At 71.1% G+C, this 57,671-nt stretch carries 45 protein-coding genes and 1 pseudogene; 24 read left to right on the top strand and 22 right to left on the bottom strand.

All coding sequences use genetic code 11. The features are described from left to right. Positions 1–32: 32 nt before the first annotated feature. Positions 33–605: an SRPBCC family protein gene (locus KBX50_RS11875; RefSeq protein WP_210937085.1), complete on the top strand. Its 573-nt coding sequence runs from the start codon at positions 33–35 to the stop codon at positions 603–605. A gap of 109 nt (positions 606–714) precedes the next feature. On the opposite strand, the gene KBX50_RS11870 is transcribed toward KBX50_RS11875, so the two are convergent. The 11 genes and pseudogenes from KBX50_RS11870 to KBX50_RS11820 all read right to left on the bottom strand — a co-directional run bounded on the left by KBX50_RS11870 (position 715) and on the right by KBX50_RS11820 (position 15,578). Then, positions 715–1,989 (bottom strand): cytochrome P450, encoded by a 1,275-nt coding sequence (locus KBX50_RS11870; protein WP_210937084.1) that lies wholly within the window; start codon positions 1,987–1,989, stop codon positions 715–717. Next, the gene (locus KBX50_RS11865) at positions 1,986–3,410 is read right to left on the bottom strand and encodes an NDP-hexose 2,3-dehydratase family protein (RefSeq protein WP_210937083.1); all 1,425 of its coding nucleotides are present in this window, start codon (positions 3,408–3,410) and stop codon (positions 1,986–1,988) included. Before KBX50_RS11865 ends, KBX50_RS11870 begins: the two co-directional genes overlap by 4 nt. Positions 3,411–3,464: 54 nt before the next feature. Then, positions 3,465–3,731 (bottom strand): MoaD/ThiS family protein, encoded by a 267-nt coding sequence (locus tag KBX50_RS11860; protein WP_093409562.1) that lies wholly within the window; start codon positions 3,729–3,731, stop codon positions 3,465–3,467. Positions 3,732–3,734: 3 nt separating this feature from the next. Continuing rightward, a complete protein-coding gene (locus KBX50_RS11855; protein WP_210937082.1) occupies positions 3,735–4,679 on the bottom strand; it encodes an SUMF1/EgtB/PvdO family nonheme iron enzyme in 945 nt (314 codons plus the stop codon). Next, positions 4,676–5,740 (bottom strand): methyltransferase, encoded by a 1,065-nt coding sequence (locus KBX50_RS11850; protein ID WP_210937081.1) that lies wholly within the window; start codon positions 5,738–5,740, stop codon positions 4,676–4,678. The genes KBX50_RS11855 and KBX50_RS11850 overlap by 4 nt, the downstream gene beginning before the upstream one ends. Before the next feature lie 31 nt (positions 5,741–5,771). Beyond that, positions 5,772–9,572, bottom strand: coding sequence for a type I polyketide synthase (locus tag KBX50_RS11845; RefSeq protein WP_210937080.1), 3,801 nt, complete (start codon positions 9,570–9,572; stop codon positions 5,772–5,774). Positions 9,573–9,611: 39 nt separating this feature from the next. Beyond that, on the bottom strand, positions 9,612–10,643 hold the full coding sequence (locus KBX50_RS11840; RefSeq protein ID WP_210937079.1) for a ketoacyl-ACP synthase III family protein: 1,032 nt from the start codon (positions 10,641–10,643) through the stop codon (positions 9,612–9,614). Between the two features lie 70 nt (positions 10,644–10,713). Next, entirely contained in the window at positions 10,714–11,955 is a 1,242-nt protein-coding gene (locus tag KBX50_RS11835; RefSeq protein ID WP_210937078.1) for an NAD(P)/FAD-dependent oxidoreductase, read from the bottom strand. A 45-nt stretch (positions 11,956–12,000) separates the two neighbouring features. Continuing rightward, positions 12,001–13,283, bottom strand: a pseudogene (locus KBX50_RS11830) (cytochrome P450); the annotation flags it as partial. Further along, on the bottom strand, positions 13,273–14,409 hold the full coding sequence (locus tag KBX50_RS11825; protein ID WP_210937206.1) for a nucleotide disphospho-sugar-binding domain-containing protein: 1,137 nt from the start codon (positions 14,407–14,409) through the stop codon (positions 13,273–13,275). The pseudogene KBX50_RS11830 and the gene KBX50_RS11825, both read right to left, overlap by 11 nt. A gap of 38 nt (positions 14,410–14,447) precedes the next feature. After that, entirely contained in the window at positions 14,448–15,578 is a 1,131-nt protein-coding gene (locus KBX50_RS11820; protein ID WP_210937076.1) for a DegT/DnrJ/EryC1/StrS aminotransferase family protein, read from the bottom strand. Positions 15,579–15,742: 164 nt separating this feature from the next. On the opposite strand from KBX50_RS11820, the gene KBX50_RS11815 reads away from it, so the two are divergent. Continuing rightward, positions 15,743–16,768 (top strand): aldo/keto reductase, encoded by a 1,026-nt coding sequence (locus KBX50_RS11815; RefSeq protein WP_210937075.1) that lies wholly within the window; start codon positions 15,743–15,745, stop codon positions 16,766–16,768. Between the two features lie 52 nt (positions 16,769–16,820). Continuing rightward, positions 16,821–18,014 carry a macrolide family glycosyltransferase gene (locus KBX50_RS11810; protein WP_210937074.1) on the top strand — a complete coding sequence of 398 codons (1,194 nt, stop codon included), beginning with the start codon at positions 16,821–16,823 and terminating at the stop codon, positions 18,012–18,014. Between the two features lie 11 nt (positions 18,015–18,025). On the opposite strand, the gene KBX50_RS11805 is transcribed toward KBX50_RS11810, so the two are convergent. The 3 genes from KBX50_RS11805 to KBX50_RS11795 are packed head-to-tail and all read right to left on the bottom strand — an operon-like array spanning position 18,026 to position 22,267. Beyond that, positions 18,026–19,267 (bottom strand): DUF885 domain-containing protein, encoded by a 1,242-nt coding sequence (locus KBX50_RS11805; RefSeq protein ID WP_210937073.1) that lies wholly within the window; start codon positions 19,265–19,267, stop codon positions 18,026–18,028. After that, positions 19,264–20,937 (bottom strand): ABC transporter substrate-binding protein, encoded by a 1,674-nt coding sequence (locus KBX50_RS11800; protein WP_210937072.1) that lies wholly within the window; start codon positions 20,935–20,937, stop codon positions 19,264–19,266. Before KBX50_RS11800 ends, KBX50_RS11805 begins: the two co-directional genes overlap by 4 nt. 1 nt (position 20,938) lies before the next feature. Further along, positions 20,939–22,267: an aminotransferase class V-fold PLP-dependent enzyme gene (locus KBX50_RS11795; protein ID WP_210937205.1), complete on the bottom strand. Its 1,329-nt coding sequence runs from the start codon at positions 22,265–22,267 to the stop codon at positions 20,939–20,941. Between the two features lie 198 nt (positions 22,268–22,465). Here KBX50_RS11795 and KBX50_RS11790 point away from each other — a divergent pair, with 198 nt between their 5' ends. The 4 genes from KBX50_RS11790 to KBX50_RS11775 all read left to right on the top strand — a co-directional run bounded on the left by KBX50_RS11790 (position 22,466) and on the right by KBX50_RS11775 (position 27,137). Beyond that, positions 22,466–23,464 carry a methyltransferase gene (locus tag KBX50_RS11790; RefSeq protein WP_210937071.1) on the top strand — a complete coding sequence of 333 codons (999 nt, stop codon included), beginning with the start codon at positions 22,466–22,468 and terminating at the stop codon, positions 23,462–23,464. Positions 23,465–23,483: 19 nt separating this feature from the next. Then, a complete protein-coding gene (locus KBX50_RS11785) occupies positions 23,484–25,190 on the top strand; it encodes an ABC transporter substrate-binding protein (protein WP_210937070.1) in 1,707 nt (568 codons plus the stop codon). A gap of 124 nt (positions 25,191–25,314) precedes the next feature. Continuing rightward, entirely contained in the window at positions 25,315–26,301 is a 987-nt protein-coding gene (locus KBX50_RS11780) for an ATP-binding cassette domain-containing protein (RefSeq protein ID WP_093409527.1), read from the top strand. Next, complete coding sequence (locus KBX50_RS11775; protein ID WP_210937069.1) at positions 26,298–27,137, top strand: ABC transporter permease; 840 nt, start codon at positions 26,298–26,300, stop codon at positions 27,135–27,137. Before KBX50_RS11780 ends, KBX50_RS11775 begins: the two co-directional genes overlap by 4 nt. Before the next feature lie 59 nt (positions 27,138–27,196). Here the strand turns inward: KBX50_RS11775 and KBX50_RS11770 are convergent, their stop codons facing one another. The 3 genes from KBX50_RS11770 to KBX50_RS11760 all read right to left on the bottom strand — a co-directional run bounded on the left by KBX50_RS11770 (position 27,197) and on the right by KBX50_RS11760 (position 29,210). Further along, on the bottom strand, positions 27,197–27,766 hold the full coding sequence (locus KBX50_RS11770) for an SRPBCC family protein (protein ID WP_210937068.1): 570 nt from the start codon (positions 27,764–27,766) through the stop codon (positions 27,197–27,199). Further along, positions 27,763–28,299, bottom strand: a complete 537-nt coding sequence (locus KBX50_RS11765; RefSeq protein ID WP_210937067.1) for an SRPBCC family protein — start codon at positions 28,297–28,299, stop codon at positions 27,763–27,765. The genes KBX50_RS11770 and KBX50_RS11765 overlap by 4 nt, the downstream gene beginning before the upstream one ends. 137 nt (positions 28,300–28,436) lie before the next feature. Beyond that, positions 28,437–29,210 (bottom strand): class I SAM-dependent methyltransferase, encoded by a 774-nt coding sequence (locus KBX50_RS11760; RefSeq protein ID WP_093409775.1) that lies wholly within the window; start codon positions 29,208–29,210, stop codon positions 28,437–28,439. A 173-nt stretch (positions 29,211–29,383) separates the two neighbouring features. Here KBX50_RS11760 and KBX50_RS11755 point away from each other — a divergent pair, with 173 nt between their 5' ends. Continuing rightward, complete coding sequence (locus KBX50_RS11755; RefSeq protein WP_210937066.1) at positions 29,384–30,571, top strand: glycosyltransferase; 1,188 nt, start codon at positions 29,384–29,386, stop codon at positions 30,569–30,571. Between the two features lie 272 nt (positions 30,572–30,843). Here KBX50_RS11755 and KBX50_RS11750 read toward each other — a convergent pair whose 3' ends face one another. After that, complete coding sequence (locus tag KBX50_RS11750) at positions 30,844–31,233, bottom strand: helix-turn-helix transcriptional regulator (RefSeq protein ID WP_210937065.1); 390 nt, start codon at positions 31,231–31,233, stop codon at positions 30,844–30,846. Between the two features lie 112 nt (positions 31,234–31,345). On the opposite strand from KBX50_RS11750, the gene KBX50_RS11745 reads away from it, so the two are divergent. Both KBX50_RS11745 and KBX50_RS11740 read left to right on the top strand, forming a co-directional pair. After that, a complete protein-coding gene (locus KBX50_RS11745; RefSeq protein ID WP_210937064.1) occupies positions 31,346–32,074 on the top strand; it encodes a class I SAM-dependent methyltransferase in 729 nt (242 codons plus the stop codon). A gap of 372 nt (positions 32,075–32,446) precedes the next feature. Then, positions 32,447–33,634, top strand: coding sequence for an acyltransferase (locus KBX50_RS11740; RefSeq protein ID WP_210937063.1), 1,188 nt, complete (start codon positions 32,447–32,449; stop codon positions 33,632–33,634). Between the two features lie 52 nt (positions 33,635–33,686). On the opposite strand, the gene KBX50_RS11735 is transcribed toward KBX50_RS11740, so the two are convergent. From KBX50_RS11735 to KBX50_RS11725, 3 genes are all read right to left on the bottom strand, one after another. Continuing rightward, the gene (locus KBX50_RS11735; protein WP_210937062.1) at positions 33,687–34,676 is read right to left on the bottom strand and encodes an NAD-dependent epimerase/dehydratase family protein; all 990 of its coding nucleotides are present in this window, start codon (positions 34,674–34,676) and stop codon (positions 33,687–33,689) included. A 4-nt stretch (positions 34,677–34,680) separates the two neighbouring features. Further along, positions 34,681–36,042 (bottom strand): nucleotide sugar dehydrogenase, encoded by a 1,362-nt coding sequence (locus KBX50_RS11730; protein WP_210937061.1) that lies wholly within the window; start codon positions 36,040–36,042, stop codon positions 34,681–34,683. A 76-nt stretch (positions 36,043–36,118) separates the two neighbouring features. Continuing rightward, the gene (locus KBX50_RS11725; protein WP_374224608.1) at positions 36,119–36,994 is read right to left on the bottom strand and encodes a helix-turn-helix domain-containing protein; all 876 of its coding nucleotides are present in this window, start codon (positions 36,992–36,994) and stop codon (positions 36,119–36,121) included. 266 nt (positions 36,995–37,260) lie between these two features. Here KBX50_RS11725 and KBX50_RS11720 point away from each other — a divergent pair, with 266 nt between their 5' ends. The 7 genes from KBX50_RS11720 to KBX50_RS11690 are packed head-to-tail and all read left to right on the top strand — an operon-like array spanning position 37,261 to position 49,251. Further along, positions 37,261–38,229: a DUF1702 family protein gene (locus KBX50_RS11720; protein WP_210937060.1), complete on the top strand. Its 969-nt coding sequence runs from the start codon at positions 37,261–37,263 to the stop codon at positions 38,227–38,229. A 3-nt stretch (positions 38,230–38,232) separates the two neighbouring features. After that, a complete protein-coding gene (locus tag KBX50_RS11715; protein ID WP_210937059.1) occupies positions 38,233–40,206 on the top strand; it encodes a CRTAC1 family protein in 1,974 nt (657 codons plus the stop codon). After that, the gene (locus KBX50_RS11710) at positions 40,203–41,165 is read left to right on the top strand and encodes an enediyne biosynthesis protein (protein ID WP_210937058.1); all 963 of its coding nucleotides are present in this window, start codon (positions 40,203–40,205) and stop codon (positions 41,163–41,165) included. The genes KBX50_RS11715 and KBX50_RS11710 overlap by 4 nt, the downstream gene beginning before the upstream one ends. Next, entirely contained in the window at positions 41,057–46,909 is a 5,853-nt protein-coding gene (locus KBX50_RS11705) for an SDR family NAD(P)-dependent oxidoreductase (protein ID WP_374224607.1), read from the top strand. The genes KBX50_RS11710 and KBX50_RS11705 overlap by 109 nt, the downstream gene beginning before the upstream one ends. Further along, on the top strand, positions 46,906–47,352 hold the full coding sequence (locus KBX50_RS11700; protein ID WP_210937056.1) for a thioesterase family protein: 447 nt from the start codon (positions 46,906–46,908) through the stop codon (positions 47,350–47,352). Before KBX50_RS11705 ends, KBX50_RS11700 begins: the two co-directional genes overlap by 4 nt. Positions 47,353–47,355: 3 nt before the next feature. Beyond that, positions 47,356–48,492, top strand: a complete 1,137-nt coding sequence (locus KBX50_RS11695; protein WP_210937055.1) for a PLP-dependent aspartate aminotransferase family protein — start codon at positions 47,356–47,358, stop codon at positions 48,490–48,492. 39 nt (positions 48,493–48,531) lie between these two features. After that, on the top strand, positions 48,532–49,251 hold the full coding sequence (locus tag KBX50_RS11690) for a PQQ-like beta-propeller repeat protein (protein WP_247673544.1): 720 nt from the start codon (positions 48,532–48,534) through the stop codon (positions 49,249–49,251). On the opposite strand, the gene KBX50_RS11685 is transcribed toward KBX50_RS11690, so the two are convergent. Then, positions 49,209–49,937 carry a DUF899 family protein gene (locus KBX50_RS11685; RefSeq protein ID WP_210937054.1) on the bottom strand — a complete coding sequence of 243 codons (729 nt, stop codon included), beginning with the start codon at positions 49,935–49,937 and terminating at the stop codon, positions 49,209–49,211. The two genes, KBX50_RS11690 and KBX50_RS11685, sit on opposite strands and share 43 nt — an antisense overlap. Positions 49,938–50,146: 209 nt before the next feature. Between KBX50_RS11685 and KBX50_RS11680 the strand changes: the two genes are divergently transcribed. The 7 genes from KBX50_RS11680 to KBX50_RS33575 form a co-directional block, all read left to right on the top strand. After that, entirely contained in the window at positions 50,147–51,037 is an 891-nt protein-coding gene (locus tag KBX50_RS11680; RefSeq protein WP_210937053.1) for a class I SAM-dependent methyltransferase, read from the top strand. Beyond that, on the top strand, positions 51,034–51,852 hold the full coding sequence (locus KBX50_RS11675) for a crotonobetainyl-CoA--carnitine CoA-transferase (RefSeq protein ID WP_210937052.1): 819 nt from the start codon (positions 51,034–51,036) through the stop codon (positions 51,850–51,852). The genes KBX50_RS11680 and KBX50_RS11675 overlap by 4 nt, the downstream gene beginning before the upstream one ends. Beyond that, the gene (locus KBX50_RS11670; protein ID WP_210937051.1) at positions 51,849–53,117 is read left to right on the top strand and encodes a cysteine desulfurase; all 1,269 of its coding nucleotides are present in this window, start codon (positions 51,849–51,851) and stop codon (positions 53,115–53,117) included. Before KBX50_RS11675 ends, KBX50_RS11670 begins: the two co-directional genes overlap by 4 nt. Beyond that, the gene (locus KBX50_RS11665; protein WP_210937050.1) at positions 53,081–54,628 is read left to right on the top strand and encodes a TldD/PmbA family protein; all 1,548 of its coding nucleotides are present in this window, start codon (positions 53,081–53,083) and stop codon (positions 54,626–54,628) included. The genes KBX50_RS11670 and KBX50_RS11665 overlap by 37 nt, the downstream gene beginning before the upstream one ends. 23 nt (positions 54,629–54,651) lie before the next feature. After that, positions 54,652–56,004, top strand: coding sequence for a metallopeptidase TldD-related protein (locus KBX50_RS11660; RefSeq protein ID WP_210937203.1), 1,353 nt, complete (start codon positions 54,652–54,654; stop codon positions 56,002–56,004). Between the two features lie 254 nt (positions 56,005–56,258). Next, positions 56,259–57,461, top strand: a complete 1,203-nt coding sequence (locus KBX50_RS11655) for a DUF6004 family protein (RefSeq protein WP_210937049.1) — start codon at positions 56,259–56,261, stop codon at positions 57,459–57,461. Between the two features lie 83 nt (positions 57,462–57,544). Next, on the top strand, positions 57,545–57,671 hold a 127-nt coding region (locus tag KBX50_RS33575; protein WP_146605600.1), incomplete at its 3' end, for a Clp protease N-terminal domain-containing protein.

Raw genomic sequence — 57,671 nt, 5'->3', positions numbered from 1 at the left:
GAGGATGCACCCGCAGGAAGGCCACGAGGGCAATGAACAGGATCTTCGACGGGCTCCAGGACACCGACCGCGAGTTGCGGGAACACCCGAACGGCATGAGCATCCTGGTGCTCCGGCGCAGCTACGACGCCTCCCCGGAGGAGGTGTGGGACGCCATCACCGATCCGCAGCGCCTGGTGCGTTGGTTCCTGCCCGTCGCCGGTGACCTCCGGGCCGGTGGACGTTTCCAGTTGGAGGGCAACGCCAGCGGTGAGATCCGCCGGTGCGAGCGGCCCAGCCTGATCGGCCTGACCTGGGAGTCGGGCGGCGGCAGCAGCGAGGTTCAGCTACGACTGACCCCGGACGGCGAGTCCACAGTCCTGGAACTGGAGCACGCTCCGGTGCCGGCGGACATCGTGCCGAACGCCGGTCCCGGCCTCTGGGGGCTGGGCGCGGGCTGGGAGATGGGTCTGCTGGCGTTGGGCGACTACCTGGCCGGCGACCTGCCCGAGGGGCGGGCGGTCGACTGGATCGCCACCGCCGGGCCGGAGCAGGTGGCGGCGGCCACGGCGATGGCCGACCGGATCGGCGGCGCGTGGGAGAAGCTGATCACCGGACGGCCGTGATCAGGTCCGGTCCGATGCCGGGAGTACGCCGCCGGGTCGCGGCGGGAAAGCGACCGGGACGCGGACTGGCCAGCTCGACGTCGCCGGGCTCGCCCGACACCCGCTCGGGTCACCAGGCGACCGGTAGGGCGTACAACCCGAAGATGTTGCCGTCCTCCTTGAGGCGAAGGTCGGCAACCTCCGTCGTCAGTCTCAGGCCGGGCAGCCGCCGGAACAAGCGACTGAGCGCGACCTCCAGCTCCAACCGAGCAAGATGCTGACCCGGGCAGACGTGCCGGCCGTAGCCGAAGGCGAGGTGCGCGCGGGCGTCCCGGTCCGGGTCGAACTCGTCGGGGTGTTCGAAGACCGCCGGATCACGGTTCGCCGCCTGCCCCAGCGCCACCACCCCTTCGCCCGCCGCGATGGTCACCCCGCCGATCGTGACCTCGGCGGTGGCGGTGCGCGCCGTCGCCGCCTCGACCACGGTGAAGTACCGCAGCAGTTCCTCCACGGCGGCCGGAAACCGCTCGGGCTCGGCGCGTAGCCGGTCCAGCCGTGCCGGATGAGTGAGCAGGGCCAGCACGCTCAACGCGATCATGTTGGACGTGGTGACGTGCCCGGCGACCAGCAGCACGAACGCCATGCTCACCACGGCCTCGTGGTCCACGTCACCGGCGCTGCGCTGCTGGTGCAACAGCCGGCTGAGCACGTCGTCACCGGGACGGCGCTCCTTGTCGGTCACCACCACGTCGAGAAAGTCGCGGATCTCCCGGGCACAGCGGGCGCGTTCGTCAGCCGGCGCGCTCCGGCGGAACATCAGCGTCGAACGGCGCTCGAAGAACTCGTGCTCGCCGTAGGGCACGCCGAGCACCTCACAGATCACCTGTGATGGCACCGGGTAGGCGAACAACGACACCAGGTCGGCGCCGGGCGCGGCGGCGACCAACGTGTCGAGGTGGGTGTCGACCACCCGTTCGACAAACGCCCGCAACTGCCGGACCCGGCGTACGGAGAACTCGTCGACGATCTGCCGCCGGACGATGGCGTGCTCCGGCGGGTCCAGCCAGTTCAAGGGTGGGCGGAAGTTCGCGAACGACGCCTGCCGTTGGCTTTCCGTGGTCGGGGCGAACTTCGGGAAACCGGGTCGACGTCGGTCCGCGCTCATCCGGGGATCGCTGAGCACCTGCCGGACGTCAGCGTGCCGGGAGACCACCCAGGCCGTGTCACCGCCGAGCATCGGCAGCCGGACGACCGGGTGCTCGGCGCGTAGTCGCGCGTACTCGGCAGGTGGGCTGAAGGGGCAGCGCCGGGGCAGCGGAAACGCGTCGATGCCCGGATCGGTCGACCGTGACGGCACCGCCGCGCCGGGCTGGTCGCCGGTCGGCGGGTCCTGGTGCCCGGTCATGTCAGCGCCCGCAGGCAGAGCAGCAGGCTGCGCGCCTCGATGTTGACCTGGTAGCTGAACGCGGTCATGGCGGTGAGCTGGCGCAGGGTCACCCAGGTGTAGTCCGGTGGGGTCGTGGCCGGGAACTCCGGGCCCACCTCCACCACCAGGTGCCGCGTCACCGCGTGGTGGAATCGGCCACCCTCCTCGGACTGGAGGACGTCGTAGTGCACCTGAACCCGGTCGGAACGGACCAGGTCCAGGTAGGTGGGGCGGTGCGCGCCGGTGAAGTTGTCCGGAGTGCACTGCACGGTCGGGCCAAGCTCCACGATGTCCCGGTAGCCGGGTCGTAGGTCGGCGTGGGCGAGCACGTGCAGGACGCCGCCGAGACGCCGGACGACGAAGGCGACCAGACCGGTGCCGCAGGGGGCCAGGAGCGGCTGCCGCCACTGGGCCACCTCCCGGTTGCTGGCCCGCACGGCACGCCCGACGATTCGAAAGTACCGGCCGGAGCGGTGCCGGATGTCGGCGTCGCCGCGGTGCCAGTCGCGTACCTGCCGCAGCGGCACCTGGTGGGCCACCAGGGTCCGGTCGGCCTTGTTGGCGGTCAACCAGTTGCGGACCTGGAGCAACGGTTGCCACGCCGCATCGTCGTCAGCCAGTGAGGACCGCGCGACGGCGGCGGCGATGCCCGGGTCGGCGGGGTCGGCCGCGACCGCGTGGCCGGGCAGGCAGGAGAGCACGGTACGGGCGTCCATGTTGACCAGGTTCGGCCGGTGCAGCAGGTCGTGGATCTGGCCGAGGGTGAGCCACACGAAGTCCGGGTGCGGTTCGATGTCGTCGGTCACCTCGACGACGATGTTGCGGTTGCGTTTGCCGCGAAACCACGAACCCTGCTCCGACTGGAGCACGTCGACAAGCACTCGTCCGCGCCCGGGTTCCAGGAAGTACTCCACGTAGCGGGACCGTGCGCCCCGGTGTGTCCGCAGGTAGTTGCTGGGGGTCGACTGCACAGTGGGGGAGAACTGGATGCCGTTGACGTTGCCCGGCTCCATCTTGGCTTGGAGGAGGAAGTGCAGCACACCGCCGATCTCACGGGCCAGGATGCCGAGGATGGCCCGGTCCGGCTGGTGGATGATCGGCTGCCACCACTCGTCGACCGGCCCACCGTCGGTGCGGACGTGCAGGCCCTCGACGCTGAAGAACCGGCCGCTGTCATGCACCAGGTCACCGCTGTGCGGCGCGAACGACCACCCGGTCAGCTCGGCGAACGGCACCTCGGTGATCTCGAAGGGGTTGGCCCGCGCCCGCGCGTCCAGCCACGCCTCCAGGTCGGAGACCGGACGCGGGCGGTGTCGTGCCGACCGGGCCAGCCGGGCGGCGAGGTGGTCCCGGTCGGCGTGCCCCGGACGAGGTCGGGCTTCTGTGTGCGGCAGGACCATGGCTACTCCAAAGATTGACCCTGGTGGGTGGCGGCGACCCGACCGGCCGAAGGGTCACCCCCCGGCCAGGGGCGGAACTATGGCCACCGTGCTGTCGGCGGGGGCGGCCACCCGGGATCGGTCGGTGGCCTCGACGAGGTCACCGTCGAGGTAGACGTTGTAGTAGGTCAGCGGCTCCCCGTCGTCGTCGAGCAGCCGCCGCCGATAGTGCGGGTAGGACTCGACGAACTCCCGGATGACGTCGCGGACGGTGCCTTCGTGGCACGCGAACGTCTTCTGCCCACGGTGGGCCCAGCCCGCCGACAGCAGCACCGTGACCATTTGCTACCTCCCGTGGTGTTCGGCGCCGGACTCGGGCGCGTCGTCGGCGCAGCGGAAGCCGAGGGCGAAGTTGGACCAGCCGGTGGGGTCTCCGTAGAGCCGCTCCGCGCATCGGACCTGGTAGCGGAAATTCATCCAGGAGCCGCCCCGGATCGCCCGGAACCGGCCCATCACCAGGTGGATGGTGGGGTCGCAGCGGGTCTCGGGCGCGTACAGGTGGGCGGTGGTGGAGGTCCACTCGTACACGTTGCCCGTCATGTCGGCGCAGCCGTCCGGGCTGTCGCCGTGCGGTGAGAACGCGCCCACCGGCGTGGTCTGCGGCACCGGGCCCTGGGCGTTGTGGATCCCCGACCACCACTGCCGCCACTCATCGAGCCCGCGGAGGCTGCCGCCGGTCCACTCGGCGGTGTTGGCCCGGGTCGGGTCCCAGGTGTCGCCCCAGGGCCAGAGCCGGTACGCCCGCCCGGTCGCCGCCCGTTCCCACTCCGACTCGGTCGGTAGCCGTTTGCCCGCCCACGTCGCATACGCCTCGGCGTCCGGGTACGAGATGTGCACGACCGGGTGGTCGCCGCGGTTGCGGACGCCACTGCCGTAGCCGGCCGGACGGTGCCAACACGCGCCCTCGCGGATCTCCCAGTAGTCGCTGTAGACCATGCTGCCGCCGGCCCGCTCGGCCGAGGTCACGTATCCGGTGCGGGCGACGAAGTCGGCGAACTCGGTGACCGTCACCGGGTACCGGTCGATGAGGTAGTCGCGCAGGGTCACCGGTCGCTGCGGCGTCTCGTCGGTGAACCAGTCCCGGGGGAAGGCCTGCCCCTCGGCCTCCAGCCAGTCCAACGTCCGCTCCGGCGAACCCTGGAGGAACGTGCCACCGGGAACGCGGACCATCGTGGCCCGGGCCGGCGGGGCGGTGGGCCCGGTGGTGTGCAGGTCACCAAGGCTGGTCATGGCTGCGTTCCGTCCGTCACCGGCGTCGCCTCCAGTACGCACATCACGCTCGGTGCCGGGCAGGGCGCGACGGAATCCAGCTGGAAGCCCGCCGCGCGTAACAGCTCCCGGAACTCGGCCACGGTGCGTTCCCGGCCGCCGTGGCACACCATCATGTTCAGGTCGTTCATGACCACCTGAGCGACGCTCGGGCTGGTGCTGACGGTCGGTGGCATGACGGACTCCACGAGCAGGATCCGGCTGTCCGGGCGGGTCGCTCGGTGGACGGTCCGCAGCACCGCCACGCACTCGTCGTCGTCCCAGTCGTGCAGGACGCTCTTGAGCAGGTAGGCGTCCGCGCCCGACGGCACCGACCGGAAGAAGTCCCCGGACCGGACCTCGCACCGGTCGGCCACGCCCTGCGCGGTGAGCGTGCGCGCGGTGTCGGCCACGCCGTCGGGGGTGTCGAAGACCGTGCCACGCAGCCGTGGGTGCGCGGCGAGCAGCCCGGCGAGCAGGTCCCCGCTGCCACCGCCGACGTCCACCACGGTTTCCAGGTCGGAGAAGTCGTACGCGGACATCAGCGTCGGCACGAACGCCCGGGAACCCTCCGCCATGGCCGCGTTGAACGCCGCCTGCCGTTGGGGGTTTGCGGCGAGGTAGGCGAAGCAGCTCTGCCCGTGCGCATGTTCCCAGGCCACCTCGCCGGTGCGGACGCCGTGTTCGAGCTGCCCCCAGGCGGCCCAGCTCTCCGGCCCGGAGAGCAGCAGCACCAGTTCCCGCATCGACCCGATGGCGTCCGACCGCAGCAGCTCGCCCTGTTCGGTGAGGACGAAGATCCCGGGCTCCGGCTCCTCCAGCACCTCCAGGAACACCAGCGCGCGCAGGAGCCGCCGCAGCGACGGCGCGTGCGTGTCGGTGGCCTCGGCCAGCGCGGCGACGTCGGCCTTACCGTCGGCGAGCAGGTCCGGTATCCGGAGCCGGGCGGCGACGTGCAGCGTCTGGGCGGTGAAGAACCCGTAGATCAGGTGTTGCATCCGATGCCGCAGCCCGGGCTGGGGATTGCTCGTGGTCGGTGCCATGCGGTCCTCCGGTGGGGGCGCGTCCGGCGGTTCAGCGGGCGGCCGCTCCGGCCGGCTGCGGCGGGGCGGCGATCAACTCGGTCAGTTCGGCCGCGATCGCCACGACGGTCGGTTGTTGCCAGAACAGCGAGGCCGGCAGCACCTGGCGGTACGTCTTCTCCAGCCGCCGCCGCACGATGACGGTCATCACCGAGTCCAAGCCCTGCTGCACGAGGGGCAGACGCGGGTCCAGTGACTCAGCGGGGAGCTTCATCTCCGCGGCGATCGCGGCGCGCACCTCGTCGATCAGGCGTTCGCGCAGTTCGTCCGGGTCCATTCCAGCCAGCGACCCGCCGGCCGCTCCGGGCTGGTCGGCCGGCCCGTCCGGAGCATCCGGCACCACCGGGTACCGCAAGCCGGCGAACTGCGCGACGATCGTGCCGTCGGGCGCGCTGACCAGGACCGAGGCGGTGTCCTCCCGGGATGCGTCGCGGATCACGTCGATCACCGCGACCGTCGGCGGCGCGCCGGCCATCTCGACCCACTCGGCGCCGTCGACCAGGCGCAGTCGGGGCGGGCCGGGGAAGACGACAGGTGCGATGGAAACGGCCGCGTCGACGATCGCCGCCCAGCCGCCGGCCGACTCCGGGAAGCGGACCCGCGCCCGCAGGCCGCCTTCGGCGGTGATCAGACGGTCCACCGTCCAGGGGAAAGCGGTGGCCGGCACCCCCACGGCGGTCAGGTGGGCGGCGACCAGACCGACGTCGGCGACCACACCACCGGCCGGCGGTGTGGCCACCGTGCCGGCGAGCGGGTCGTTCGCCGGCACGGCCACCGCGGTGGCGTGGGTAAGCCACGGTGCCGACTCGCCGTTGGCCGGTCGGGAGGCGAGCCGCAGCTGGCCCTCGTCGTCGACCACCTGGATCTCCTGACGCAGATGGGTGGCGAGCGGGACCCGCATCGACAGCTCCCGCAACGCCACCGGAGCACCGTCACGGGCAGCGGCGGCGAGGAACGTGGCGACGAGCACCGCCGCCGGCACGAGTTCCGCGCCCTGCACCTGGTGGCTGCCCGGGTACGGGCGGGTGGCGTCGGTGAGCACGGTGTGCCAGAGGCGCAGCTCGCTGCCGGCCACACTGGTCGGCGTGCCGAGCAGCGTGTGCGACCCGATGTCGTGCCCGCCCGCGGCGCCCGGCGGCTCGGGCTCACGCCAGTGCTGGCGGTGCTGCCAGGCGTAGTGGGGCAGCTCGACGAGCCGGCCCTGCGGGTGGTGGCGCGTCCAGTCGAGCTCGACCCCGTGGCAGTACGCTCCGGCGACTGCCGCCACCATGGTGCGGTGGCCGGGGGCGTGCCGCCGCAAGGTCGTCCCGATGTACACGTCGGCGATGTCAGCGTGGTCGGCTGCCTCCCGCAGCGAATGGGCGACCACCGGGTGCGCGGAGATCTCAAGGAAAGCACGATGTCCGTCGGCCAGGGCGGCCTCGACCGCGTGGACCAGGCGTACCGGGCGCCGCAGATTGGCCGCCCAGTAGTCACCGTCGCAGCTGGGTGTGGCGCGCGGGTCGTCGAGCACGGTCGAGTACATCGGCACCACGGCCGGTGCCCGGTCCAGGTCGTGCACCGCGGCGCGCAACTCGTCGACGAGCGGGTCCATGTGCGGGCTGTGGAAGGCCACATCGGACTGCACCCGGCGAACGGCGATCCGTTCGGCCGGCCACTGCTCGATGATCTCGTCCACGGCGGCGATGTCGCCGGAGACCACCGTGGCGGCGGGGGCGGAGGCGATGGCCGCGACCAGGTTGGCGCGGCCGGCCAGCCGCTCGGCGACGTCGGCGAAGGGCAGGGTCACCATGGCCATCGCGCCGCGCCCGGCGGCGCGGCGCAGCAGGGCGGAGCGGCGGCAGATCAGTCGGGCACCGTCCACCGGGCTCAGTACGCCGGCGGTGACGGCGGCGGCCACCTCACCGACGGAGTGGCCGATGACCGCCGCCGGACGCACCCCGTACGCCCGCCACACGGCGGCGAGACCGAGATGCATGGCGAAGGTCAGGATCTGGATCCGGTCGACGCCGCCAAGTTCCGCGGCGCCGAGGGCGGCGCGGAGCGAGAAGCCCGCCTCCTCGGCGACCACCGGTTCGATCTCGTCGATCGCGGCGGCGAACGCCGGCTCGTGACCGAGCAGGTCGCGGCCCATTCCGGCCCAGTGCGACCCGTGCCCGGAGAACACCCACACCGGGCGTACGGAGCGACCGCCCGGTGCGACCCCGGACACGGTGCCGGCGTCCGCCTGATCGTCGGCGAGTTGGCGCAGCGCGGCGGCCAGTCCGAAGTGGTCGGCGCCGGTGACCACGGCACGGTGGCTCAGGTGGGCGCGTCGGTGTGCCAGGGTGTGTCGGAGGTCGGCCAGGTTCGTCCGGTCGTCGGCGGCGAGCCGGTCGGCGAGTCGGCCGGCCTGCGCGCGGAGGGCGGCGGCGGAACGGGCGGACAGTGGCACCATGGGCTGGCGTGCGTCGTCGTCCGCGGTGTCGGTGGACGGTAGCGGCGGGGCTTGTTCCAGGATCACGTGGGCGATGGTGCCGCCGTATCCGAAGCCGGAGACGGCGGCCCGGCGGGGCCCGTCCCGACGGGGCCACGGCAGCGGGCTGGTGACCAGTCGCAACCCGGTGCCGTCGCCGTCGACGGCGGGGATCGACCGGCCGCGCAGCGGGGTGCCGGGAATCCGGTCCCGATGCAGCGCGAGGATCGCCTTCATCAGTCCGGCGACGCCGGCCGCGCCTTCCAGGTGGCCGATGTTCGACTTGATGGACCCGATCAGGCAGGGCCGTTCCGGCGGTCGGCCGGTGCCGTAGACCGCGGAGAGCGCGCCGGCCTCGACCGGGTCGCCCAGCCGGGTGCCGGTGCCGTGTGCCTCCACGTAGTCGACAGTGTCCGGCGTGACGCCGGCACGGGCGCAGGCGCGGCGGACGACGTGCTGCTGTGCCGCTCCGGAGGGTGCCATGATGCCGTCGGTGCGTCCGTCCTGGTTGACCGCGCTACCGATGATCACGGCCAGCACCCGGTCGCCGTCCCGGATCGCGTCGTCGAGTCGCTTGAGCACCAGGACACCGCAGCCCTCACCTCGGCCGTAGCCGTCGGCGTCGCGGTCGAAGGACTTGCTGACCCCGTCCGGCGCGAGCGTGCCGGCGGCGTCCAGCGACACGTTCTGCCCGGGCGCGAGCACCAGGTTGACACCGCCGGCCAGGGCGACGCTGCTCTCACCGAGCAGCAGGCTCTGGCAGGCCAGGTGGACCGCGACCAGTGACGCCGAACAGGCGGTGTCGACGGCGACACTCGGTCCGCGCAGGTCCAGGGCGTACGAGATGCGGTTGGCCAGCGCGCAGGTGGCCGCGCCGATGCCGGTCCATGCCTCGACGGTGGGCAGGTCCTCCAGCAGCCGGTCGCCGTAGTCGGTGGTACTGACTCCGACGAAGACGCCGGTGTCGCTGCCGGCCAGCCCGGTCGGTGGCAGGCCGGCGTGTTCCAACGCTTCCCAGCCGACCTCCAGCAGGATCCGCTGCTGCGGGTCCATCTCGGCGGCCTCGCGTGGAGTCAGGCCGAAGAACTCGGCGTCGAAACCGGCGATGTCGTCGAGATAGCTGCCGGCGGTGACCGTCTCCCGCAGGACCGCCTCGTACTCCGGGCCGCGCTCACGGTACGCCCGCCACCGCTGGGTGGGGATCTCCGCGCTGGTCTGTCCGCCCTTGAGCAGTAGTTCCCAGAGGGCGTCGGGGCTGTCGACGTCGCCGGGCAGCCGGCAGCCGACACCGATGACGGCCACCTGGAAGGGGCGGCCGGCTGGGTCATCCCGGGTCATCGTCGTACCTCCGTGGGTCGGTGGCGGCTTCCGGGCCGGTCAGAGGCCGTCGGGGGTGTGCAGGATGCGCAGCACGGCTGCGGTGAACTCGACGCCGGGGCCCATCGCGAGCCAGAGCATGTGGTCACCGGCCGTCAGCTCACCGGTACGCAGCAGGTGGTGCAGGGCGAGCAGGTGGTCGCTGGCGCCGCAATGGCCGATCATGCGGCCGAAGTCGAAGGTGGACTTCTCCATGCCGAGGCCGAGTGGCGCCATGCAGCGCTGCTCCACCACCTCGCGGGAGTAGTTCATGAAGGCGACCCGGGTCAGCTCGGTGGTGTCGATGCCGGCTTCGGCGAGCGCCTGCTCGGCCACGGTCGTCATGGTCTCCTGTGCCTCGCCCAGCACGGCGAGCACGGGCGTCTGCTCGGTGATGTGGTAGAAGAGGCGCGCACCGAAGTCGAGATCCTTGCCGAGGGTCGCGCCGGGCGGGAACATCGGCTCGCCGCCGCGGTGGACCTCCTCGGCCTCCGGCACGGTGATCGAGCAGACCGACAGCAGCTCGGCGAAGCCGCTCTCGGTGCTCAGCACCACCGCCGAGGCGGCGTCGCCGAGGATGAACCCGAGGTTGGTCCGCCAGCGGTCCAACAGCGGGGTCCCGTAGTTGTCGGCGGCGACCAGCATCGCGGCCGTGCGTTCCGGCTCGGCCTTGAGGTAGCTCGCGGCCAGCTCCAGCATGGTGAACATGCCGTTGCAGCCCTGCCGGATCTCGCTCGCCCGGGGCACGCCGCCGAGCAGGTAGTGCTGAAGGTACGCGTGGGCGATCCAGCCTTCGGGACCCTGGTGCCAGGCGGCGGCGTAGAGCAGCAGGTCGATGTCGCCGCGATTCAGCTCGCTGGTTTTCAGGGCATCCTGGGCGGCGCGGAGGGCCATCTCCGGCGCGGGCAGGTCCCCGGCGACGGCGGCGCCACCGAGCTCGTGGGTCTCGATGTCCTCCTCGGGATACCAGCCCTGGGCGACGGCGTGTTCGACGGTCACGGTCTCAGGAAGGTAGGCCCCGATCCCACGAATGTACGTTCCGGCGGTGCGCATCGAGTTCACTCCTCGGGGCGAATGATCTTAAGATCTTTACTTTAACAATATATAGTGTCTGATGTTGGGGTCAATGCTCGTCGATTGCGCCGGGGGTAAGGCTCTCGTCCCCGCGGACCAGCCCGGAGAGCAGCGACACGAACGAGAGCTTGGGCGGCAGGCTTCGGTCGGGATCCACGATGGCCTGAGCCCGCAGGTGCAGTTCCTCCTTGCCGTGCGCGCCGTCGTAGAAGAACCGGACCAGCTCCAGCAGTTGGCCGAGGAAGTCCCGGTACCGGTCCTCGTAGTCCTTCATGACGTGCCGTTCCTTGTCCGGCGCGGTAAGCGTCTCGTGGACCGCCTTCGCCACGCTGTTCGCTCCGCGCATGGCCAGGGTCACCCCGGAGGAGAGCAGTGGGTCGATGAACGCGGCCGCGTCGCCGACCAGGACCCAACCCGGGCCGGAGAACTGCTGGCAGGTGTACGACCAGTCGCGCGCGGCGCGATAGACGTCCACCCGCTTCGCGCCCGAGGTGAGCCAGGAAACCTCGGACGATTCCGCGATCTGTTTTTCCAGCAGCTGCTCTGGCGACAACCCGGAGGCCACCAGCCGATCGCTGGTCGTGACGTAGCCGATGCTGGTCAGCTCCGGGCTCAGCGGCGCGTACCAGAGCCAGCCCTGCCGGCAGCTCTCGGTCAGCAGGTCCCCCTCGTGCTCACCCGGGTAGCGCAGGCCGCCCTGCCAGTAGCTCCACACGGCCACGTTGCGCAGGTCGTCGTACCAGTCGACCAGCCCGAACCGGCGACCCAACCAGCGATGCTGGCCCGCGGCGTCGACCACCATCGTCGCCCGTGCCGACACGGATTCCGACTCGCCCTTGAACTGATAGCGCACGCCGGTGACCCGGTCGCCGTCGGTGAGCGCGTCCCGCACGGTCGCCCCCTCGACGACGTGCACGCCCAGCTCCCGCGCCCGGTCCAGCAGCATCGCGTCGAACTCGGCGCGCCGGACCTGCCAGGCGTACTCGTAGCGGCCACCCCGGACCTCCCGGAAGCGGAACGACCAGGGCTCCGTCTGGTTCTCGCCCCACAGCAGACTGCCGCCGTACTTGACCTGGAACCGCAGCTCGGCCATGCGGTCGAGCAGTCCCAACGCGGTGAGCGTCGGGACGATGCCGGTGATCAGCGACTCGCCGACGTGGTACCGGGGGAACTTCTCGCGCTCCAGTAACAGGATCCGGTGCCCCTCCAGCGCGAGGAGACCGGCGGTGCACGCCCCCGCGGGGCCGCCACCGACGACGATGACGTCGTACTCGGCAACGGGTTGTCTCATGGCACCTGCTCCTCCTGCTCGCGTACGTCGGACCGCCGGCGGGGCTCAACCGGCCGGCGTGAACGCGACCGGCAGCCTCGTCAGACCGCGGAACATCGTTCGAGGCTGGTAGACCAGTTCGTTCGGGCTGACAGCCAGGCGCAGGTCGGGTAGCGCGGTCATGGCGCCGAGGGCGGTACGCAGCTGAAGCCGGGCCAGGTACGACCCGAGGCAGTAGCGCATGCCCGCTCCGAAGGACATCGACGGGACGGGATCGCGGCGGACGTCGAACTCGTCGGGTCGGTCGTACCGCCCGGGGTCCCGGTTGGCCGCGCCGGCGAGGACCACCACGACGTCGTCGCGGCGCAGCCGCCGGCCGTGCAGCTCGACGTCGGCCGTCAACTGCCGGGTGTTCGACTGCACCGCCGGGTCGAAGCGCAGACATTCCTCGACCGCCTGTGGTACCAGGTCCGATCGTCGGCGCACCAGCTCCAACTGCTCCGGATGGTCAAGCAGGCTGAGCAGGCCGTTGCCGAGCTGGCTGGCCACTGTCTCGTGGCCGGTGAAGATGAAGGTGACCACGGTGCTGACGATCTCGTTGCGGCTCATCCGCCGGCTCCGGTGCGCGCCGAGCATCAGGGCCAGCAGGTCCGCACCGTCGTCGCGCCGCTCGGCCAGCGCCCGCTCCACGTAGTCGGCGAACTCGGCGATGGCCGCGTGCCCCCGCCGCATGTCCTCGGCGGTGGCGCCCCGGTCCAGCGTTCGGCCCACCGCCCGCGACCAGCGGCCGACCGCGTCGGCGTCGCCGGCCGGCAGGCCGAGCAGCCCGAGCACCGCACGCAGTGCCAGCGGGTAGGCCAGATCGGCCACGACATCCATCGCGCCGACGGCCCTCGCCGGGCGCAGCAGGTCGTCGACGGTGGCCTCGATCATCGGTTCCAGGCGGCGCAACGCCGCCGGCGAGAAGGCCGGGCCGACCACCCCACGCAGACGGCCGTGGTCCGGCTCGTCCTGAAACAGGATGATGTCGCCGACGATCCGGCTGAGCAGACCGGGCCCGACCAGGTCGGTCCAGAATCGACGGATGCCCGTACGGGCGAACCGTTCGTCGCCGAGCACCGCGCGGACGTCGGCGAAACGCGAGACGTACCAGACCTGGTGGGCGCCCCGGTGCACCGGATCGTGGCGGAGCAGCCAGTGGTACGACGGGTACGGGTCGCGCCGGACGTCGACGGCGGTCGGATCGAACGCGGTCACGGCATCGGCCAACACGAGGTTCTCCCTCCGGTGGCTGGTCACGCCGTCCGCCGGACGGGCCGGCGGGCGGCGTGAGCCGGCTCAGTTGGCGATGTGCTCCACGAGGCGTCGTACCGTCTCCGCCGGCGTGGGCAGCGCGCGCATCTCCTCGCGTACCTCCCGCGCCGCCGTGCGCATCGACTCGTCCTCGATCAGCCGCCGCAGCAGGTCGGCGTCGACCTTGTCGGCGGTGCTCACCAGGCCGATGCCGCGTCGGCTGACCGCCTCCCGGGCGGTGTGCTGGAACTGGTCGCGGGGGTCGGGTGCGAGCAACTGCGGCAGACCCGCGTCGATCGCGGTCATCACCGTACCGCCACCGCCGTGGTGCACCACGGCGGTGCAGGTCCGCAGCAGGGTGTGCAGCGGGGTCCAGCCGACCGCGCGCATGTTCGGCGGCAGCTCGCCCAACGGGGTGATGTCGAGGTCGCCGAGCGCCAGCACGAAGTCTGCGTCCACCTCGGCGGCGGCGGCGATGATGGGCGCCACCGCGCCGATGCCGAACGCCTGGAGTTCGATGGTGCCCATCGTGATGGCCACCTCCGGGCGGGGCGGTGACGCCGGCAGCCGGTCGCCGAGGACCGCCCCACCGCCGTACGGCACCCAGCGCATGAACCAGCCCTCCGGCTCTGCCTCCAGCAGCAGGCTCGGCGGGAACGACTCGATCGTCACGCTCGGCTTGGGCAGGGCGACCTGGTGCTTCTCCATCAGGTCGGTCAGGAAGGCGGCGATCGAGGCGTGCATGCCCCGGGTGCGCCAGGCGCTCTGGTTACGCTGGATGGCGGGTACTCCGGCGCGCGCGGCGGCGAGCAGCCCGACGGTCGCGCCCTGCTCGTAGACGACCAGGTCCGGTTTGAAGTCGTCGGCGAGGGCGATGGTGCGGTCCACCAGCGGCCGGTTGACGGCGGCGATCTGCACCCCCCACTCCTCCAGGTCGATGGCGGGGCGGGTGGCGACCGTCTCGGCGAACCGCGGGTTGTCCTTGGCCACCTGCTCGAAGACCTTGACCGCGCTGTAGTCCGGGGCCACGTCCACGACCTCCAGGCCGGCCGCGGCGGCCTTCTGGGTGTGTTCGGCCAGCGCGATGACCACGTCGTGGCCGGCGGTGCGGAAACTCCAGGCGAGCTGGACCAGGGGGAAGAGGTGACCGATACCGGGGGAGGAGACGAACAGGACGCGCATGTCGGTGCCCTTCGGGTCGAGGTGACGGCTGGCGTGGTTCACCAGCCGGATCTGATCGTTTCGACGACGTGGGAGCGGTCCTCCGCGGTGAGCCACCAGCCCACCGGGATGTAGACCACCCGGTCGGCCACCGAGTCCAGGCCGGACAGGTGGGCTCGCGACGACGCCATGCAGCTGTGCGCGTCGTTGCGGCGGGAGATGACACTGCTGGCGATGCCGGCCTCGTGCAGCCGGCGCATGAAGGCGGAACGGTCGCGCACCTTCAGGGGGTACACCCAGAACGAGGGCTCCCGGTCGTCGGCGCGCTCGGTGTGTTCGACACCGTCGAGACCGGTCAACTCCTTGTCGTAGTAGGCGGCGTTCTCCCGGTGCCGGCGCAGCAGTTCGTCGACGTGTTCCAGGTTGGACAGGCCGATCGCGCCACCGATCTCGTTGAGGACGAAGCGGTAACCCCACTCGGCCACGTCGTAGTCGCCGGTGATCCGGTCCGAGGCTCGCTCGATGCCCAGCCACCGGCGGAGCCGCAGCCGCTCGTGCAGATCGTCGTCGGGCAGCACGACCAGCCCGCCACTGCCGGTGGTGAGGGTCTTGATCGCCCCGGTGCTGAAAACGCAGACGTTGCCGTGCGTGCCGAGCGGGGTGCCCCGGTAGGTGGCGCCCCACGCCTGAGCGCAGTCCTCGATGATCAGTGGCCGGCGACCGTACCGGGCCGCGGCCTGATCCACTATGGCGGAGAGCCGGTTGAGGTCGACCGGGTATCCGAGCCAGTGCACGACCACGATGGCCCGGGTGGCCGGTGAGATCTTGGCCGCCAGATCGTCCAGGTCGACGTTGAGCGTCGCCGGGTCGACATCGACCCAGCGCACCCGCAGCCCGTTGGCGAGGGCTGGCCAATTCGTGCCCTCGAAGGTCAGCGGGGTGCTCAGCACCTCACCCGGCTCGGCCTGAGCGGCCTGTTCGGGCCCGGGGCGGGCGGCGAGGCTGAGGGCCAGGTGCAGTCCGGCGGTGCCGCAGTTGACCGACACGACGCGGGGGTTGCCGATGCGTTCGCCGACCGCCGCCTCGTACTCGGCCACGGTCGGCCCGTGCTCCAGACGTCCGCTGTGCAGCACGGCGGAGACGCGTCGGCCGGCGTCCGGTGACATGGCGACCTTGGACAACGGGATCATCGCGGCCCCCCTCGATAGGTGCCACATGATTCTCAAGTGATTAATGGGGGTGGTCAAGGGCGGAAGGGCGTCCAGGGGCGCTAACCGTTCTTCGTGATTGCGGACCTCGTATCACCCCACGTCACATGCTTCATAAATCTATATCGTGTAAGGGCGGTCGCCGGATGGTGGATCCGGCCCGCCACAGGGAGGTACGGGTGGCGTCGCTGCATGTCCGGCTCGGCCGGACCGGCCTGCGGGTGAGCCGGGTCGCGATCGGGACCGTCAACTTCGGCGGGCGGGTCGACGAGTCCGATGCCCACCGGCTGCTGGACCACGCGTGGAACCGCGGGGTCAACCTGGTCGACACCGCGGACATCTACGGATGGCGTGTACACCGTGGCTGGACCGAGGAGATGATCGGCCGCTGGCTGGCCAAGGACCCGTCCCGCCGCGACTCGGTGGTGCTGGCCACCAAGGTGGGCAATCCGATGAGTGACAGCCCCAACGACCGGGGCCTGTCCGCCCGGCATGTCGTCGCCGCCTGCGAGGCGTCGCTGCGTCGGTTGCAGACCGACACCATCGACCTTTACCAGATGCACCAGGTCGACCGGGAGGTCGGCTGGGACGAGATCTGGCAGGCCATGGAGCAACTGGTGCGCCAGGGCAAGGTCCGCTACGTGGGTTCCTCCAACTTCGCCGGCTGGGATCTGGTCAGCGCGCAGGAGGCCGCCCGCCGACACCGGCTGCTCGGTCTCGCCAGCGAGCAGTGCGTCTACAACCTGGTCAGCCGGTACGTCGAGTTGGAGGTGCTACCGGCCGCCGCCGCCGAGGGCATCGGCGTGCTGGTCTGGTCGCCGCTGCACGGTGGCCTGCTCAGCGGTGTGCTGCGCAAGCGAGCGGAGGGCACGGCGGTGAAATCCGCCCAGGGCAGGGCCGCTGAGGGGCTGGCCCGGCACCGCGCGGCGCTGGAGACGTACGAGCGTTTCTGCGCCGACCTCGGACGGGACCCGGCCGAGGTCGGCATGGCGTGGGTGCTGCACCGGCCGGGAGTGACCGCCGCCGTGGTCGGCCCCCGTACGCCGGAGCACCTCGACGGTGCCCTGCGCGCGTTGGACCAGCCGCTGGCGGCCGACGAACTGGCCCGGTTGGACGAGCTGTTCCCGCCGCTCGGGCGCGGTGGCCCGGCACCGGACGCCTGGATGTCCTGACCTGAACCCGTGCCCCACCGGTGCGGGACGCGACCACGGACGGAGTCGACCGGTGGCCCATCTGCTCTTCGTCAACGTGGCCAGCCACGGTCTGGTCCTGCCCACCCTGGCGGTGGTCACCGAGCTGGTCCGGCGTGGACACCGGGTCAGCTACGTCACCGCGGGCGGGTTCGCCGCGCCGGTCGCGGCGGCCGGCGCGACCGTGGTGCCGTACGCCTCGGAGATCATCGACGCTGACGCCGCCGAGGTCTTCGGTGCCGACGACCTCGGTGTCCGACCGCACCTGATGTATCTGCGGGAGAACGTGTCGGTGCTGCGGGCCACCGCTGCCGCGCTCGATGACGACGTCCCGGACCTGGTCCTCTACGACGACTTCCCGTTCATCGCCGGTCAGCTGCTGGCCGCCCGCTGGGATCGGCCGGCCGGCCGGCTCAGCGCCGCCTTCGCCTCCAACGAGCACTACTCCTTCTCCCAGGACATGATCGAGTTGGCCGGCACGATCGACCCGCTGGACCTCCCGGCGTTCCGGGACACCCTGGCGGCGTTGCTCGCCGAGCACGGTCTGACCCGGTCGGTGGTCGCGTGCTGGCAGCACGTCGAGCAGTTCAACCTGGTGTTCGTGCCGAAGGCGTTCCAGATCGCCGGGGAGAGCTTCGACGAGCGGTTCGAGTTCGTGGGGCCCTGTTTCGGGCAACGACGTTTTCTCGGGCGGTGGACACCGCCCGCCGACGACCGACCGGTCGTGCTGGTGTCGCTGGGCACCACCTTCAACGACCGGCCGGAGTTCTTCCGCGACTGTGCCCGTGCGTTCGCCGATAAGCCCTGGCACGTGGTGATGACCCTCGGCGACCAGGTCGATCCGGCGCAGCTCGGCGAGTTGCCGCCGAATGTGGAGGCGCACCCGTGGGTGCCGCATGTGGAGGTGCTGGAGCGGGCGAGCGTCTGCGTCACGCACGGTGGCATGGGCACCCTGATGGAGGCGCTGCACTGGGGGCGCCCACTGGTTGTCGTACCGCAATCCTTCGATGTGCAGCCGATGGCCCGCCGGGTCGACCAGCTCGGTCTCGGTGTGCTCCTGCCCGGGGAGAAGGCCGACGGGCAGGAGCTGCTCGCCGCGGTCGAGCGGGTGGCCGGCGACCCTGCGCTGGCGCAGCGGGTGGCGGCGATGCGGGAGCAGGTGCGGCAGGCCGGCGGCGCGGTACGCGCCGCCGACGCGATCGAGGCGTATCTGTCCCGGCACCGCTGACGCCGGCCGGATCAGCTGGCCATGGGGACCGGACCGGCCGTCTCCGCGATGATGTCGTCGTGCAGTTGACCGGGCAGCGCCTGCTCGGTCAACAGGGTGCGATACCGCTCGATCAGCGGCACCTCGGTCGGCCGGGCGGCCAACCACGAGCCGACCAGCCGGGCACCCTCGACGTAGGTGGTGGAGTACGCCCGCCACAACGGATCGACCAGGAAGGTGACGATCTGCTCGGCCCGGTCCCGGGGCAGCAGCAGCCACCGGTGCAGGTAGGCCACGACCTCGTCGGGCGGTACGCCCCGGTCGTGCAGCAGGATCGCCGCGTCCTGGCGGGCCGGCATGAGCTGGTTGACCAGTGCGACCAGCTGTTCGACCAGCTCACCTTCGACGGTGACGCCCTGGTCGGTCAGCAGTTCGCTGGTCCACCGGCCCCAACCGGGGCCGAGCAGGGCGGTCGCACCGTGCTCGGCGGTTCCCTCGGCCATCAGACACTGTGGCGTGTTGACCAGGGCGATCCGGTGCTCATCCCAGCCCCGCTGCTGGACCAGGCCGGCTTCCTTCAGACAGTGCTCGGCGTGGTGACCGGGGTACGCCTCGTGCGTCGCCATCAACGGCAGCACCGCGATCGTGCGGCCCGCCGTCTCGTTCAGGGTCACCGTGGAGCGGAACCCGCCGTGGTAGCGGTTGAAGGCGTTCCACGGCCGGTCGCGGACCACTTCGATCTCCAGCTGCTCGGTGGTGGGCAGCCCCAGCAGCGGCCGGGCACGCTCGCGCAGCGCGTCGGTGACGGCCCGTACCGCCGGACCCAGCCGATCCGGCGGCACCACGTTGCGGGCGTAGAACTCCTCCACCCGCTCCATCAACGTGCCGCAGCCGGGCAGCAGCGCGCCGATCGCGTCGTGCACCGCCGCGTACCGCTCCGGGTCGCCGAGCCCGATCTCGACGCCGAAGTAGGTTCGCACCTCGTCGAGGAAGCCGATCGGCTCGCCGGCGGCCCGTCGGGCGGCGCAGTGCACCGCCCGCACCTGGGCGGTGAGGAACCGCCGACGGTCGGTGTGCAGGTCGGCCTCGGGTAGTCGGGCCAGCAGCTCACCGGCCTGCCGGGCCAGCGTCGCCGGGTCGTGGACCGGCTCGGCGGCGACCCGGGCGGCCAGCGCCGGGTCGCCGAACCAGCAGTCGACGTAGCCGTCGACCAGCCGACCCATCCGCAGCCCGAGGGTGAGGTAGTCGGCGACGACCTCCTCGGCGGTGCTCACCGTTCGGTCCGCAGGCGGACGTCGCCGAGGTCGGCCAGGCCACCGAGCGAGGGCAGGGCATCGGCGCGACGCACTCGCGGCCCGCGCGGCGCCGCGCCGGTGGGGCGTCGGAACAGCAGGGGTACGACCGCCGCGTCGGCCAGCAGCCGTCGCTGCACCTGCTGCCAGCACGCCACCGCCTCCCGGGGATCGGCGGCGTCGACCGCCTCCTCGACCATCCGGTCGATCTCCTCGTCGCGGTGGCCGCTGGGCCGTGCGCCATCCACCAGCGGCTGGAGGAACACCCGCGCGTTGCCGTACCCCCACGGTGCCGTCCACGACGTGGTGCTGACGTCCCAGCTTTGCTCCGGTGCGCCTGCCGCGCCGGTGAGCAGCGCCCGGTGCGTCGCCTCGTCCAACGCCACCAGCCGTACCTCGATGCCGGCCGTAGCCAGGTCGGCGGCCCAGGCGCGCGCCAGGGCCAGTTCCTCGGTCCGGTCGGGGCACACCGCGGTCAGGACGAGTCCGTCCGGATGGCCGGCGGCGGTGAGCCGCTCGCGGGGGGTGCCGCGCGCCGGTGGGTCGGCCGGTGGGTCCGGCGGCAGGTGTCCGTCGTTGCCCGGCGGCACCACGGTGTACGCCTCGCGGATCGCCGACCACGGGTCGTCGGCGCGGGCGATCCGGGCCAGCGCGGATCGGTCGATCGCGTCGGCGATGACCCGCCGCACGGCTGCCGTGGCCACCGCCGGGTTGGCCGGGTCGCGCAGGTTGAACACCAGGAACGGGTCGGCCCGGTACCCGCTCACCTCGCCGACGGGCACCCCCCACGGCAGGTCGGCCACGTCGGCGGAGATCTGGTCGGCCAGCTGGCGCGGACCGTCGCCGGACACCCGGAACTCCACGGCGTCGAAACGCTGGTGCCGCACCGGGTCGCTCTCCGGACGCCAGGTGGGGTTCGGTTCCAACCGGATGGTGTCCCCGGGCTGCCATGCGACGATCCGGTACGGACCGCTGGCGACGAGGTTGGCGTGCAGTTCCGGGCTGCCCGGCAGGTACGCGTCGTACTCGGCGGGGGCCGGGGAGGCGCAGGACAGGGCGAGCATGTCGGGAAAGTCCAACGCCGGGCGGAGCAGTTCGATGACGACCGTCTCGTCGTCGAGGGCGAACACGCCGGGCAGATCGTGCGCGTTGGCGAAGGTGGCCAGCAGTGCCGCGGTGACCGGCTGGCCGGCGACGGCGGCGGCGTACTCCTCGCAGTACCGGTCCATGCCCCGTATCGTGCTGCGGAAGTAGGGCAGCGCGGGATGGCGGGTCGCGGGGTTGGCGAGTCGCTTGAATCCGCGTACGACGTCGTGAGCGGTGATCCGCCTCGGCTGCGGGGTGTTCCACCACACGTCCGGGCGTAGGTGTGCCACGTACGAGCGGTGACTGGCGCCGAGCCCGGCGTTGTAGGTGGACGGCACGTCGACGGCCAGGTCACCGACCGGGCCGAGGGCCCGCCAGTCGGTCGGGTCAGCCGCCCCTCGGTAGCTGACCAGTTGCCGCGTGGTCAGGCGCAGCAGTTGGCGCTCGGTCGGGGACCAGGCGACGGCCGGGTCGGCCTGGTGGACGGCGGTGGCACCGAGCATCCGCAGGATGTTCCGCTGGCGGGTGCCGGGTGTGCTGATCGTGGTGCTGCGTGCCTGGGTCACCTCAGGACATCTCCTCGGCAAGGCGGACCATCGTCCGGACGCTGTGGTCGATCTCCTCACGCGTGTTGAACAGATGCGTGGTGATGCGTGCCGCGTAGTGCTGGTGCGGCGATCCGGGGACGTCGAACTCGGTCCAGCGGGTCCAGATCCGGTGCTCGGTCTCCAGTCGTTTGACGAAGGTGATGAACTTCTTGATGTTCCAGGCGTCCTCGGGGCGGCGGAACGGGTTGAACGCGATCAGCGGTGAGCGCAGCCGGGGGTCGACGCCGGGGGAGTACATGGCCTCCTCGCCGAAAGCCTCGATCAGTCGGCCGCGCGCGTACTCGGCGAGCTCCATGACGTACCGCTCGATGCGGTCCCGCCCGATGTCGTCCCACAGCTCGAAGGCGCGGGTCAGCGCGGCGCCGCGCGCCAGGTTGGCGCTGCCGGCGCTTTGCAGGTAGTCGCCCATGTTGTAGCTGGCCACCTCGTTTGTGGTACGCGGCGGCGGGCTGCCCATCATCGGGTACCAGGTCGAGATGAGCGGCCAGAAGGTGGGCAACGGCAGCGGGTTGGACTCGGGGACGACCTTGTTGCGGACGTAGATCAGGCCGGTGCCGAGGGGTCCGCACTGGAACTTCGAGCCGGAGCAGGTGATGAAGTCGGCACCGTAGTCGCGCAGGTTCACGTCGAGCATGCCGGGGATCAGAGCGCCGTCGATGACGGTGGTCAGGCCGTACCGGTGAGCCAGCTCGCACAACTGCCGGACGGGGAACATGGTGCCGGTGAAGAGGGTGATCGCCGCGAACGACAGCACCTTGGTACGCGGGGTGATCGCCGACTCGACCAGGTCGACGATCTCCTCGGCCCGTACGTCGTGGCCCGACGGCGGGGTGACGGTGCGCATCACGACGCCGTGCCGGTTGCGCAGCAGGTTGAAGTTGGACAACACCGAGTAGCACTCGTGGGTGGTGGTCACCACCTCGTCACCCGCGTGCAGGTCCAGCCCGTGGATGACCCGGGCGACGCCCTCGGTCGCGTTGTGGCAGATGACGATCTCGTCCTCGTCCACGCCGAACGTCTTGCCGATGAAGGCCCGGTACTCGGTGAACATGGCCGGCCGGTAGACGTCCAGAAGCCCGCCGGTCCACTGTCGGGTGACCCGGTCGACGGTATCGAGGACCTCGTACGGCATGGCCCCGACGGTTCCGGTGTTGAGATGCACGGTCGTCGGGTCCAGGGCGAACAGTTCCCGGATGCGGCTCCACGACGCGGTGCGCAACGGGCTCGGTGGCACCGACGCCGGGACGGTGGCCGAGCCGGGGGACTCCACGGTATGGCTCACGGTGATCCCTTCGTAGCCGACGGCGGGTCCGGAGGCCGCAGAGGCGGTCCGGGCCGACGCTCAGAACAATCACTTTCTCAAGTGAAAAGCGGCGAGGCTATCGCGCAAGTTGCGGTGAAGAGAGCCTGACGCTGCTAACTACTTCATTCCGGTATAGCATCCGAGCAAGCGTGTGCGGCAGTCGCGATCGGGCCCGGAGGAAACATGGACAGGTTGCAGTCGGCGCTGGCCCTCTACCAGGAGGCGATGGGCTACACCTACGCGGCGGCCCTGCGGGCGGCCGCGACGGTGAACGTCGCCGACCATCTGGCCGACGGGCCGCGCACCGCCACCGAGTTGGCCGCCGCCACCGGCACCGACGTCGACGGATTGCGCCGGGTGCTGCGACTGCTCGCCGCGCGGGACGTGGTTCACGAGCACGACGGCCGGTTCGCCCTCACCGACAAGGGCGCCGCGCTGCGGTCGGACTCCCCGGTGCCGGCGCGGGCCGGCATCCTCATGTTCACCGACACGATGTTCTGGACGATGAGCCACCGGGTGACCGACGCGATGGGGGCGCACCGACCCGGGTTCGACGAGATCTTCGGGCGCTCGCTGAACGACTACTTCGACAACGACGCGGAAATCGAGGCGCTCTACTACGAGGGCATGGAGACGGTCAGCGCCGCCGAGCACCTGATCCTCGCCCGCACCGGCCTTTTTCCCGACACCGGCACGGTCGCTGACGTCGGCGGCGGGCGGGGCGGCTTCCTGCTCACCGTGCTGCGTGAACACCCCGGCCTCCAGGGCATCCTGCTGGACCGCGCCGAGGTGGTCGCCCGTCATCGGCTCGACGAGCCGGACGTGGCGGGGCGCTGGAAGGTCGTGGCCGGCGACTTCCTCGGCGAGGCGCCCCACGCCGACGTACACGTACTCAAGCGGATCCTGCACAACTGGGACGACGAGCGGAGCGTACGGATCCTGACCAACTGCCGTCGGGCGATGCCGGCGCACGGCCGGGTGCTGGTGGTCGACGCGGTCGTCCCGGAGGGCAACGACCCCCACCAGAGCAAGGAGATGGACTTCATGATGCTGGCCGCACGCACCGGACAGGAGCGTACGGCCGCCGAACTCGAACCGTTGTTCACCGCCGCCGGCCTCCGACTGGAGCAGGTGGTGGCCACCCGGTCGGTGATGTCCGTAGCGGTCGGCGTGCCGGCCTGAGCAGGGAGGTCGTCGAACCGTGCCGGATCACCGCCCACGTCCCCGCCCCGGCGGCACGTTGCGCTTCTACGGCCCCGGCGGGCTTGACCACCTCGACCCCGCCGCCGCCTACTACGCCTTCTCCCACCAGGTGATCCGGCTCTTCGCCCGGCAGCTGTTCAGCTATCCGACGACGGAGGACGCCCGCGCGCTGGTGCCGGTGCCGGATGTCGCCGCCGAACTGCCAACCGTCGCCAACGGGGGACGCAGCGCCGACGGTCGGAGCTACACGCTGCGGTTGCGTGACGGGGTGTACTGGGACACCAGCCCGCAGCGGGCGGTCACCGCCGCCGATTTCGTCCGTGGCTTCAAGCGGATGGCGAATCCGGTGGCCGGCGCGGGGGCCCTCGCCTACTACACCAGCACCATCGCCGGGATGGCACAGTTCGTCGCGGGCTACCGGGCTCGCTTCGCCGGCCGTACGCCCACCGCCGCGGAGCTTGCCGACTACCAGAACAGCCACGACATCGCCGGCCTGCGGGCGGTCGACGACCGGACGTTGGTCATCGACCTGCTCAGACCGGCAAACGATCTGCTCAACCTGCTGGCGATGCCGTTCGTCTCGGCGGCACCGCACGAGTACGACCAACTCGTCCCGGACAGCCCGGAGTTCATCCGCCAGGTCCGTTCCAACGGTCCGTACCGGATCACCTCCTACGTCCCGGGCAGCCACCTCACCATGGCGCACAACCCGGCCTGGCAGCCCGACGCCGACCCGATCCGCCGCCGGTACGTGGACCGGATCGACGTCCGGATGGCCCGGGTGAGCGACGAACGGGTCCGCGACGAGATCACCAGCGGACGGGCGGACCTGTCCTGGGGCGCCGCCGTGGGGCGGCCACGCCGACGCACCGAAGCGGACCGCAACCTCGGCTGGGCGCTCAACCCCTACCTGGTGTTCAACCTGAACAGTCCGCGTGCGGCGGGCGCGTTGCGGCGGCGGGAGGTCCGGCTGGCCATCGCGTACGCGATCGACAAGGCACGGCTGGTCCGGTTCTTCGACGACATGGGAATCGGCACGGTGACCCGTCCCGCGCACGGTGTCATCCCGCCCGGCAACGTCGGCCACCGTGACTACGACCCGTACCCGACACCCGGGGACCGGGGTGACCGTGCGCGGTGTCGCCAACTGCTGGCGGAGGCGGGGTATCCGCACGGGCTCAGCTTGACGATGATCTACCGGATCGACGCGGTGCACGGTCAGGTGGCGAAGGCGGTCGCCGAGGACCTGGCCGCGGGTGGGATCGACTGTCGACTGGTGGAGATCGACCAGACCGACGAGTACTACCGCATTCTCCAAGATCCGAAACGGGCGGCAGCGGGGGAGTGGGACATCACCCCGGCGGCTTTCATGCCCGACTGGTTCGGCAACAACGGCCGTTCCTACGTCCAGCCGATGTTCCAGAGCAACACCGCCGTCGGCACGGCGAACTACGGCGGCTACCACAATCAGTTGGTCGACGACCTGATCGACCGCGCCCTCTCCGCGCCTACCGAGGATTCGGCGGCGGCGCTGTGGCACCAGGTCGACCGGCAGGTCCTCACCGACGTGGCGATCGTGCCGATCCTGGTCTGCGAGCCGACCATCGAGCACCTGACCAGCGCGCGGGTACGCGACGCGATTCCCCTCCCGCACGTCGACCGCTGGTACGACGCGGCCAACCTGTGGCTGGACCCGCCGGATTGACCCGGCGTTATTGTCGTCGCGACTAATAGCAGGCTTGAATGATATAAGTAGCTTCTGTAGCTTGGTCCGGGCAAGATCTCGTGATTCGGCTGCCCGAGTTCGCTGTGACGCGACGGGAGAGAGCATGACAGGCAATCCAGCGCTGGCCATTGAGACTCATGAGCTGGTGAAGGTCTACGGAGAGACGCGCGCCCTGGACGGGCTGGACCTCACCGTGCGCACCGGGACGATCCACGGTGTACTGGGGCCCAACGGTGCCGGCAAGACGACCGCCATGAAGATCCTGGCGACCCTGCTGCGGCCCACCTCCGGCAATGCCCAGGTGCTCGGTCACGACGTGGTGCGCGAGGCGGCGGCGGTACGCCGCCGGATCGGCCTGACCGGGCAGACCATGGCGCTCGATGAGGACATGACCGGCCTGCAGAACCTGATCCTCGCCGGCCGCCTTCAGGGCCTGCGGCACCGCCCGGCTACCGCCCGCGCTGAGCAGTTGCTGGAGGCGTTCGAGCTGACCGAGGTTGGTAATCGGCTGGTGAAGACCTACTCCGGTGGCCAGAAACGGCGCATCGACGTGGCCGCGAGCATGGTGGTGACGCACGAGTTGCTCTTTCTCGACGAGCCGACCACCGGCCTCGACCCGCGCAGCCGCAGCGAGGTCTGGCAGATGATCCGGGTGCTCGTCCAGGACGGCGGCACCGTCCTGCTCACCACCCAGTATCTCGACGAGGCCGACCAGATGGCCGACGACCTGACCCTGATCGACCACGGGCAGGTGGTGGCCCGCGGGACGCCAGCCGAGCTGAAGACCAGCCGCGCCGACGGCGTGCTGGAGGTACTGCTGACCGATCCGTCCCGCCGCGCCGAGGCGGGCACGCTGCTCGCCCGTGCGATCGGCGCGGGCGTGGACGCCGAGTCCGACCCGTCCCGGCTGCTGGTGAAGATTCCCGACGCCGACCAGGCCGCGCGCGCCCTCGGCGAGTTGGCCCGCGCGGGGATCAGCGTCGAGGACTTCACCCTGGGGCAGCCGTCGCTGGACACGGTGTTCCTCGCGCTCACCGGTCACTCCACGCTGGACGACACCCGAGAAGAGGAAGCGGAGGTTCGGGCATGACATCATCCAGCACCCAGGCTCGGCCGGCGGCCGAGTCCCCCGGTCGGTCGGTTCCCGGCATGCAACGGCCACCCGCTCCGGGTGCCCTCTTCGCCTGCCGTACGTTCGCCTGGCGGACGTTGATCAAGCTGAAGTACGTGCAGGACCACCTCGGTACCGCCGTAGTGTTCCCGGTGATCCTCACCCTGGTCTTCACGTATCTGCTCGGTGGCGCGATCGCCGGGACCCCCGGGGACTATCTGCAGTTCTTCCTGCCCGGCGTGATCGTTCTGTCGCTGGTGGCGTCGAGCATGATGAGTGCCCTGACGCTCAACCGCGACATCGCGACCGGGATGTTCGATCGGGTCCGCTCCACGCCCATCTGGCAGCCGGCGGTCCTGGTCGGCACGATGGGCGGCGACGTGCTGCGGTACGCGCTGACCTCGGTGGTGCCACTGGCGTTGGGTCTGCTGCTGGGCTTCCGCCCGGACGGTGGCTTCGCCGGTGTGGTGCTCGCGCTGCTCTACCTGCAGCTGTTCACCTTCAGCGTGAGCTGGTTGTGGATGTTCTTCGCGGTGCTGATCCCGCAGCCCACGGCCGCGGCCGGTGTGGTCAACCTGCTCCAGTTCATCCTGCTGTTCGGCAGCAACATCCTGGCCCCCTCCCAGACCATGCCGGGCTGGCTCGAGGCGGTGGTGAAGCTGAACCCGGTCACCCATGCGGCGACCACCACGCGTGGCCTGATGCACGGTGATCTGTCTGGCGGCGATCTCACGGCGGGTCTGCTCGCCTGTGCGGCGCTCATCGTCGTGTTCGCGACGCCTACCGCCCTGCTCTACAACCGCAAGCAGCGCTGACCTCCGACGACGCCGGCCCCGGTTCCTTCGCGGGAACCGGGGCCGGCGTCTTTGGGTGGTCAGGCTCCGGGATTGACCAGGGCGGCCCAGGTCTGGCCGCGTTCCTGGGCGATCCGCATCATCTCGGGGCTCGGCTCGAACTCCTCGGCGGCGTCCTCCGGTACGGGGGCGCCGGGCAGGTCGCCGCGCAGGAACATGCTCAGGAAGTCGAGGGCCATCTCCCATCCCACGGCCACCTCGATGAGCATCAGGTCGGCGACCGTGGCGTGCTCCAGTTCGAGCAGCGTGCCGGAGCCGTCTTCGCTGAGCCGCAGTTCCACCTCGCTGTCGGGCTTGTCGCCGTAGATCCAGCTGAGGGTGAGCAGCCGCGGCGGCTCGCAACGCAGGATGTCTCCGTGAGCGTTGCCCGGCAGGTCGAAGGTCCCGCCCTGGCGTAGCTCTCCCTTCGGCTCGATGAACCAGCGGTTGATCCGGTTCGGGTCGGTGCAGGCGCTCCAGACCTCCTCGACCGGCGCGTCGTAGCGCTGCCGGATGATGACGCTGCGGGCGTCACCGGCGGGGATCGAACGCTGGCCGATGAGCCGCTCGGTCGGCTGGCCGGAGGCCACCGGGTTGTTGAGTTCGCTCACTTCGCCGTCACCTCCTTGATCCTCTTCTCGAAGGAGGCGAGGATCGTGGGCCAGCCCTTGTCCATGCCGTTGCGCACCCGCTTGGCGTGCTTGGTGCCCATCCGGTCGAAGTGCGTGTGCTCGACCTCGACCCGGGTCTTCTTCTGACCGTCCGGCACGAACGTCACCGTGAACTCACTGGCGTTGTCCGGGTCGATGCGGCCGAAGCCGTTGAGCCGCCAGCCGACGGCCAGGGTGTCCGGTGCGTCCACCGTGCGGATCAGACCGAAGGTGTGTTCCTCGCCCTGCTCGTCGATCTCGTAGAGGCGGCCGCCCTTCTTGGGGTCGACGCCCAGGGGCGCGCCGACCTTGGTGGTGCGGAAGTTCTCCGGCCACCATTTCGGGAAGTCCTCCAGGAACACCTTGAAGGCGGTCTTGCGGTCGGCGGCGACCGTGACGCTGTGCCGGACGAACGGATCGTAGTTCGGCGGTTTCGGCTTCCGGGCGGTGGTGCTCTTGGTCGCCGTGGCGGACGCGGTCTTCTCCTGTGGCATGTCTCCGTCCTCACTGTCGCTGTGCGGGAGGTGGACGGCTCGCGGCTCGACCACCTCTCCATAAGTCGACGCAAACGTAAGTCAGAGTTTATACGTACCCAGCCCGGCTTGCTCGATGCGCGGTGGACACGCGGGGTTCAGGAGCCCCACCGCAGGTAGGCGGGGGCCGGTCGGCCGGGGATCAGGCGCAGCGTGGCGTGGTCCAGGCCGAGGGTCTCCCGCATCGCGATGTTCTCTCCGGGCCACTTGGGGTTGTCCAACTCGTCGAAGGCGACGATGCTGCCCTTGGTGAGGTGCGGACGGATGGCCTCAAGCACCGCCTTGGACGGTTCGTAGAGGTCGAGGTCGAAGTAGGCCAGCGCGATGACCGTCTGCGGGTTCTCCGCCAGGTAGCGCGGCACCGTCTCGCGTACGTCTCCCTCCACGAGGACGCTTCGCTGGGTCACATGGCCGAAGAACTCGCTGCACTCGTGGGCGTCGAGGACCTCCCGCAGGTACGCCGGGTAGCCCCCGGGGGTCGCGAACCGGCCTTCGTACGCGGTCGGACCGACCTTGTCGACCTCGTTGACGTCCGGAAACCCGGTGAAGGTGTCGAAGCCGACGATGCGTCGCAGCGGGTTGTAGGGCTCGTAGAGGCCACGCAGCGCGGTGAAGGTGGCGAGGTGGCGGCCGTACCGGACACCGAACTCCATGATCACGCCGGGTACGTCCAGGACCTCGCGGTAGAGGTGGTCCATGGAGAGCAGGTCGGTCAGCTGGTGCCGGCGCAGGAAGAGGGGAAGGTTGTTGACCAGTTCCTCGGTCGGGATGGGGGAGTTGGTCAAGAGCTTCGTCAGGCGCTGAGTCGTGTCCGTCTCCTCGGCCGAGTCGTGCACGAAGGCACGCAGGTCCTGGCCGTCACCGCTGCCCATGGAGGCCTCCCAGACGTAGATCACTTTATATTTTCAAGCGTAGAGCAGGAGCGTCGGATGGCACAACACGGCAAGGTTGCTTGCCATACGAGTTGCGCAAGCCGGGACACTGTTGATCCGTAAGGCTTGTGCTAGATATGAATAAAGTGGATTGTCGTCCCTTCGAAAGGCGAGTGATCGACGTGCGTGTGCTGTTCGCCAGTCTCGGAACACACGGCCACACCTACCCGCTACTGCCGTTGGCCGCCGCCGCTCGGGATGCCGGCCACGAGATCACCTTCGCCACCGGTGAGGGCTTCGCCGAGGTGTTGCGTGGGCAGGGCTTCGACCCGGTCGCCACCGGGATGCCGGTCTTCGACGGCTTCCTGGCGGCGCTACGGATCCGCTTCGACACCGACAGCCCCGACGGGCTGACGCCCGAGCAACTCAGCGAGCTTCCCCAGATCGTGTTCGGGCAGGTGATGCCACAGCGCATCTTCGACCAGCTCCAACCGGTGCTCGACCGGGTGCGACCCGACCTCGTGGTGCAGGAGATCAGCAACTACGGCGCAGGACTGGCCGCCACCAAGGCCGGCATCCCGACCATCTGCCACGGGGTCGGCCGAGACACCCCGGACGAGCTGACCCGATCCATTGAGGACGAGGTGCTCCGGCTCGCCGCTCAGCTCGGCATCGACCTGCCGCCCGGGCGCATCGACGCCTTCGGCAACCCGTTCCTCGACATCTATCCGCCGTCGTTGCAGGAGCCCGCGTTCCGGTCCCGCCCCGAGCGCCATGAGCTGCGCCCGGTGCCGTTCACCGAGCGACCGGACGTGCCGGACTGGGTACTCGCGCGGACCGGGTCCCGGCCCCTGGTGTACCTGACCCTGGGCACCTCCAGCGGCGGCACCGTCGAGGTGCTGCGGGCCGCGATCGACGGCCTGGCCACCCTGGACGTCGATGTCCTCGTCGCGGGCGGCCCGTCGCTCGATCTCACCCAGCTCGGCGAGGTGCCGACCAACGTGCGGCTGGAGTCGTGGGTCTCGCAGGCAGCGCTGCTGCCCCACGTCGACCTCGTGGTCCATCACGGTGGCAGCGGGACCACCATCGGCGCGTTCGACGCAGGTGTGCCGCAGCTCTCCTTCCCGTGGGCGGGTGACTCGTTCGCGAACGCCCAAGCCGTGGCCCAGGCGAAGGCCGGTGAGCACCTGCCGCCCGGCGGTGTCAACGCCGAGGCGGTGGCGGACGCCGCGAAGCGGCTGATCGCGGACGAGAGCTACCGGACGGCGGCGAAGGCGGTTGCCGCCGAGATCGCGGCGATGCCGGCCCCCGACGAGATCGCCCGCCGGCTGCCCGACTTCGCCGCGCGGCGGGCCGGCTGATCGCGCCGAACGGTGGGCCGGATCGGGCTTTCTCGAAGGCCCGATCGCCGTCGTCCGGCGGTACCGAGGCGGCTGGGCGGTCACCGGAGCAGAGCGTCCGGAACCGCCTAGGCGCTGTGTCGAAGTCCCTGGCCGGCCTACGGCGGGCCCAGACGACGGCCGGCCGCGTCAGGGATTGGTCCGGATACAACACCGGTGTCCTGACCAATCCCCACCTTGCCGGACCGCGGCCTGGACTCCGCCTCGGCTCGACCGGCGACTTCGACACAGGGCTAGCCGTCCGCGCCGCCGGACCGACGGCGGGTCTGCTGGTCGGCCGGCGACTCGCCACTGCCGGACCGGCGACGGGAGCGGCCCCGCGCGATCTCCGTACTCAGCGCGTCGAGGCGCTGGCTCCAGAAGCTGCGATAGCGCTCCAGCCAGTGGTCCAGTTCCTGAAGCGGCGCCGGATCGACGGCGTACAGGCGGCGGGTGCCCTGCGGACGCACCGTGGTGAAGCCGTTCTCCCGCAACACCCGAAGGTGTTGGGAGACACCGGGCTGGGAGATCCCGAACTCGCGTTGCACGATCGCACCGACCTCGCCGGCCGACATCTCGCCGTCGGCCAGCAGCTCGATGATGCGGCGGCGGACGGGGTCGCCCAGGACGTCGAACGCGTGCACGGCACGACAATATCAGACCGTGGTTATAAAGGCGGCAGGTCGGCGATCGTCCCGGCGTCGCCGATCCAGCTCGCCGCCTGGTCGACGACCGGTGGTGCCGGGAGGGGTAGGAATGTTCGGGCCACAGCACGCCGCGGTGTACGAGGCGACCTACCGTAGCCGGGGCAAGAGTTGGCAGGCAGAGGCCACCGACGTGGCCGACCGGATACTGGCCGTCCGTCCGACCGCGACCCGGTTGCTCGACGTCGGCTGCGGCACCGGAGCCCACCTGGAATCGTTCACCGGTCGGTTTGCCCACGTCGAGGGCGTGGAATTCGCGCCGGCCATGCTGGACGTGGCCCGCCGCCGGCTGCCCGGGGTGACGCTGCACACCGCTGACATGCGCGATTTCCGGCTCGGTGTCACTTTCGACGCGGTGACCTGCCTCTTCACCGCGATCAACTTCCTCGGCACGGTGGCGGAGATGCGGGCCGCCGTCGCCACGATGGCCAGACACCTCGCGCCCGGCGGAGTGCTGGTGGTGGAGCCCTGGTGGTTCCCGGAGCGGTTCATCGACGGTCACCTCGGCGGCGACCTGGTCCGGGAGCCGGACCGGGTGGTGGCTCGGATCTCACGCTCGACCCAGCAGGGGCGGCTCACCCGGATGGAGGAGCGTTGGCTGGTGGGTGACGCCCACGGTATACGCGAGTTCACCCAGGTCGGCCTGCTCGCGATGTTCACTCGTGACGAGTATTTGGACGCGTTCGCCGCCGCCGGATGCGAAGGGTCATATGTGAACGGCTGGTTGACCGGACGAGGACTTTTCGTGGCCACTCGTACCGGCGAGCCGCCATCGAACTGAACGGATCTGACGCGGGCCAAACTCGGCCGATCAATCCTACGATGTGGGAGACCGGAGGGTTGCAGTGGTCCGGCGGATGAGTAACCCGGGAAACGGATAGACCCGACCGCCCCCTCGGCGTCACAACCTCGCTCTACGGATCGACGAACCGCCCAATAGGACGGTGCGTCGGAGTCCGTACGCGTGTCATCGTCGCATTCACCGCAACCAATCAGCGGGACGTTGGACGTTGTCTGCCAGACGGACTGATCCTATTTCGTCGGCAGATACGACGAAAGATTCGGCCCCGAGTGTCGGCACCCGCCGATGGCGCAGTTGGACGGGCGGCATCCGACGGCTCAGGGCGTGGCCCGGCCCCATCCGAGGAGCGACGTGACACAGACCGACGCACGACCACACCGTCTGCCGGCACTCACCGGTTATCGCTTCTTCCTCGCGCTCACCGTGGCGGCGGTACACCTGCTCTCCACATCGCAGCTCTTCGCCAACGAGGCGCTGCAACTCGGGATGGGCCTGACCACGCCGTTGGCGTCGGCCGCCCTGGCCACCTTCTTCACCCTCAGCGGTTTCGTGCTGACCTGGTCGGCGCCAGCGATGGACCGCGCCATCCGGTTCTGGCGTCGTCGGTTCTGGAAGATCGTGCCGCTGCACGTGCTCGCCTGGGGTGTCGCGGTGGCGTTCGTCCTGGTCGCCAGCGCGCCGTCGCCGGTCAGCGGATTCTCCACCGACCTGCGGGCCGGCCCGGCGGTGGCGAGCCTGCTGCTGGTGCAGGGTTGGGTGCCGTCCTGGGACTACCTGTCCTACCTGAACGCCCCGGCCTGGTCGATCTCAACCGAGGCCTTCTTCTACCTGTTGTTCCCGTTGCTGCTGCCGTTGGTGCTGCGCATCCCGGCCGAGCGGCTGTGGCGCTGGTGCTTCGCGATCATCGGGGGGATTCTGCTGATCTCGGCACTGAGCCCGATGCTGCCCGGCGTTGCCCAGCTGGACTGGTTGCCGTTCAACCTCACCGAGTACTGGTTCGTCTACACCTTCCCTCCGGTCCGGCTGCTGAACTTCCTACTCGGCATGGTGCTGGCGCGCATCGTGCAGACCGGCCGCTGGCGGCGGGTCGCCCGGTGGAAGCTGGTGCTCTCGACGATCCTGGCGTTCCTGCTGACCCCGATGCTGCCGTTCACCTTCATCTTCAGCGCGGCGCTGTTCCTGTCGCTGTTCGCGTTGGTGGCGAACCTGGCCCATGCGGACCTGGAAGGTCGCGGGCGGGTGCTGCGATCCCGGCCGTTGGTCGCCCTGGGCAACGCGTCGTACGCGCTGTACATCATCCACTTCCCGATCATGCTGATCATGCGGCATCTGGTCGGTGCGGACCAGCGGTTCGGCGCCGGGGCCGGTCTGCTGATCGCGGGCGCGATGTTGCTGGTGTCGATCGCCGTCGCGATCGGTCTGCACCGCTGGGTGGAGGAACCGCTCCGTCGCCGGTACGCGCGGGCCCGAATCACCGGGGACCGGCCCAGCCTCGGCGGGCAGGTCCGTCCAGCCACCGTCGTGCCCGGACAGGCCTGACCGTACGTGGTGCCCACCGCGACCCCGTACGAGCGGTGCTGCGGTACTCCGGCTACCGGGCGACCAACCCGTCGTCGGCCTGCGCCGACCACCAGGGGTTACGCCGGGCCCACTCGACGGTGTGACGCAGGCCGGTCGCCAAGGGGGTCTCAGCGCGCCAGCCGAGCAGGCTGGCGGCCTTGCCGCAGTCCGGCACGCGCCGTGGGATGTCCTGGTAACGGGCACCCAGGCCGGCGCCGGTGTCCGCCGTCCGGGCCGACAGCGTCACCCCGGCCACCTCGGCGGCCAGCCGGATCGCCTCGGCCACCGGCGTCTCGACGGTGTTGCCGATGTTGAAACACTCGCCGACCGCCCGCGGGTGCGCCGCCGCGAGCAGGGTCGCCTCGGCCGCCTCGGATACCCAGGTGAAGCAGCGGGTCTGCCGGCCGTCGTCGTACACCACCGGAGGATCACCACGGAGCAGTCGGGCGATCGTGCGGCTGAGCACGTACGCGGGCCGCTGCCGCGGGCCGTAGACGTTGAAGTACCGCAGCACGACCACCGGCAGTGCCTCCTGCCGGTGGTACGCGAAGGTGAGGTGCTCCGCCGCGGCCTTGCTCGTCGCGTACGACCAGCGGTCGGTCGCGGTGCTGCCGAGCACCCGGTCGTCCTCTTCCCGCCACGGCACCCGGGGGTTGCGTCCGTACACCTCGCTGGTGCTGGAGACCAGCACCCGGGCGCCGCAGCGCAGGCCGGCCCGCAGGGCATTGCGGGTGCCATCCACGTTGACCTCGACGACATCCAGCGGCCGGCTGAGATACCGGTCGACGCCGACGACAGCGGCGAGGTGGTAGATCTCGTCCACGCCGGTGGCGGCAGCGGTCAGCGCCGTCGCGTCACGGACGTCGCCCCGCACGTGCCGGACGTCGCCGGCTGCGCCGGCCAGGTCCGGCGGCGGGTCGGCCGGATCGTAGACCACCACCTCGTCGCCCCGGTCGAGCAGGCGTTGCACCACGTGACTGCCGACGAAGCCGAATCCGCCGGTCACCAAGGACCTCGGCACGATGTCACCTCCCGATACCGCGATAGGCGAAGCCGAGCCGAAGCACCTCGCGGACGCGCGTCGGCGTCAGGTGCATGCGCCCGTCGAAGAACAGGCACGGACGGTGCACCTGAGTGACCAGGGTGCTGAGGTCGAGGTCGTGGAACTGGCGGTGTCCGGCGAGGAAGGCGAGACAACCGGCCCCGGCGACCGCCTCGGTCAGGCTCGCCGCCGGCGCGAAGCCGAACCGGGCCTCGATCTGCGCCGGGTCGGCGAGCGGGTCGAAGATCCGGACCTGGAACCCGGCCTCACGCAGCGCCGCCACCACGCCCAGCACCGGGGTGTTGCGGACGTCGCCGGTGTCGCTCTTGAAGGCCGCGCCGAGCACGGCGACCGTGGTGTCCGACCGGTCCAGGCCGAGCTTGAGCAGTTCGTCGGCGATCAGCGAGGCGGTGTAGCGGGGCATGTCGTCGTTGACCGCCCGAGCGGTCTCCACCGTGCGTAGCGGGACGCCTCGGCTGCGACCGTCCCGCCAGGCCATCCACGGATCCTTGGTGAGACACGAGCCACCGACCCCCACGCCGGGCATCAGCAGGTTGACCATGCTGCTGCCCTTGGGCAGGGTGTTCGCCGCGCCAGTCACGTCCAGGACGTCCACGTCGAGCGCCGAGCAGTACCGTGCCAGCTCGTTGGCAACCGCCACGTTCGCGTCGATCCACCAGTTGGTGGCCAGCTTGACCACCTCGGCCGCCTCGGCGGACGGCACCTGATGAACCTCGACGCCGAGGCTGGAGCGCCAGAAGCGCTCGGCCGCCGCGGCCGAGCGGGGACCGACCCCGCCCACCACGACCGGCAGGCTGCGCACCTGGGCCAGGGCGGCGCCCTCCGCCAGCCGCTCCGGGCAGAAAGCGAGCCAGAAGTCGCATTCGCGGAGCAGCCCACCGCGCTCCAGCAACGGCGCGACGAGGGTGCGGGTGGTGCCGGGGGAGACCGTCGACTTGACGATCACGAGTTGCCCGGCGCGCAGGTACCCGGAGAGCCGTTCGCAGGCCGCCACCAACTGGTCGGCGACCATCTCGCCCCGCGGGTCGGTCGGCGTGCCGACGGTCACCAGCACCACGTCGACGCCGGCCACCACCTCGTACGAACTGCTCGCGGTGAGTCGTCCGGTGGCACTCAGGTCGGCCACGGCGTCGGCGAGGCCGGGCTCGGGCAGCCGGCACCGGCCGGCCCGCAGGTCGGCCACCAGGGACTCGTCGCTGTCGATCGCCACCACCTCGGCGCCGCGTTCGGCGAGCGCTACCGCGAGGCAGGTGCCGACGTAACCGGCGCCGACGACGGCGGCCTTCAGTGCGGACACGCGTCCGGAAACGGGATCGATTGGCATGGTTGTCCGGAACCGCCTTCCTGTTCACGGCGTCGCGGGCCGGTCACCGTCGGGCGAACCTGCCAGGTCGCCGCCGTCATGCGATGGCCGGGGTGGCAGGCGCGTGACGAGGGACCGGCCGGGCCGGTCCTGACCAGCGTCCCGGTGCGACCCGGCCGATGAGCGTCTCGACCAGCCGGCAGACCGGCCCGATCGCCAGCGCGGGCGGGTCGGTGGGGCGGGGAGGCTGGATCGTGATGCGGGCATGGGCCCGGCCGTCCTGGGGCAGCAGCAGGTCCGAGGCGCCCACCAGATAGCTGGTCGGCTCCTCGTCCACCAGGGCCCGGGCCACCGTGCTGTGGCCTCGGACCAGCACGACCCGGGTGTGGTACGTGCCGGGACGGGCCACCACCGGCACACCTGTGCCGCCGGCGGAGACCGCCCACGCAGTTGACGCGTCACTGGACTCGCCCGCCGTGCGCAGGCCGACCAGGACGAGGTCGTCGGGGGTGCTGTCGGGCAGGTGCAGCGTCAGCCGGGGGCGGACCACCTCGGTGCCCGCCCGGCGCAGCGCCTCGGCCAGGACGTGGCAGGGCCGTCCGGCCAGCAGCCGGGCCAACTGGCGGAAGTGTCCGGGCGAGGTGCCGACGAGGCGGGTGAACTGGGTGGTGAACGTGCCGGCACTTGTGTAGCCGACGTAGCCGCTGATCGCGGTCACCGTGAGGCCGGTGTGCAGCAGCAGCCGGCGGGCCTCCGCCATGCGCAGCGCGGCGAGGAACCGGGCCGGGGTCATCGAGGTCACGTCCCGGAAGAGTCGATGGAAGTGGAACGGGCTGAAGGGGACCACTCGGGCCAGGTCGGCAAGCTGCAGTGGCTCCGCGAGATGACCGCGCATGTATTCGATGGCCCGTGCCGCAGCGGCAGCACGGGAGTGGTCGACCGTGCTACGCGTCACGCCTGGCGTCGTTTTCACGTGCACTCCCTGGGAGTCGATCGGGCACCGTTGTGGATTGTGCGCGGCTGTGCTTGACGTTTTCTTGATTGCTGGCCGGGAGGGTCGGCCGGCAATTCATGGGCCAGCCGAGCAAGTTGAGAGAAGTAACTCCGATGATCGCCGTGAAACATGGTTCGGGTACCGACACGGCGACACTGGTCCCGTATGGGGCTGATTAATCAGCGGGGTCCAATTTGCCGAATCATGTCGGCCTTATTGCGGATGACGCGCGTCAGGAGTAATCCATGCCCGTCAACTGGCGAACCATTCGTCAGAACCTTCTGACCCCGAAAACAACCGAGGCCAGCTTTGCCACTCGTGGGTTTGTCGCCCGTGACGAGGCCAGCCGCGAGCTGCTGGAGTCCGTCGGCGTCCACTTCCTGACCGGCTTCCGGTACGCAGTGGGTGAGCGGGGCCCGGTCGAGGCCACGGCGCGGCTGGAGACGGTCGAGCCCGACCTGCGGGGCTTCGCGTACGAGGGTGCCGCGATGGGGTTCGCCGTGCTGGACGGGCTGACCGGTGGCCGCCGGCTGGCCCGGTTCCTCGCCGGTCCCGCCGATCGGCACGTCTACATGGTCCATGTCGGGCTGGGATGGGCGATGGCCCGGCTGCCCCGCTGGCGGTGGCGGGCCGTCCAACCGACCGACCGCCTGCTGGGCTGGCTGGCCCTCGACGGGTACGGCTTCCACCAGGCGTACTTTCACACTCAGCGATACGTGCGGGAACGCCACCGGGACCGGATCGGCTCGTGGCCGGGGGATCCTGCCGGGCGGTGGACCGGCCGGGTCATCGACCAGGGCGTCGGGCGGGCGTTGTGGTTCGTGGCGGGCGCCGACCCCGACCGGGTCGCCGACACGATCGACCAGTTCCCCGTCGAACGGCGCGAGGATCTGTACAGCGGGACCGCGCTCGCCGCCACGTACGCCGGCGGCGCCCGCCGCGAACTGCTGCTCCGGCTGGCTGAACGGGGCGCGGCGTACGCACCGGCCATGGCGCAGGGCAGCGCGTTCGCCGCGCAGGCCCGTCGCCGTGCCGGCCTGACCAGCGAACACACCGGCGTCGCCACCGAAGTGTTCTGCGGTACGCCCGCAGCGCAGGCCGCCGAGGTGACCGAGCACGCGTTGGACGGGCTCGACCACGACGGGCCGGTGCCGGCGTTCCTGGTCTGGCGGCAGCGGATCGCCCAGCAGTTCGTGACCTTGGGGAGGTGCTGACCCGTGTTGGCAATCAGAAGGATCCTCCGGCGGCAACTGGCCGGGGCGGTGGCGCTGGTGCTGCTCGTCGGCACCTTTGTGGCCGTCCGGCTGCCGGAGGCGAGCGCCGACGAGCGGCGGGTGATGGCGCGGTCCTACCGGTTCACACCCCTGTCGCTGACCATGCCCGGTGGGCTGCCGCAGCAGTCGATCCGTCAGGTGAACGGCGCGTACCGGCACATCGCGGCGTGGATCTCCTCGGTCGGGGCGGGCATCGCGGTGAACGACCTGGACGGCGATGGGCTGGCCAATGACCTCTGCGTCACCGACCCGCGCATCGACCGGGTCGTGGTGTCGCCGGCACCGACCCCGGGCGCGGACCGCTACCAGCCGTTCGTGCTGGACCTGGCGCCGCTGCCCACCAACCCGCACATCGCCCCGATGGGCTGCCTGCCCGGCGACCTCAACGGAGACGGCCGTACCGACCTGCTGGTCTACTACTGGGGTCGCACGCCGGTGGCGTTCCTGGCGCGGGCCGACGCGACCGCCCTGTCCCGCGACGCCTATGTGGCGGTCGAGTTGCTGCCCGACCGGGTGCCGGCCGGTGGCACCTACACAGGTCCACAGTGGAACACCAATGCCGCGACGCTGGCCGACTTCGACGGTGACGGCAACCTCGACGTCTACATCGGCAACTACTTCCCCGACAGCCCGGTACTCGATCCCGGCCAGCACGGCGGGGTGGCGATGAACCGGTCGATGTCCAACGCGCTCAACGGCGGCGACGACCACGTGCTGAGGTTCACCGGCGGCAGCGCCGGCCCGGAGCCCGACGTCTCGTACGCCGAGGTGCCGGACGTCTTCGCCACCGACGTGTCGCGGGGCTGGACGCTGGCGGTCGCCGCCAACGACGTCGACGGCGACCTGCTGCCCGAGCTGTACATCGCCAACGACTTCGGCCCCGACCGGTTGCTGCACAACCGGTCGGAGCCGGGCCGGATCGCCTTCGCCCTGGTGGAGAGCAGCGGGCTTCCCGGGTTGACGCCCAAGTCGAAGCGGGTCGGCCACGACTCGTTCAAGGGCATGGGGGTCGACTTCGGCGACTTCGACGGCGACGGCATGTTCGACCTGTACGTCGGCAACATCACCACGTCGTTCGGTATCCAGGAGAGCAACTTCGCCTTCGTCAACACCGCCGCCGACACCGACGAACTTCGCGCCACGCTGCGCGAGGGCAAGGCGCCGTGGCAGGACCGCAGCGCCGAACTGGGCCTGGCCTGGAGCGGCTGGAGCTGGGACGTGAAGCTCGCCGACTTCACCAACCGGGGCCGGCCGGACATCGTGCAGACGGCGGGCTTCGTCAAGGGCGAGGTCAACCGCTGGGCGCAGTTGCAGGAGTTGGCCACGGCCAACGACGAGCTGCTGGCCGATCCGCGCTGGTGGCCACGGGTGGAGCAGGGCGACGACATCGCCGGCGGCCAGCACCTGGTCTTCCACGTGGCTGGCGACGACGGCCGGTACGAGGACCTGAGTGTCGAACTCGGGCTGGCCGAGCGGGTGCCCACTCGGGGTGTCGCTGTCGGTGACATGGATGGCGACGGCCGGCTCGATTTCGCCGTGGCCCGGCAGTGGGACGCCCCCGTCGTGTACCACAACGACAGCCCGACGACCGGGGCCAACCTGACGCTGCGGCTGCTGCACGACCAGCCGCAGGCCGCCGGTCCGCTCGCTGGCGCCGGATCGCCGGTGATCGGCGCGCAGGTCCGGGTGACCACCCCGGACGGGCGGGTGCTGATCGACCGCGTCGACGGCGGTAGCGGCCACTCCGGCCGGCGCAGCAACGAAGTTTCGGTCGGCCTCGGTGAGGTGGCTGGTCCGGTCACCGTGCAGCTGAGTTGGCGCGACCGTGAGGGCACCCCCCGGGAGCAGGAACTGCGGCTCACCCCCGGGCGGCACACCCTCGCCCTCGGTACCCAGGCACGGGAGGCTTCGCGATGAGTCAGCAGCGTACCCAACACAAGGACCCGCGGATCGTCACCGCGCTGCGCAGGTTCGCCATCTCCATCACGGCCCTGAACATCTTCGGGTACACCGTGCTCGGGTTCGAGCAGGCCTGGGCGTGGCCACTGCTCGCGCTGGCGGTGGGGTACACCGTCGAGATCCTGTTGGAGACGATCGGCGCCTGGGCCGAGGAACGCCGCGCGCGTTACCTCGGCGGCGGCGTACGCGGATTCGTCGAGTTCCTCTATCCGGCGCACATCACCAGCCTCGCCGTGAACATGCTGCTGTACGTCAACGACCAGGTGCCGGTCATGCTCTTCGCGGTGATGGTCGCGATCAGCGGCAAGTGGCTGTTCCGGGCGCCGGTCAACGGCCGGCTCCGGCACTACATGAACCCGTCGAACTTCGGCATCGCGATCGCGCTGCTGCTGTTTCCGTGGATCTCCATCGCACCGCCGTACCAGTTCACCGAGCACCTCACCGGCATCGGCGACTGGATCGTCCCGGCGGTGATCGTGATCTTCGGGACGCTGCTCAACGCCAAGCTCACCGGCCGAATGTGGCTGATCGCCGGCTGGCTGGGGGTGTTTGTCCTCCAGTCGGTGTTCCGCGGCCTGGTGCTCGACACCTCCATCGTCGGCGCGCTGGCCACCATGACCGGCGTGGCGTTCGTGCTGTTCACCAACTACATGATCACCGATCCGGGCACGACACCGTCGAAGCCGTGGTCGCAGTTCGCCTTCGGTGGCGGTGTCGCTCTGGTCTACGGCGTGCTCACCGGCGCATCCGTCGTGTACGGGCTGTTCTTCGCCACCGCGATCGTCTGCCTGATCCGTGGCGGCTTCCTGTGGTCGCTGCACGCGGTCCGCCTCGCCGCGCAGCCGGGGCCCACCGATGCCGGCGCTCTGGACGGCAAGGTGTCGGCCAGCGTGACCCGCGAGATGGTGCGGGCATGAGTCGGATAGCCGTGGTCGGCCTGGCCTGCCGGTTTCCCGACGCCGCCGGACCTGGTCAACTCTGGGAGAACGTCCTCGCCGGGCGGCGGGCGTTCCGCCGGCTGCCCGACGAGCGGATGCGCGCCGAGGACTACTGGTCGGCGGACCCGACCGCGGCTGACCGCTACTACGCGGCCAACGCCGCGGTGATCGAGGGGTACGAGTTCGACCGGGTCGGCTTCAAGGTCAGCGGCAGCACCTACCGCTCCACCGACCTGACCCACTGGCTGGCGCTGGACATGGCCGCGCAGGCGCTGGCAGATGCCGGATTCGCCGAGGGCGACGGTCTGCCCCGCGAGCGTACGGCCGTCGTCGTCGGTAACACGCTGACCGGCGAATTCACCCGAGCGGGGACGATGCGGCTGCGCTGGCCGTACGTGCGGCGGGTGGTAGGTGCCGCGCTGGGCGCGCAGGGCTGGGACGACGAGCGGGTGGCGGACTTCCTCGCCGGCCTGGAGTCCTCCTACAAGTCGCCGTTCCCGGAGGTGACCGAGGACAGCCTCGCCGGTGGCCTGTCCAACACCATCGCCGGTCGCATCTGCAACTACTTCGACCTGCACGGCGGCGGCTACACGGTGGACGGCGCCTGCGCCTCCTCGCTGCTGTCCGTGCTGACCGCCTGTCGCAACCTGTCCGACCAGGACGTCGACGTGGCGATCGCCGGTGGAGTGGACCTGTCGATCGATCCGTTCGAGATGGTCGGCTTCGCCCGCACCGGCGCCCTGGCTCGGGAGGAGATGTACGTCTACGACCGTCGGTCCAACGGATTCTGGCCCGGTGAGGGCTGCGGCATGGTCGTGCTGATGCGGGAGCGGGACGCGCTCGCGCAGGGCCGCCGGATCTACGCCACGGTCGCCGGCTGGGGTGTCTCCTCCGACGGGCGCGGCGGCATGACCCGACCCGAGGCCGACGGCTACCGGCTGGCGCTGCGCCGCGCGTACCAACGGGCCGGCTTCGGCGTGGAGAGCGTGCCGCTGTTCGAGGGGCACGGCACCGGGACAGCGGTGGGCGACGCCACCGAACTGAGAGCACTCGGCGCGGAACGGCGGTCGGCCGATCCGCAGGTCGCACCGGCGGCGATCGGCTCCATCAAGGGCATGATCGGGCACACCAAGGCGGCGGCCGGCGTGGCCGGGCTGATCAAGGCCGTGCTCGCGGTGCACCATCAGGTCATCCCGCCGACCGTGGGTTGCACTGATCCGCACGCCGAACTCGTCGGTGACCGGCCGGCGCTGCGAGTGGTCCGCCAGGCCGAGGCATGGCCGGACGAGGCCCCGCAGCGGGCCGGGATCACCGCGATGGGGTTCGGTGGCATCAACACCCACCTGGTGATCGACGGGCCGGTCCGTCCGCGTCGCCGGCAGCTGGACCGGCGTACCCGGCAACTGGCCCGGTCGGCGCAGGACGCCGAGCTGCTCCTGGTGGACGCCGACGGCCCGGACGCGCTGCGGGAACGGCTGGAGCAGCTACGGCCGACGGTGGCCGGGCTCGCCTTCGCCGACCTGGCCGACCTGGCGGCGACGCTGCACCGGCAGCAACGAGGGCGGGCCTACCGGGCCGCCGTCGTGGCCCGTACCCCCCGCGAGGCCGAGCAGGCGGTGGAGGCGGCGGCTGCCGCGCTGGCGCCCGGCGCCCCGGGCAGGCTGGTCGACCCGGGGCGGGGTGTCTTCGTCGGACGGGTCACCCGTCCGGTCCGCGTCGGCTTCCTCTTTCCCGGCCAGGGCTCCGGTCAGGGTTGGGGCGGCGGCGCTTTGCGCCGGAGATTCACCGAGGTGGACGAGGCCTGGCGGACCGCCGGCGACGTCCCTGGCGGTGACCGTCCCGAAAGCGTCGGGACCGCCGCCGCCCAACCCCGCATCGTCACCGGGTCGATCGGCGCGTTGCGGGTGCTCGACGCGCTCGACATCGATGCCACTGTCGCTGTCGGACACAGCCTCGGCGAGTTGACCGCTCTGCACTGGGCGGGCTGCCTGGACGAGGGTGAGCTGCGGGATCTGGTCGCGGCGCGGGGGCACCTCATGGCGAGCCTGGCCCGGCCCGGCGCGATGGCCGGCGTCATCGGCGACCCGGCGGAGACCGCCGCCCTGCTCGACGGCACGGGCGCGGTGGTGGCCGGCTACAACGGCCCCCGACAGACGGTGGTGGCCGGCACTGACGACGCCGTCGGCGAGGTGGCCCGGCGGGCGTCGCTGGCCGGCCTCGCCTGCACCCGACTGAATGTCTCGCACGCCTTCCACTCGCCGCTGATGGCGCCAGCGGCCGAGGCCTTCGGCGAACGGCTGCGCTCGTGCCGGTTCGGCCCACCGTTGCGGCGGGTGGCCTCGACGGTGACCGGGATCGTGCTGCCGCCGGACACCGATCTGGTCGAGCTGTTGCACCGGCAGATCCAGGCACCGGTGCGCTTCACCGTGGCGCTGGCCCGTGCCGCGGTCGAGGTCGACCTGTTCGTCGAGGTGGGGCCGGGACAGGTTCTCAGCCGGCTGGCCCGGGAGCAGATGCCGGACCTTCCCGCGCTGGCGCTGGACACCGACGCCGAGTCTCTCGTCGGCCTGCTCACCGCCGTCGGCGCGGTGTACGTGTTGGGCGGTCCGGCCAGCTATCCGGCGTTGTTCGAGGACCGGTTCACCCGGCCGTTGGACCTGGACCGGCCGAGCACCTTCTTCGCCAACCCCTGCGAGTCGGCTCCCCAGGTGGCGGTGCCAGCCACCGCCGCGTCGCCAGCGCCGACCGCCGAGGTCGCGCTCCCCGCCGGCGACGGGGCGTTGGAGCTGGTCCGCCAGTTGGTGGCGCAGCGGGCGGAGTTGCCGGTGGAGGTGCTCCACGAGGACAGTCGCCTCCTCGACGACCTGCACATGAGCTCGATCACCGTTGGGCAGATCGTCAACGAGGCGGCGCGTGCGATGGGGCTGTCGGCGGTGTCCGTGCCGACCAACTTCGCCACCGCCACCGTGCGGGAGATGGCCGAGGCGCTGCATGCCCGGGGGCGTGAGGACACCGCCGGACCGGCCGATGTCGTCGCCGGGGTCGCGCCCTGGGTACGAACCTTCGTCGTCGACCTTGTCGACGAGCCGGCACCGGCGGGCGAGCCGGCCGGCACCGGGGGACGGTGGGACGTCTACGCCAGTCCCGGCCATCCGCTCGCCGAACCGCTGCGGCGCGCGCTGGAGGAGGCCGGGCTCGGCTCCGGCGTCCTGGTCTGCCTGCCGGACGACCCCGACGAGGCGTACCTGGAGGCCGCGGTACGCGGTGCCCAGGCCGCGCTGCGGCAACCCGCCGGTGGCCGGCTGGTGCTGGTGCAACCGGCGGCACGGGGCGGGGCGCTGGCGAAGACCGCCCGGCTGGAGGGCGACCGGCTGCGGACGACGGTGGTGACGACTCCGCTCGGACCGGACACCCTGGACCGGGTGGTGACCGAGGTGGCCGGCACCGTCGACTTCACCGAGGTGACGTACGACGCGGCGGGCATCCGCCGGGTGCCGATGCTGCGGCCGACTCCGGTCGATCCCCGGCCGGGTGCGCTGCCCCTGGGACCGGCGGACGTGCTACTGGTGACCGGTGGCGGCAAGGGCATCACCGCCGAGGCGGCCGCGCTGCTGGCCCGGGAGAGCGGTGGCCGGCTGGCGGTGGTCGGTCGTTCCGATCCGGCCACCGACGAGGTGCTTTCCGCGAACCTGTCCCGGCTGCGTGACTCCGCCAGCGACCTGCGTTACCTGCGGGTGGACGTCACCGACTCCGCCGCCGTCGCCGCCGCCGTCGCCGACCTCACCGCCGACTGGGGCCCGGTGACCGCCGTGCTGCACGGCGCCGGGCTGAACACCCCCACCGCGCTCGGCGACCTCGACGAGGCCGCGGTCCGCCAGGTGTTCGCGCCGAAGGTGGGCGGCCTGCGCGCGGTGCTCGCCGCGATCGACCCTGCGCAGCTGCGGCTGCTCGTGACGTTCGGCAGCATCATCGGGCGGGCCGGGCTGCACGGCGAGGCGCACTACGCCGCCGCCAACGAGGCACTCGCGGAGCTGACTCGGGATGTCGCGACGACCTACCCGAAGTGCCGCGCGGTCTGTCTGGAGTGGTCGGTGTGGTCCGGCGTCGGCATGGGGGAACGGCTGTCGGTGGTCGAGGCGCTCAGCGGCCGTGGCGTCACCCCGATCGGCCCGGAGGACGGACTGCGGGTGCTGCGCGAGGTGCTCTCCGACGACACGTTGCCGCCGGTGGTGGTGGTCACCGGGCGTACCGGTGGGCTGGAGACCCTGCGGTACCACCGACCGGAGCTGCCACTGTTGAGGTTCACCGAACGACCCCTCATCCGCTACGACGGCGTGGAACTCGTCTGCGAGGTGGATCTCGCGCCCACCACCGACCCGTACCTGGCCGATCACCAGCTCGACGGTGACCTGCTCTTTCCCGCGGTGCTCGGCCTGGAGGCCATGGCTCAGGTCGCCACCGCGCTGGCCCGCCACCCGGGGGTGCCGGTCATCGAGGACGTCCGGTTCGACCGGCCGGTGATGGTCGACCCGCAGAGCGGTGTCACGATCCGGGTGGCCGCACTGGTGCGGTCGGGACAGGTGATCGACGTCGTGATCCGCAGCGCCGAGACCGGGTTCGCGGCGGACCACTTCCGGGCCCGCCTGCGGTTCGCGCCGGACGGGTCGCACCCGCAGGACACCGCCGCACCGGAGCAGCTGGAGTTGCCGGCGCTCCCCCTGGAACCGGCTCGGGACCTCTACGGTGACCTGCTGTTCCAGGCCGGTCGGTTCCAGCGGCTGAACAGCTACCGGCAGGTGGCGGCGCGGCTCGTGGAGGCGGAGGTGACCACCAGCGACGCGGGCGAATGGTTCAGCCGCTTCCTGCCGGGCCGTCTCGTGCTGGGCGACCCCGGTGCCCGGGACGCGTTCATGCATGGCATCCAGGTGTGCGTGCCGGACGCGACGCTGTTGCCGGAGGGCATCGACCGGATCTGGTCCGCCGGTCCGAAGCTCTCCGCGGCCGAGACGGTGACCATCACCGCCTGGGAACGGGAACAGCACGGCACCGGCTACGTGTACGACGCGGTGGTCCGTGACGCGACCGGCACGGTGATCGAGAGCTGGACAGGGCTTCGACTGCGCGCGGTGCGCCCACACGCACCGGCCTCGGGTTGGCCGGCGGTGCTGCTCGGGCCGCTGTTGCAGCGGCGTCTGGCGGAGGTGTTCACCGGGGACATCGCGGTGGCTGCCGCGCCGGGCGGTGGGCCGCGCGATGCCGGGACACTGCTGTCCCGGGCGGCTGGCCGGGCGGTGGTGGTACGCCATCGACCGGACGGGCGACCCGAGGCCGACGGCCTGGGTGAGGTGTCGGTGGCGTACTCCGCGCCACTGCGCCTCGCGGTGGTCGGTGGCGCTCCGCTGGCCTGCGACGTGGAGCCGGTGACGGTCCGTTCGGCGGACGCGCGGCGCGACCTGATCGGTCGGCACGGGCCGCTGGCGGCGCTGCTCGTCGCCGAGGTCGGTGACCCGCCGGACCTCGCGGCGACCCGGGTGTGGTGCGCGACCGAGTGCCTGCAGAAGGCGGGGCGCACCGGCGGTCCGTTGACCCTGGTGTCCGGCGCCGCCCCGGACGGGTGGGTGGTGCTGGACTCCGGTGGCGTGCGGATCGCCACCCGGGTGTGCTCGGTGGCGGGTGCCGCGGAGCAGGTCGTGGTGGCGATCCTCAACGGGACGGAGGGGTGACAGTGTCGCGCTACTACGAGTACCACCACACCATCGGTTTCGAGGAGACCAACCTCGTCGGCAACGTCTACTACGTCAACTATCTGCGGTGGCAGGGTCGGTGCCGGGAGATGTTCCTGCACGAACACGCGCCCGAGGTGCTCGACGAGCTGCGGGGCGACCTGAAGTTGTTCACCCTGAAGGTCGACTGCGAGTTCTTCGCCGAGCTGGCCCCGTTCGACCGGCTGGCGGTACGCATGCGGCTGGCCGAGTTGACCCAGACGCAGATGGAGCTGGCCTTCGACTACCTGCGGATCGCCGACGACGACCTGCTGGTGGCCCGGGGACGGCAGCGGATCGCCTGCATGCGTGGGCCGAACGGACGTACCGAGCCGGCCCGCGTACCGGCCGGCCTGGTCCGGGCGCTGTCACCGTTCCGTGGTGCCGGCGTCGGGGTGGGGTGACCGATGCGTTTCGACACGCGCCTGGTGCACGCGGGCCGGCGGGCAACGCCGGGCACCGGAGACGTGGTGCCGCCGATCCACGTCTCGACGACGTACGAGCGGCGGGCGCAGGACGACCTCCGCTACTTCTACGGGCGAGGTGAGAACCCGACCCGGGAGCAACTGGAGGAGTGTCTGGCCGATCTGGAGGGGGCGCGGTTCGCCACCGTCCTGTCCTCTGGGCAGGCCGCCGCGGCGACCGTGCTCGCTCAGCTGCGCCCGGGACAGTGCGTGGTGAGCACCGACGACGTGTACTCAGGCACCGACGCGTTGTTCGAGCTGGCAGCCCGGCAGGGCGTACGGGTGCGCTACGCCGACCTGACCACCCCGGCGGGAATCGCCAGCGCGCTGGACGTCCCCGGCGTCGCGCTGGTCTGGGTCGAGACGCCCACCAATCCGTTGCTGAGTGTGGTGGACATCGCCGAGGTCGCTGGCCGGGCGCACGAGCGCGGTGCCCGGTTGGTGGTGGACAACACCTTCGCCAGTCCGGCGCTCCAGCGCCCGCTGGACCTCGGCGCGGACGTCTCCCTCTACAGCACGACCAAGTCGATCGCCGGGCACGCCGACGTGCTGGGCGGCGCTCTGGTCTACCGGGACGAGGAACTGCACGCGGCGTACCGCTCGTACCGAACGGCGGCCGGCAACGTGCCGGGCGCGCTGGACTGCTTTCTGATCCGGCGGGGCCTCCACACGCTGTCGCTGCGGGTGAGCCGGCAGGTGGCGAACGCGTGGGCGCTGGTCGAGCGGCTCCGGGCCAGCCCGCTCGTCGGGCGGGTCCACTACCCGGGGCTTGCCGAGCATCCGCAGCACGCGGTGGCCAAGGCCCAGATGACCGAGCCCGGCTCGATGGTGTCCTTCGAGTATCTGGGGGGCCCGGCAGCGCGGCTGCTGGACCGGTTCGCGTTGTTCTCCTGCGGCGTCAGCCTCGGAGGCGTGCACTCCCTCGTGGAGTGTCCGGCGCTGATGACGCACCGGCCGGTGCCCGCCGAGGTCCGCGCCCGCCGGGGCATCGGTGACGCACTCATCCGTCTCTCGGCCGGTATCGAGGACGGCCGCGACCTGGTCGAGGACGTGTCCCGGGCGCTTGCCGACGGCATCTGACCGGTGCGCCGCTTCCACCGAGACGAGAAGGGGTATCCGATGACCATTCCCGGTGTCGACACGACGTTGCCCATTGCCCGGGAGCTGCCCGCCCCCGGCAGTTACCTCTGTGGGCTCACCCATGACGGTGAGTTCTTCTGGCACTCCGATCAGGCGGCCGGAGAGATCTACGCGCTCGACCCGGCCACGGGCGCGGTGGTACGGACGCTGTCCTGTCGCCGGGTCCGGGCGGACCTGACGGTGGGTGGCGGGGCGCTGTGCCAGGTCGGTGGACGTCCGAAGCGCATCCTGCTGATCGACCCGACCAGCGGGGAGGTTCTCGACTCGCGGGAGGTTCGGCCACCGAGTGGCCGGCTCTGTGGTGTCGAGACCAGCGGTGTGATGATGTGGATGGGCCTGCGCGGCCCGTCGGTGGTGCAACTGCGCGATGTCGAGACGATGACCGTGCGCCGGGAGTTCGCGGTGCCCGGTACGCCCTCCGGCCTGACCGTGGCGGGCGACGTGGTGATCTACGCGGACTTCGAGGCCGCGCTGCTGCGGGCGGTGGACGGCCGGGACGGCAGGCTGCTCGGGGAGGCGCTCGTCGACGGTCGGCCGGTCGGCCTGACCTGGGACGGCGCGTTGGTCTGGTACGCCGACTTCGCGGGTCGCCGGCTGGCGGCGGTACGGCTGCCGGATCTGCTGGCCACCGAGGCGTTCCTGGGTGAGCGGGTCGGTCAGCGCGGGGCGGATCGGCCCGCGCCGGGCTCGGCGACGTAGTCGTTGCCCGCGTACCAGTCGCCGCGGCCGCTGGGCAACAGGTCCAGCACGTTCCAGACCGGGCTGAGCAGGTCGATGCCGCGCTCGCCTCCGTCCGGGAAGCTCGCCGGGGCGGAGTAGAGATGGCGTACCCGCTCGCCCTCGGCCCGCAGCACACTGACCATCGGGCGTTGGGTGCCGTCCGGGTACTCGGCCCGGACGTCGGCGTTGAACGAGGTGCCGTGGCTGGAGACGATCCGCAGGCCGGCCCAGCCACGATCGCGGGCCCACGCCCGCAGCTTGGGCAGCGGCGCCTTCGCCACCACCGCGACAGCGGTGTGCCGCAGCAGATGCGGCAGGACGCCGTGGAAGCCGTCGACCCACATCGAACACATCGGGCAGGCCTCGGTGGCGTCCGGGGCGAACATCAGGTGGTAGAGGAAGAGTGTCGGGTGCCCGTCGAACAGCTCACGCAGCCGCACCTCGCGGATCGGCTCGGCGCGGTCCAGGTCGGTGGGGCCCTCGGTCAACCGATAATCGTCGAGCAACGGGCCGGGCGGCAGGGCACGGCGGGCGGCGGCCACCCGTTCGACCTGGTCGCGCAGTTCCTGTTCGACATCCGCGAGTCCGCGCCGCGCCGCCGCGTACGCCTCGTCGGCACCGACCGGCCAGCTCGGTGGTGGGGCGGCTGAGTCGGCCTGGCTCATGTCGGCTCCTCTTCGGACGTACCGGCGCTTCGGCGCTTCGGGCGAAGGCTACCCGTGGGAGCGCGAGGGTGGACACCGCGCCGAGGGGCAGAACGCTTGAAGAAGACGTTGCCGTTGGTGGGGTCTTAGGCCCGCAAGAGCCGACGTTGCCCAGGATACTTGTGAATCATATAGTTGGCGGAGGTTGATTTCGCCGGCGAGGAGACAGCATGACGGTCGTACAGTTCGACCCGGCAGGCTTCAAGGCCGAGCAACGCGACACCTGGAACGCGGTCAGCGGCGGGTGGGAGTTCTGGCGGGACCGGTACGAACGCGCCGCCGCGCCGGTGACCGCCTGGCTGCTGCGCGCGGCCGGACTGCGCCCCGGCCACCGGGTGCTCGACGTCGGCTGCGGCACGGGCGAGCCGGCGATCAGCGCCGGACGCCTGGTCGCCCCGACCGGCCGGGTGCTCGGCATCGACCTCGCTCCGGAGATGGTACGCCGCGCCCGGATGGCCGCCGCAGGTCTCGACCATCCGATCGACTTCGTCGAGTCCGACGTGGAGTCACTGGACCTGCCGCCGCACTCGATGGACGCGGTGCTCAGCCGATGGGGCCTGATGTTCGCCGTCGACCGGCACCGCATGTTGTCCGGCCTGGGTCGCCTGCTGGTCCCCGGCGGCGTATTGGCCGCGGCGGTCTGGGACACCCCGGCGGCCAATCCGATGACCGCGCTGGCCTTCCGCGCGCTCGGTGCCGAGCTGCCCGGACCGCCGCCGCCGCGACCCGGCCCGTTCAGCATGGCGGACGCCACGCGTACCCGCGAGGAACTGGTGGCCGCCGGCTTCGTCGAGATCACCATCGAGTCCGTGCCGGTCTCGATGCGGTTCGCCTCGGTCGCCGAGTACCTCCAGTACGCCCGGGACGTGACACCGCCCGGGCTGCTGCGTGCGGTGCGGCAGCACCTTGGCGGTGCCGGCGAGCGCGCCGGATGGGATCGACTGGCCGAGGCGGCGGCTGGGTACGCCGGTGGCGAGGGCATCGTGTGCCTGCCCGGCTCGGCGCTGTGCCTGCGGGCGCGAGGCGCACCCGAGGGGGCGACGCCGGGGAGGACCGGATGACGACCAGAGCCGGTAGTCCGACCGACCGGGTCCGACCGTCGGCGCGGCACGACCGCCTGCTGACGGTCGCCCAGGCGTACGTGGACGCCGCAGCCGCACGGGACGAACTACCCCACCGGGACCTGTCCCGGCTGTCCCGCACCCGGGTCCGCGTCGATCCGGAGTTCTGCCGCGAGGTGGCCCGGCACTTCGACCGCGCGCCCCGGCGGGCCCTCGACGCCGACCTCGTCGCCCGGTACACCCGCTTCACCGAGGAGACCCGCCGCCACTTCGCGTTGCTCGAACCGGCCGGGCTGCGGGTCCTGCCGTGGCAGGGACCGGGGCAGCCGTACCATGGCGCGGCCGAGCTGATCGATTCCGTGGACCGCACGGGCGTGCTGTACGTCTACCTCACCAGCGAAGGACACGGTCCCCACGGACCGGCACCGGACCATCCGCTCTGTGCGCCGTCGGGCGTCACCGTCGACGGCGTCGAGCTGCTGCACAACGACATCTTCCGGGTCGTGCACGACGTGTTCGGGCACGTCCTGCACGGCGCGACGATGGGGGTGGCCGGTGAGTTCCGGGCCGCCTACGGCCACCTGGCGATGTACTCGCCACTGGTGCACCCGGTCGTCTTCACCGAGCAGGTCAGCCAGATCTGCTGGTTCTTCCACGGCCCGCACCTGGCGGACCGGACCGGGCGGTGGCCCCGCCGCGGCGCGCCCGGCTGGATTCCGCCGGCGGAGCGGCCCTACCCGGAGCAGAAACTGTTCCCCTGCCCACCGGGTTTCCTCGACCGCTTCATCGCGAGCTTCACGGAGGAGTCAGGATGACCGACACGGCTGCCCATCCCCTGGAATCGGTACGGGCCGAGTTCCCGTTCCTCGACTACGCCGCGCAGCGCCCGCAGCTGGCGTACCTGGACAACGCGGCCACCACGCAGAAGCCCCGATGTGTGCTCGACTCGCTGGTCGACCAGTACGTCACCGCCAACAGCAACGTCGGCCGCGGCTTCTACGAGTTGAGCCGCCGGGCCACCGGCCACTACGAGCAGGCCCGGGCGACGGTGCGCCGCATCCTCAACGCCGCCCATGACGAGGAGATCGTCTTCACCCGGGGCACCACGGACGCGACGAACCTGCTCGCCGAGACCTTCGCCGCGCGGATCGTCGGCCCGGGAGACGACGTCGTGGTCAGCGGCATGGAACACAACTCGAACCTGCTGCCCTGGCGGCGGCTGTGCGAGCGGCAGGGCGCCACCCTGCGGGTGGTGCCGACAGCCGCCGGCCGGCCCGTCCAGCCGGACGCCCTGGCGGCCGAGCTGAGTCCCCGGACCCGCCTCGTCGCGGTCACCCACGTCTCCAACGTGCTCGGCACCGTCAACCCGGTGCGGGATCTCGTCCGCGTCGCCCACGAGCGCGGCGTGCCGGTCGTCGTCGACGGCGCGCAGGCGGTGCCACACCTGCCCGTCGACGTACGGGATATCGGGGCCGACTTCTACTGCTTCTCCGGTCACAAGGTGTACGGCCCGATGGGCTCGGGCGTGCTCTACGGCCGCCGCGACCTGCTCGTTGACCTGCCGCCGTACCAGGTCGGTGGCGGGACGGTGAAGGGCGTCTCCCACGATGCCCCGGTGTCGTACGTGCCGGTACCGGCCCGACTGGAGGCAGGTACCCCGGACATCCCCGCGGCGGTGGCGCTGGCCACGGCGTTGACCTGGCTGGAGGGCCTCGGCCGGGAGGCGGTACGGGCGCACGACGCGCACCTGGTCCGGTACGCCGTGCAGGAGCTGGGCGCGATCGACCGGGTGCGGGTCATCGGCGACCCGGCGACCGACCCCGCGGGCATCGTCTCGATCGCCGTGGACGGCCTGCATCCCTACGATGTCGGCGGTCACCTGGACCAGCACGGCATCGCCGTCCGCTCCGGCGTGCACTGTGCCAGCACCTTCCTCGACGACCTGGGGTTGATCGGAACCGTACGGATCTCCTTCGCGGTCTACAGCACCGTCGCCGAGATCGACCGGGTGGTGGCCGCGTTGCGCACCGTGCGGGCAGGGGAGTGGACGACGCACCACCCTGGCGTCCGGTTCCGGTGACCACTCCTGCCCCGGCCGTCGAGCCGGGATTCGACACGCTGCCGTTCGACGACCTGGCCGACGCGGCGCTGCGGCAGGCTCGCCGGGCCGGCGCGACGTACGCCGACGTCCGGCTGCGGCGGGTCCGCGCCCTGCGCGAACGGGTCCGCGACGGCCGTCCCGAGAGTAGCCAGGAGAGCGTGGAAACCGGCGTCGGGGTACGGGTGCTGGTGGACGGCACCTGGGGTTTCGCCGCCGGGGTCGAGCTGTCCCCGCGCGGGGTCGGCGCGCTGGCGGCCCGCGCCTGCGCGCTGGCCCGTACGGTGCGACCGTTGCGCGGCGAGCCGGTGCGTCTCACCGCCGAGCCGGTGCCCGCACCGGTGGACTGGCAGTCGCCGTACGAGGTGGATCCGTTCGAGGTCCCGACCGCCGAACGCACCGCGTTGCTGGCCGGTTGGTGTGAACTGCTCCGCGACGGCGGCGCGCACCTGGCCGAGGCGTACCTACAGGTCTTCCGTGAGTCGACGGTGTACCACGACAGCGAGGGCCGGCGGATCCGGCAACGACGTACCTGGCTGCATCCGATGGTGTTCGGCTTCCGGATCGACGCCGGTGACGGCACGTTCGAGGCGATGCGGACGCTCGGGCCGCCGGCCGCCCGGGGGTGGGAGTACCTGACCGGCACCGGCTGGGACTGGGCCGGCGAACTGGCCCGGATGCCCGAACTGCTGGCCGAGAAGGCCGCCGCCCCGAGGATCGAGCCGGGCCGGTACGACCTGGTGATCGACCCGACCAACCTGTGGCTGACGATCCACGAGACGGTCGGTCACGCCACCGAACTGGATCGGATGCGTGGTCGGGAGGCGGCGTTCGCGGGCAGCTCCTTCGTCCGGCCACAGGACGTCGGTGTCCTGCGCTACGGCTCACCGCAGATGACGGTGGTGGCCGACCGGACAACCCCGCACGCGCTGGCGACCGTCGGCTACGACGACGACGGGGTGGCCGCCGGATCCTGGCCGCTGGTCACCGAGGGCCTGCTGGTGGGGGTGCAGCACGATCGGCAGACCGCGGGTGCCGCCGGGCTGGACCGCTCGACCGGCTGCGCGTACGCCGAGTCCTACCGGCACCTGCCGGTGCCCCGGATGCCTAACGTCTCGCTGTGCCCGGCGCCGGACGGCCCGGACACCGACGAGCTGATCGGTCGGGTCCGCGACGGCCTCTACGTCGTCGGTGACAACAGCTTCTCCATCGACATGGCCCGGGTGAACTTCCAGTTCACCGCCCAGCGGTTCCACCGGATCCGCGACGGGCGACTGGTCGGCCAGGTACGCGACATCGCGTACACGGGCACGACGTTGGACTTCTGGCGCTCGCTGGAGGCGGTCGGTGGCCCGCAGACCTGGCTGCTGTCCGGTGCCGGCCAGTGCGGCAAGGCGCAGCCGCTCCAGATCGCCGCGGCGGGGCACGGCTGCCCGTCGGCGCTGTTCCGGGCGGTGCCCGTCACGGACACGCGGACGGAGGCGACGGGATGAGCACACCGGGGCCGCAGGAGGCCATCGAGCTGGCCCTCGCCGCCGCCCGGGGCGACGCCACCGTGGTGATCGTGGAGTCCGGCGTCGACCGTCACCTGCGTTGGGCCGACAGCACGCTGGTGGCGGCCGGCGACGCGGACGAGTATCGGCTGTCGGTGGTGTCGACCGTCGGCGGACGGGTGGGCGCGGTGTCCGTGTCCGGCCGGGTGGGCCGGGCCGAGATCGTCGATGCGGTCGACGGCGCGGAGACCGTGGCCCGACAGGCGCCGCCGGCACCGGACGCCCGGCCGTTGCCGGAGCCGGGTGCGGCGTCGCCGTACTGGGACGACCCGGTCCGGCCGCCCCCGTCCGGGTTGCTCGCCGGCCTGGTCGAGCAGCTCTCGACCGGGTTCGCACGGGCCGGTCGGCACGGCCAGGTGCTGCACGGGTACGCCGAACACGGATCCCGGACGACGTTTCTCGGCACCTCCGCCGGCGCCCGGCTGCGGCACGACGGATCCGCCGGCCACCTGGAGTTGACCGCGCGTGACGGGCGCGGTGCTCCGGTGTGGACCAGCGCCGTCACCGACGACTTCGCTGACGTGTCGGTGGCCGGGCTTCAGGACGATCTCGACCGGCGGCTGCGGTGGGAGCGGCGGCGGGTCGACCTGCCACCCGGGCGGTACGAGTGCCTCGTGCCGCCGAGCGCGGTCGCCGACCTGATGAACTACGCGTACACCACGGCAGGTGCCGCGGCGGCGGCGCAGGGCCGGACGGCCTACAGCCGGGCCGGCGGCCGTACCCGGATCGGAGAGCCGATCGCCGGGATTCCGCTGACCCTGCGCAGCGATCCGACGGCCGAGGGGTTGCGGTGTGCGCCGTTCCTGGTGGCGGCCGCGTCGAGCGGGGCCCGGTCGGTCTTCGACAATGGCCTGCCGCTGGGCCCGACCCGCTGGTGGGAGCAGGGACGCCTGCGCTCGCTGGTGCACACCCGGCACAGCGCCGAGGAACTGGGCATGCCGCTGACTCCGCTGGTGGAGAACCTGATCCTCGAAGGGCCGCCGGGTGGCGGTGCCGAGGCGGACCTGGTCGCCCGTACCCGCCGTGGCCTGCTGCTGACCAGCCTGTGGTACATCCGCGAGGTGGACCTGGCGACGATGGCCCTGACCGGGGTCACCCGGGACGGCGTCTATCTGGTCGAGGACGGCGAGGTCGTCGGTGCGGTGCACAACTTCCGCTTCAACGACAGCCCGCTGGCGATGGTCATGCGGGCCACCGAGGTCGGGCGGACCGTGCCGACCCGGGCGCGGGACTGGGGCGATGCGGTGGCACACGTGGCCATGCCGATGCTGCGGGTGCCGGACTTCCCGCTGACCGCCGCGACCGGCGCGGTCTGACCAGTTCGTCGGGTCGGACTGTGCGATAGGGAAACCGATAGCGCCTCTGTGGACTTCGTGTGTGGGTCCCGTCTGCCCCTCCTACCTGTGCGCAGGCTTCAACCATGCGCGAAATGGGACATTATTTCGCTAAGGATCAATCGAGGCCGATTGACGAGCACTTTAAAAATCGATAGCGTCCCGAGTAGTGGTCCTCCGGTGGAGAGGCGTCACAGAGGCGTCACCGCATCCGGGGCATACAGGGAGGTGGAGCCGTGACTGACACGGCGAGAGAGACCTACGAGTCACTCAACATCGAGCCGAAGCCGCTGCGGCCGCACATCCTGGCGGCGGCGACGGTCGTCTTCGGCGACGACTACTACGGTGGTCGCCGGGAGACGATCAACCTGTCCGGCTTCGTGCAGATGAACAAGTGGCCGATGCAGGGGTTCAAGCACACCGTCGACGAGGACGGCACGGCGAGCTTCGACCTGGAGCTCATCAGCGCCCCCGAGGTCGGCATCAAGGGGTTCAGCTACACGCTCAACGACCGGATCCAGATCCTGTCGAACCCCTACCTGCCGAACACCGGTCACATCAAGCAGATCGTGCCCGGCAAGAACTTCCCCGCGGAGTTCTACATCCGTCGGTTCGGCATCCTGGAGACCAGCACCATGCGGCTGGCCCACCGGGGTGTCATCGACGTCAAGGGGATCGTTGACGGCCTGCCGCCGTACAAGACCCCGCTGACCTCGCCGTTCCTCGGTCGTCCCTACGGTGACCAGGGCGAGGTCATGCCGGCGCACAACGTGGTCCGGGGCACCAACCTGCCGGCCGCGTGGTACCCGTCGAACGACGAGAACGAGGCCGTCGGCAACACGCCGAGCGCCTTCTTCGCGTCGAGCATCGGCCCGTGCGTCTCGATGCTGGTCGACCCGTCGATCATCATCCAGGCGTCGACCGAGGCCAAGATCAAGGTCGAGGTCAACGGCCGTACCGAGGAGATCGAACTCTCCGGCGACTACCCCTTGGCCGCCGGCGCCGAGATCCTCCTCTTCGGCCCGGAGAAGCACGACCAGGGTTCCGGCGTGTTGGCCCAGCTTGCGCGGGTGGCGCTGGTGGGCAACTGCCCGGCTCTGGGTGGCAAGGTCATGCTGCGGGCCAGCTTCTTCACCGTCTCGGGCGGCCAGCTCGGTGAGGGTACGGAGGACAGCCTGAGCACCCTGCGCTACCCGGGTGAGCTGCACTTCGACGCTCACTTCGAGCTGGTCACTCCGTCGGCGACGCTGTACGCGGCGGCGCCGGTGCACCTGGCTGGGCGGCTGAAGGACCTCGAGCCGACCGGCACGGTGCTGACGGCCGACCACGCGGACGCCGCGCTGCGCACTTCCGGCGGCGACGTCCGGGCGCGCCTGACCGGCGTGCAGATGAAGCTGGCCGACGCACTGGTGGGCTCCGAGGCCTACGTCAGCGCGTGACGGCTGGTTTAGTCCGGTAGCAGACGTCGTCCCGGGTGCCCTTTCGTCACCCGGGGCGACGTCACTCTTCAAGGGTGGCGGTTATGTTCGAGCGGTTCACCGACCGAGCGCGACGGGTTGTCGTCCTGGCCCAGGAAGAGGCCCGGATGCTCAACCACAATTACATCGGTACGGAGCACATCCTGTTGGGCCTGATCCATGAGGGTGAGG

This window comes from Micromonospora sp. C51 (assembly GCF_018070435.1).
Classification (GTDB): domain Bacteria; phylum Actinomycetota; class Actinomycetes; order Mycobacteriales; family Micromonosporaceae; genus Micromonospora; species Micromonospora sediminimaris.
This window is presented reverse-complemented; position numbering and strand designations above follow the sequence as displayed.

Bases quoted from the DNA above. Each gene is read 5' to 3' on its own strand.
- KBX50_RS11790 (WP_210937071.1), top strand. From the start codon at position 22,466: ATGGACAGGTTGCAGTCGGCGCTGGCCCTCTACCAGGAGGCGATGGGC.
- KBX50_RS11780 (WP_093409527.1), top strand. From the start codon at position 25,315: ATGACAGGCAATCCAGCGCTGGCCATTGAGACTCATGAGCTGGTGAAG.
- KBX50_RS11685 (WP_210937054.1), bottom strand. From the start codon at position 49,937: ATGAGCCAGGCCGACTCAGCCGCCCCACCACCGAGCTGGCCGGTCGGT.
- KBX50_RS11730 (WP_210937061.1), bottom strand. From the start codon at position 36,042: ATGCCAATCGATCCCGTTTCCGGACGCGTGTCCGCACTGAAGGCCGCC.
- KBX50_RS11845 (WP_210937080.1), bottom strand. From the start codon at position 9,572: ATGACCCGGGATGACCCAGCCGGCCGCCCCTTCCAGGTGGCCGTCATC.
- KBX50_RS11670 (WP_210937051.1), top strand. From the start codon at position 51,849: ATGACCGACACGGCTGCCCATCCCCTGGAATCGGTACGGGCCGAGTTC.
- KBX50_RS11690 (WP_247673544.1), top strand. From the start codon at position 48,532: ATGACCATTCCCGGTGTCGACACGACGTTGCCCATTGCCCGGGAGCTG.
- KBX50_RS11775 (WP_210937069.1), top strand. From the start codon at position 26,298: ATGACATCATCCAGCACCCAGGCTCGGCCGGCGGCCGAGTCCCCCGGT.
- KBX50_RS11745 (WP_210937064.1), top strand. From the start codon at position 31,346: ATGTTCGGGCCACAGCACGCCGCGGTGTACGAGGCGACCTACCGTAGC.
- KBX50_RS11840 (WP_210937079.1), bottom strand. From the start codon at position 10,643: ATGCGCACCGCCGGAACGTACATTCGTGGGATCGGGGCCTACCTTCCT.
- KBX50_RS11815 (WP_210937075.1), top strand. From the start codon at position 15,743: ATGGTGGATCCGGCCCGCCACAGGGAGGTACGGGTGGCGTCGCTGCAT.
- KBX50_RS11760 (WP_093409775.1), bottom strand. From the start codon at position 29,210: ATGGGCAGCGGTGACGGCCAGGACCTGCGTGCCTTCGTGCACGACTCG.
- KBX50_RS11710 (WP_210937058.1), top strand. From the start codon at position 40,203: ATGAGTCAGCAGCGTACCCAACACAAGGACCCGCGGATCGTCACCGCG.
- KBX50_RS11865 (WP_210937083.1), bottom strand. From the start codon at position 3,410: ATGGTCCTGCCGCACACAGAAGCCCGACCTCGTCCGGGGCACGCCGAC.
- KBX50_RS11850 (WP_210937081.1), bottom strand. From the start codon at position 5,740: ATGGCACCGACCACGAGCAATCCCCAGCCCGGGCTGCGGCATCGGATG.
- KBX50_RS11695 (WP_210937055.1), top strand. From the start codon at position 47,356: ATGCGTTTCGACACGCGCCTGGTGCACGCGGGCCGGCGGGCAACGCCG.
- KBX50_RS11835 (WP_210937078.1), bottom strand. From the start codon at position 11,955: ATGAGACAACCCGTTGCCGAGTACGACGTCATCGTCGTCGGTGGCGGC.
- KBX50_RS11825 (WP_210937206.1), bottom strand. From the start codon at position 14,409: ATGCGCGTCCTGTTCGTCTCCTCCCCCGGTATCGGTCACCTCTTCCCC.
- KBX50_RS11720 (WP_210937060.1), top strand. From the start codon at position 37,261: ATGCCCGTCAACTGGCGAACCATTCGTCAGAACCTTCTGACCCCGAAA.
- KBX50_RS11870 (WP_210937084.1), bottom strand. From the start codon at position 1,989: ATGACCGGGCACCAGGACCCGCCGACCGGCGACCAGCCCGGCGCGGCG.
- KBX50_RS11875 (WP_210937085.1), top strand. From the start codon at position 33: ATGAACAGGATCTTCGACGGGCTCCAGGACACCGACCGCGAGTTGCGG.
- KBX50_RS11675 (WP_210937052.1), top strand. From the start codon at position 51,034: ATGACGACCAGAGCCGGTAGTCCGACCGACCGGGTCCGACCGTCGGCG.
- KBX50_RS11855 (WP_210937082.1), bottom strand. From the start codon at position 4,679: ATGACCAGCCTTGGTGACCTGCACACCACCGGGCCCACCGCCCCGCCG.
- KBX50_RS11860 (WP_093409562.1), bottom strand. From the start codon at position 3,731: ATGGTCACGGTGCTGCTGTCGGCGGGCTGGGCCCACCGTGGGCAGAAG.
- KBX50_RS11680 (WP_210937053.1), top strand. From the start codon at position 50,147: ATGACGGTCGTACAGTTCGACCCGGCAGGCTTCAAGGCCGAGCAACGC.
- KBX50_RS11820 (WP_210937076.1), bottom strand. From the start codon at position 15,578: ATGATCCCGTTGTCCAAGGTCGCCATGTCACCGGACGCCGGCCGACGC.
- KBX50_RS11765 (WP_210937067.1), bottom strand. From the start codon at position 28,299: ATGCCACAGGAGAAGACCGCGTCCGCCACGGCGACCAAGAGCACCACC.